At 51.4% G+C, this 53,328-nt stretch carries 44 protein-coding genes (1 of these 44 cut by a window edge); 18 read left to right on the plus strand and 26 right to left on the minus strand.

Features of this window, described 5'->3' with window-relative positions; all coding sequences use genetic code 11:
- Positions 1-977: the 5' portion of a GlxA family transcriptional regulator gene (locus ACO0LL_RS16090; RefSeq protein WP_422951864.1), read on the minus strand. The gene continues 58 nt to the left of window position 1, outside the view; 977 of the gene's 1,035 nt are visible here — the first part of the coding sequence; the start codon lies at positions 975-977; its stop codon lies off the left edge, out of view.
- A gap of 233 nt (positions 978-1,210) precedes the next feature.
- On the opposite strand from ACO0LL_RS16090, the gene ACO0LL_RS16095 reads away from it, so the two are divergent.
- Genes ACO0LL_RS16095 through ACO0LL_RS16105 form a run of 3 tightly spaced genes read left to right on the plus strand, consistent with a single transcriptional unit; the run spans position 1,211 to position 3,994 of the window.
- Positions 1,211-1,981 carry an N-acyl amino acid synthase FeeM domain-containing protein gene (locus ACO0LL_RS16095; protein WP_422951865.1) on the plus strand — a complete coding sequence of 257 codons (771 nt, stop codon included), beginning with the start codon at positions 1,211-1,213 and terminating at the stop codon, positions 1,979-1,981.
- Entirely contained in the window at positions 1,978-2,904 is a 927-nt protein-coding gene (locus ACO0LL_RS16100) for a ThiF family adenylyltransferase (protein WP_422951866.1), read from the plus strand. The genes ACO0LL_RS16095 and ACO0LL_RS16100 overlap by 4 nt, the downstream gene beginning before the upstream one ends.
- Complete coding sequence (locus ACO0LL_RS16105; protein ID WP_422951867.1) at positions 2,891-3,994, plus strand: molybdopterin biosynthesis protein MoeY; 1,104 nt, start codon at positions 2,891-2,893, stop codon at positions 3,992-3,994. Before ACO0LL_RS16100 ends, ACO0LL_RS16105 begins: the two co-directional genes overlap by 14 nt.
- Positions 3,995-4,009: 15 nt before the next feature.
- Here the strand turns inward: ACO0LL_RS16105 and ACO0LL_RS16110 are convergent, their stop codons facing one another.
- The 5 genes from ACO0LL_RS16110 to ACO0LL_RS16130 form a co-directional block, all read right to left on the minus strand.
- The gene (locus ACO0LL_RS16110) at positions 4,010-5,116 is read right to left on the minus strand and encodes a DUF3667 domain-containing protein (RefSeq protein WP_422951868.1); all 1,107 of its coding nucleotides are present in this window, start codon (positions 5,114-5,116) and stop codon (positions 4,010-4,012) included.
- Between the two features lie 72 nt (positions 5,117-5,188).
- Positions 5,189-8,017, minus strand: coding sequence for an ATP-binding protein (locus tag ACO0LL_RS16115; protein ID WP_422951869.1), 2,829 nt, complete (start codon positions 8,015-8,017; stop codon positions 5,189-5,191).
- Between the two features lie 5 nt (positions 8,018-8,022).
- Positions 8,023-8,805: a hypothetical protein gene (locus ACO0LL_RS16120; RefSeq protein ID WP_422951870.1), complete on the minus strand. Its 783-nt coding sequence runs from the start codon at positions 8,803-8,805 to the stop codon at positions 8,023-8,025.
- Positions 8,802-10,196 (minus strand): hypothetical protein, encoded by a 1,395-nt coding sequence (locus tag ACO0LL_RS16125; protein ID WP_422951871.1) that lies wholly within the window; start codon positions 10,194-10,196, stop codon positions 8,802-8,804. The genes ACO0LL_RS16120 and ACO0LL_RS16125 overlap by 4 nt, the downstream gene beginning before the upstream one ends.
- 182 nt (positions 10,197-10,378) lie before the next feature.
- The gene (locus tag ACO0LL_RS16130; protein WP_422951872.1) at positions 10,379-10,711 is read right to left on the minus strand and encodes a hypothetical protein; all 333 of its coding nucleotides are present in this window, start codon (positions 10,709-10,711) and stop codon (positions 10,379-10,381) included.
- 458 nt (positions 10,712-11,169) lie between these two features.
- On the opposite strand from ACO0LL_RS16130, the gene msrA reads away from it, so the two are divergent.
- Complete coding sequence (gene msrA / locus ACO0LL_RS16135; protein WP_422951873.1) at positions 11,170-11,709, plus strand: peptide-methionine (S)-S-oxide reductase MsrA; 540 nt, start codon at positions 11,170-11,172, stop codon at positions 11,707-11,709.
- A 77-nt stretch (positions 11,710-11,786) separates the two neighbouring features.
- Here the strand turns inward: msrA and ACO0LL_RS16140 are convergent, their stop codons facing one another.
- From ACO0LL_RS16140 to ACO0LL_RS16175, 8 genes are all read right to left on the minus strand, one after another.
- The gene (locus ACO0LL_RS16140) at positions 11,787-12,389 is read right to left on the minus strand and encodes an SRPBCC family protein (RefSeq protein WP_422951874.1); all 603 of its coding nucleotides are present in this window, start codon (positions 12,387-12,389) and stop codon (positions 11,787-11,789) included.
- On the minus strand, positions 12,386-12,991 hold the full coding sequence (locus ACO0LL_RS16145) for a dual specificity protein phosphatase family protein (RefSeq protein ID WP_422951875.1): 606 nt from the start codon (positions 12,989-12,991) through the stop codon (positions 12,386-12,388). The genes ACO0LL_RS16140 and ACO0LL_RS16145 overlap by 4 nt, the downstream gene beginning before the upstream one ends.
- A complete protein-coding gene (locus ACO0LL_RS16150; RefSeq protein WP_422951876.1) occupies positions 12,981-13,526 on the minus strand; it encodes a hypothetical protein in 546 nt (181 codons plus the stop codon). Before ACO0LL_RS16150 ends, ACO0LL_RS16145 begins: the two co-directional genes overlap by 11 nt.
- A gap of 14 nt (positions 13,527-13,540) precedes the next feature.
- Complete coding sequence (locus ACO0LL_RS16155; RefSeq protein ID WP_422951877.1) at positions 13,541-14,671, minus strand: MGDG synthase family glycosyltransferase; 1,131 nt, start codon at positions 14,669-14,671, stop codon at positions 13,541-13,543.
- A 124-nt stretch (positions 14,672-14,795) separates the two neighbouring features.
- Positions 14,796-15,431: a pyridoxamine 5'-phosphate oxidase gene (pdxH, locus tag ACO0LL_RS16160; protein WP_422951878.1), complete on the minus strand. Its 636-nt coding sequence runs from the start codon at positions 15,429-15,431 to the stop codon at positions 14,796-14,798.
- A 41-nt stretch (positions 15,432-15,472) separates the two neighbouring features.
- Positions 15,473-16,006: a hemerythrin domain-containing protein gene (locus ACO0LL_RS16165; protein ID WP_422951879.1), complete on the minus strand. Its 534-nt coding sequence runs from the start codon at positions 16,004-16,006 to the stop codon at positions 15,473-15,475.
- A gap of 76 nt (positions 16,007-16,082) precedes the next feature.
- Positions 16,083-16,970, minus strand: a complete 888-nt coding sequence (locus ACO0LL_RS16170) for a class I SAM-dependent methyltransferase (RefSeq protein WP_422951880.1) — start codon at positions 16,968-16,970, stop codon at positions 16,083-16,085.
- Entirely contained in the window at positions 16,967-18,385 is a 1,419-nt protein-coding gene (locus ACO0LL_RS16175) for an FAD-binding oxidoreductase (RefSeq protein ID WP_422951881.1), read from the minus strand. Before ACO0LL_RS16175 ends, ACO0LL_RS16170 begins: the two co-directional genes overlap by 4 nt.
- Positions 18,386-18,678: 293 nt before the next feature.
- Between ACO0LL_RS16175 and ACO0LL_RS16180 the strand changes: the two genes are divergently transcribed.
- The 3 genes from ACO0LL_RS16180 to ACO0LL_RS16190 all read left to right on the plus strand — a co-directional run bounded on the left by ACO0LL_RS16180 (position 18,679) and on the right by ACO0LL_RS16190 (position 22,232).
- A complete protein-coding gene (locus tag ACO0LL_RS16180) occupies positions 18,679-19,422 on the plus strand; it encodes a helix-turn-helix domain-containing protein (protein ID WP_422951882.1) in 744 nt (247 codons plus the stop codon).
- A gap of 72 nt (positions 19,423-19,494) precedes the next feature.
- The gene (tcdA, locus tag ACO0LL_RS16185) at positions 19,495-20,325 is read left to right on the plus strand and encodes a tRNA cyclic N6-threonylcarbamoyladenosine(37) synthase TcdA (RefSeq protein ID WP_422951883.1); all 831 of its coding nucleotides are present in this window, start codon (positions 19,495-19,497) and stop codon (positions 20,323-20,325) included.
- A 272-nt stretch (positions 20,326-20,597) separates the two neighbouring features.
- A complete protein-coding gene (locus tag ACO0LL_RS16190) occupies positions 20,598-22,232 on the plus strand; it encodes a methyl-accepting chemotaxis protein (RefSeq protein ID WP_422951884.1) in 1,635 nt (544 codons plus the stop codon).
- A 90-nt stretch (positions 22,233-22,322) separates the two neighbouring features.
- Here ACO0LL_RS16190 and ACO0LL_RS16195 read toward each other — a convergent pair whose 3' ends face one another.
- From ACO0LL_RS16195 to ACO0LL_RS16205, 3 genes are all read right to left on the minus strand, one after another.
- Entirely contained in the window at positions 22,323-23,084 is a 762-nt protein-coding gene (locus tag ACO0LL_RS16195; RefSeq protein ID WP_422951885.1) for an energy transducer TonB, read from the minus strand.
- A 413-nt stretch (positions 23,085-23,497) separates the two neighbouring features.
- Positions 23,498-24,538 (minus strand): GMP reductase, encoded by a 1,041-nt coding sequence (locus tag ACO0LL_RS16200; RefSeq protein WP_422951886.1) that lies wholly within the window; start codon positions 24,536-24,538, stop codon positions 23,498-23,500.
- A 242-nt stretch (positions 24,539-24,780) separates the two neighbouring features.
- A complete protein-coding gene (locus ACO0LL_RS16205; protein WP_422951887.1) occupies positions 24,781-25,155 on the minus strand; it encodes a cupin domain-containing protein in 375 nt (124 codons plus the stop codon).
- Between the two features lie 85 nt (positions 25,156-25,240).
- Here ACO0LL_RS16205 and ACO0LL_RS16210 point away from each other — a divergent pair, with 85 nt between their 5' ends.
- Positions 25,241-25,666, plus strand: a complete 426-nt coding sequence (locus tag ACO0LL_RS16210; protein WP_422951888.1) for a MarR family winged helix-turn-helix transcriptional regulator — start codon at positions 25,241-25,243, stop codon at positions 25,664-25,666.
- A gap of 13 nt (positions 25,667-25,679) precedes the next feature.
- Here the strand turns inward: ACO0LL_RS16210 and ACO0LL_RS16215 are convergent, their stop codons facing one another.
- Together ACO0LL_RS16215 and ACO0LL_RS16220 are read right to left on the minus strand one after the other, a co-directional pair.
- Positions 25,680-26,600: a metallophosphoesterase family protein gene (locus ACO0LL_RS16215; protein WP_422951889.1), complete on the minus strand. Its 921-nt coding sequence runs from the start codon at positions 26,598-26,600 to the stop codon at positions 25,680-25,682.
- Between the two features lie 98 nt (positions 26,601-26,698).
- Positions 26,699-29,272 (minus strand): heavy metal translocating P-type ATPase, encoded by a 2,574-nt coding sequence (locus tag ACO0LL_RS16220; RefSeq protein ID WP_422951890.1) that lies wholly within the window; start codon positions 29,270-29,272, stop codon positions 26,699-26,701.
- Positions 29,273-29,354: 82 nt separating this feature from the next.
- Between ACO0LL_RS16220 and ACO0LL_RS16225 the strand changes: the two genes are divergently transcribed.
- Positions 29,355-29,786: a MerR family transcriptional regulator gene (locus ACO0LL_RS16225; RefSeq protein ID WP_422951891.1), complete on the plus strand. Its 432-nt coding sequence runs from the start codon at positions 29,355-29,357 to the stop codon at positions 29,784-29,786.
- A 26-nt stretch (positions 29,787-29,812) separates the two neighbouring features.
- Here ACO0LL_RS16225 and ACO0LL_RS16230 read toward each other — a convergent pair whose 3' ends face one another.
- From ACO0LL_RS16230 to ACO0LL_RS16240, 3 genes are all read right to left on the minus strand, one after another.
- Positions 29,813-31,420, minus strand: coding sequence for a DUF3369 domain-containing protein (locus ACO0LL_RS16230; RefSeq protein ID WP_422951892.1), 1,608 nt, complete (start codon positions 31,418-31,420; stop codon positions 29,813-29,815).
- Positions 31,421-31,586: 166 nt separating this feature from the next.
- Positions 31,587-32,231: a TetR/AcrR family transcriptional regulator gene (locus ACO0LL_RS16235; protein WP_422951893.1), complete on the minus strand. Its 645-nt coding sequence runs from the start codon at positions 32,229-32,231 to the stop codon at positions 31,587-31,589.
- A complete protein-coding gene (locus ACO0LL_RS16240; protein WP_422951894.1) occupies positions 32,224-33,666 on the minus strand; it encodes a PLP-dependent aminotransferase family protein in 1,443 nt (480 codons plus the stop codon). Before ACO0LL_RS16240 ends, ACO0LL_RS16235 begins: the two co-directional genes overlap by 8 nt.
- Before the next feature lie 183 nt (positions 33,667-33,849).
- On the opposite strand from ACO0LL_RS16240, the gene ACO0LL_RS16245 reads away from it, so the two are divergent.
- The 7 genes from ACO0LL_RS16245 to ACO0LL_RS16275 all read left to right on the plus strand — a co-directional run bounded on the left by ACO0LL_RS16245 (position 33,850) and on the right by ACO0LL_RS16275 (position 44,114).
- A complete protein-coding gene (locus tag ACO0LL_RS16245) occupies positions 33,850-35,160 on the plus strand; it encodes an aspartate aminotransferase family protein (RefSeq protein ID WP_422951895.1) in 1,311 nt (436 codons plus the stop codon).
- A gap of 13 nt (positions 35,161-35,173) precedes the next feature.
- A complete protein-coding gene (locus ACO0LL_RS16250; protein WP_422951896.1) occupies positions 35,174-36,673 on the plus strand; it encodes a CoA-acylating methylmalonate-semialdehyde dehydrogenase in 1,500 nt (499 codons plus the stop codon).
- A gap of 173 nt (positions 36,674-36,846) precedes the next feature.
- Positions 36,847-38,205, plus strand: coding sequence for an NAD(P)-dependent oxidoreductase (locus ACO0LL_RS16255; RefSeq protein ID WP_422951897.1), 1,359 nt, complete (start codon positions 36,847-36,849; stop codon positions 38,203-38,205).
- 1 nt (position 38,206) lies between these two features.
- Positions 38,207-39,481 carry an NAD-dependent dihydropyrimidine dehydrogenase subunit PreA gene (preA, locus tag ACO0LL_RS16260; RefSeq protein WP_422951898.1) on the plus strand — a complete coding sequence of 425 codons (1,275 nt, stop codon included), beginning with the start codon at positions 38,207-38,209 and terminating at the stop codon, positions 39,479-39,481.
- Positions 39,482-39,799: 318 nt separating this feature from the next.
- The gene (locus tag ACO0LL_RS16265; RefSeq protein ID WP_422951899.1) at positions 39,800-41,248 is read left to right on the plus strand and encodes an NCS1 family nucleobase:cation symporter-1; all 1,449 of its coding nucleotides are present in this window, start codon (positions 39,800-39,802) and stop codon (positions 41,246-41,248) included.
- 196 nt (positions 41,249-41,444) lie between these two features.
- Complete coding sequence (gene hydA, locus ACO0LL_RS16270; protein WP_422951900.1) at positions 41,445-42,857, plus strand: dihydropyrimidinase; 1,413 nt, start codon at positions 41,445-41,447, stop codon at positions 42,855-42,857.
- Between the two features lie 12 nt (positions 42,858-42,869).
- Positions 42,870-44,114 carry a Zn-dependent hydrolase gene (locus tag ACO0LL_RS16275; protein ID WP_422951901.1) on the plus strand — a complete coding sequence of 415 codons (1,245 nt, stop codon included), beginning with the start codon at positions 42,870-42,872 and terminating at the stop codon, positions 44,112-44,114.
- 114 nt (positions 44,115-44,228) lie between these two features.
- On the opposite strand, the gene ACO0LL_RS16280 is transcribed toward ACO0LL_RS16275, so the two are convergent.
- The 4 genes from ACO0LL_RS16280 to ACO0LL_RS16295 all read right to left on the minus strand — a co-directional run bounded on the left by ACO0LL_RS16280 (position 44,229) and on the right by ACO0LL_RS16295 (position 47,433).
- Positions 44,229-44,567, minus strand: coding sequence for a hypothetical protein (locus ACO0LL_RS16280; RefSeq protein ID WP_422951902.1), 339 nt, complete (start codon positions 44,565-44,567; stop codon positions 44,229-44,231).
- Between the two features lie 173 nt (positions 44,568-44,740).
- Positions 44,741-45,271, minus strand: a complete 531-nt coding sequence (locus tag ACO0LL_RS16285; protein ID WP_422951903.1) for a DUF4411 family protein — start codon at positions 45,269-45,271, stop codon at positions 44,741-44,743.
- Positions 45,240-46,385, minus strand: coding sequence for an ImmA/IrrE family metallo-endopeptidase (locus tag ACO0LL_RS16290; protein WP_422951904.1), 1,146 nt, complete (start codon positions 46,383-46,385; stop codon positions 45,240-45,242). The genes ACO0LL_RS16285 and ACO0LL_RS16290 overlap by 32 nt, the downstream gene beginning before the upstream one ends.
- A 316-nt stretch (positions 46,386-46,701) precedes the next feature.
- Positions 46,702-47,433, minus strand: coding sequence for a LysR substrate-binding domain-containing protein (locus ACO0LL_RS16295; RefSeq protein WP_422951905.1), 732 nt, complete (start codon positions 47,431-47,433; stop codon positions 46,702-46,704).
- Positions 47,434-47,735: 302 nt separating this feature from the next.
- Here ACO0LL_RS16295 and ACO0LL_RS16300 point away from each other — a divergent pair, with 302 nt between their 5' ends.
- Positions 47,736-51,335, plus strand: coding sequence for a hypothetical protein (locus ACO0LL_RS16300; RefSeq protein ID WP_422951906.1), 3,600 nt, complete (start codon positions 47,736-47,738; stop codon positions 51,333-51,335).
- 17 nt (positions 51,336-51,352) lie between these two features.
- Positions 51,353-53,128 (plus strand): pentapeptide repeat-containing protein, encoded by a 1,776-nt coding sequence (locus ACO0LL_RS16305; RefSeq protein ID WP_422951907.1) that lies wholly within the window; start codon positions 51,353-51,355, stop codon positions 53,126-53,128.
- Positions 53,129-53,328: the final 200 nt, after the last annotated feature.

Here is a 53,328-nt window from a genome sequence, read left to right on the forward strand (position 1 = left end):
AAATTGAAACGACGGCGGAATTGCAAGGGGCTCATTTGTGTCTCTCTTTTGAACAGACGGCAAAATGAGCTGTTGTCGCGGTAGCCACATTGTTCAACGATGGCGCTGACATCCAGCATGCTGATTTCCAGTAATTGCTTGGCTCTTTGTATGCGCAGTTTTTGCAGATACGAGAGCGGCGACATTCCCAGCACTTCATTGAAATAACGGTTGATCGTGCGTGGGCTGACGGCAGCGGCATGTGCCACGTCCTGCAGGTTGTAGCTGCGGCTCAGGTCTGCTTCCAGCCACACACGGGCCTTGAAGACGATGCCGTCGCGCGCCTTGGTGGAGAGCACCGGGTTCATGTCGGCGCTGATCTTGTAACGTTCCTCGCGATAATACGTAGCATCGATGGCGCTATTGGCCAACGCGTCACCGTACTGCAGGCGCATAACTTCATAAATCAGGCGGTAATTGCTGGCTGGCGCACCCGTGGTGAGCAGGTTGCCGTCAATCACCACCTCATGGCGTAAATTCAGCAAGACATTCGGGTAATTGTCGGTCAGCCAGCCACTCATCATCCAGCTCATGGTGGCCTGTTTGTGCTCAAGCAGGCCCGCTTCTGCCAGAAAACCTGTGGCGTTATAACTGGCAGCGATAATGCCGCCGGACTGATAACGTGCCTGTAGCATGGCTTTTTCTGCAGCACCGGTTTTAACCCGCTGGTCCAGTTCATAGATGCTACTTATTTGCAGGCCAGGCACGACGAGTACCGTTTGCCTCGCAGGCAGATATTCATCGGTGCCGTCAAAGCCGGGGTCCATCGTGTTTGTCAGCCATGGCAGGTGCAGGGCTTTGCCATGCACATCAATGATGCGCCAGCGAAATGGCAGCGCACGCCTGCCAGCCTGGCTTAATTTTTCAGGGTTTCTCAAACTCCAAAAGGTGTTGCCTGCCGTAATAGCATCAATGCTGGTCAGCATGGCACCAGGCATGCAGCCCTCCAGAAATAAGAGATCAAAGCGTAGCGGTAACATTTGATTACATAGATTTGCTTACAAGTCATGGCGGGATCAGCACATCGCTTGTCTATTTTAGCTTATTAATTTTCCATAAGCATGAATATACTTACTGCACAGAAACGATATTTCTGTTTCCAAACGGTGGGTGCGCACTCCACAGGAAAGGTTTTGTAGTCCCTCAAACTGCTTATACTTTGGATAAGATCATGCACTCACTTGCACAGACAAATACCATCATTGGTATGCCACTGGACGTCCCTCGTCATAATAAGGAAGATGCTTTCAAGCGGCAGACGCCACAGACACCAGTATATCCCTGGCCGGACAAGCAGATTCCGGGCTTCAAGGTCAAACTGGTCAATACCCGGAATGATAGAGAAACCATCGACATGCTGGTCAATGAACGCTTTTCCTCGCGTGGTTATGCCCACCCTGAGGCGAGCAAAGCCGGCAATATCCTCAGCTTGCAGGCGACTATAGAAAACCGCGTGGTTGGCACGCTCAGTGTGCAGTTCGACGCCGGTGAAGGCTTGCCGCTCGATAAGCTGTACCAGTTTGAACTGGACAGTTTGCGCAGGAGAGGTGCAAAGCTATGCCAGTTCACCAAGCTGGCGATAGAAAAAGAAGTCAAGTCCCGCAGCGTACTCGCGTCCTTGTTCCACCTGGCCGAGATCTGGGCATTACGGGTGCGTCAATACAACTATATCTGTATAGAGGTTAATCCCAGGCATGTGGCGTTTTATCAGCGCATGCTGAAATTTACTGTCCTGAGTGATGTCAGGGATAACCAGCAAGTACAGGCGCCCTCTGTTTTGCTAGGTATCGACTTGCATTATGTTGCCAGGATGATAGAAATTTTTGGTGGAAAACCAGAACTGGCTGACACCGAGCGTTCTTTTTACCCCTACCTTTTTTCCCATGAAGAAGAAGCCCGCCTGGCTGACCGCATGCAGGGCTTGAGTGAGCAATACAAATGAAACCGCAATTAGTACATCCTGCTCAGTCAGGTTCATCTTTTGATTACGACCAGGCTTTTTCCCGTAATCTGGGTTGGTTCACCGAGGCAGAGCAAGCCCAACTGCGTGGCAAGAAGGCTGCCATAGCGGGCATGGGTGGTGTAGGTGGTGCGCATTTGCTGACCATGGCCAGACTGGGCATAGGTGCTTTTCATATTGCAGACTTTGATCAGTTTGACTTGCCTAATATGAACCGCCAGGCTGGTGCCATGCAATCCACCCTCGGCAAGGACAAGGCGCAAGTCATGCAGACCATGGCCAGGGATATCAATCCTGAGCTGCAGATAGAAGTTTTTGCCCAGGGTATAGGGCCAGCCAATATGGATGCCTTTCTCGATGGTGTAGATATCTATATCGACAGTCTGGATTTTTTTGCCTTCGATACCCGCCGCGCAGTGTTTGACGCCTGCTATCGTAAAGGTATACCGGCTGTGACTGCTGCACCATTGGGCATGGGCACTGCTGTACTGGCATTCATGCCGGGCAAAATGAGTTTCGATGATTATTTCCAGATGCAGGGGCAGTCAGAGTTTGAGCAAGGCATACGCTTTTTAATCGGGCTGGCGCCGGCACGTCTGCATGGCTCTTATCTGGTTGATCCCAGCCGGGTGCGGCTGGATTTGAAAAAAGGCCCGTCAACCGTAATGGCCTGTCAGTTGTGTGCAGGTGTGGCTGCAACAGAAGCAGCCAAGATATTGCTAGGACGTGGCAAAGTGGTTGCTGCGCCACGCGGCATCCATTACGACGCTTACCGGCAAGAGTTGAAAAAAACCTGGCTGCCAGGTGGCAACCGCAATCCCTTGCAAAAAATTAAGCTGGCAATTGCCAGACGCATGCTGGGCCAGAAACTGGCCGAGGCAGAAAGACAGCATGAGCCCGCTTGAATACATACTGGACAAGGCACGCTGGGCACCCAGCGGTGACAATGTACAGAACTGGCGTTTTGAAGTTGTCTCGGAAGACGCCTTCATCATCCGTGCCTTTGATACCCGTGACACGGTAGTCTATGATTTTGATGGCCGCCCCAGCCAGATCGCTCTCGGTGCCTTGTTGGAAAACATCAGCCTGGCTGCCAGCCACCAGCAGCGGCAGGCAGAGTTCTTGCGCATAGACAACGACAACCAGCAAGACAATAGCAGGGCAATCAGCTATCAGGTCAGGCTTTTGCCCGCTGATACCTGTACCGCTCATCCTCTGGTGGCAGAGATAGAAAAAAGAAGTGTGCAAAGGCGGGCATTGTCTACGCGGGCTTTGCAGCCAGAGCATCAACTGGCCCTGGAGCAGGCTGCAGGGGATCATTTCACGGTATGCTGGTTTGGTGGCTGGCGGCAGCGCTGGAAGATAGCGAAATTATTATGGAGTAATGCAAGAATCCGCCTGACCATGCCAGAAGCTTTCCCCACCCATAAGAAAGTCATAGACTGGGGTAAGCAATACAGTGACGACCGCATACCTGATCAGGCCATAGGCATGGACAAGCTGGGGCTGTTACTGATGCGCTGGGCCATGCATAGTTGGCAGCGGGTTAACTTGATGAATAATTATATGGCAGGCACCTGGCTGCCACGCCTGCAACTTGATCTGGTTCCCGCACTGTTTTGCGCGACGCATTTTATGATCGTGGCAAAGAAAGAGCCGCAAACGGTAGACGATTTTGTTGCTGCCGGTCGAAGCCTGCAGGGCTTCTGGCTGACGGCAAGCCAACTGGGAATACAATTGCAGCCAGAAATGACACCATTGATTTTTAGCTGGTATGTCAAGGCAGGGCGCACTTGCAGCGCTACCGCAGGCATACAAGAACAGATGCAAGAATTACGGCAAAACCTGGCTGCATTTTGTCATCCTGCCATGCTGAAAAACACCTGTTTCATGGGACGGGTAGGTTATGGCAAACCAGCACGATCGCGTTCCTTGCGATTAAAACTGCGTGATTTATGTCTTCCATCCACAGTCAGGCACAAGAATACTGCTTAGCTGTTTTTGCCGATCTTAAAGACTGAGGCCAGCGACAATCATCGTATAAATCAGCAGTGACAGGGCGGCAGTGCATAGCAAGGCTGCCGTGCGCCACAGGCTGGCAAAAAATCCCAGTTCATAAGCGTCGCGTAGTTGCACAAACATATGCACAGGCGGGACAAAGGCAAATAATAAACCAGCAATGGTAGTAAGATTGAGCCTTGCCAGGAGCGCAAGGCACATGAATAAAATACTCATGAAAGACAATGAGTACAGCGAGAATACGGCATGATCAAACATGTTATAACGCCGTTTGAATACAAATAACAGCCAGAGAAACGGCAAGGAAATCGGCATCAGCAGGAAAGCCAGTTTGGCCGCATTGGCCTTCATTTTGTAGAAAGTCAGGGCCTGATTCTTTCCGGCAAGGTCCAGGACTATTTTTATCCATTTCACCTGCGTAATGTCATATCCACTACTATTTTTTTTATCTTTCGTCTCTGCTTCCAATTGTTCTTTTTCTTCTTCTTTTGCAAGACGCTGATTTTCTTCTGCCAGGTTGGCCTCAAGCTTGCTTAGTTTTTTCTGGATGCTGTCCAGATCATCGTCTGGCAGTGATGCTGCCTGTTTTTCTTGCGGCAATGTGAGTTTGTTCAGAGTTTCTTTGGTCTCATAGATTTCCACTACCAGTTCATCCCTGGATTTGTAATTACCCTTCGGTCCGGTTAACGGGTCTTTCATCGTCAATGAAAAGACAAAGAACATGGCAACGATAAGGAATAACAACAGCGCCAGTGGTGATACATAGCTATGGCGCTTGCCAGCAATATATTCACGGGTAAGTTTGCCTGGCCTGAGTATCAGCGCAGGCAGGGTGCGCCAGAGTTTGTGATCGAAATGAAATATGCCATGCAAGACTTCTTCAAACATATGCGCCATCGACCTATGCACATGGGCAGGCTGGCCGCAAGACTGGCAATAATTGCCAGTCAACGTTGCGCCACAGTTTTGGCAGGCATGCACATGGTCTTGTTGTACCGCTGATGTCAGCGCTGGGGCATGTGCAATCCTGCCTGTGGTCTTGCTGTTTTTGTTGAAAATCGCTGGCTTCGATACCTTGCTTTTAGTCTTTCTGCGCATCCCGGTCTCTGCTTATTATCGTAATGGTGAATACTGAAACGGTTTATCCAAGCAAACTTGTGCTTTGCTTGTTCAAGCACGTCCTTCTTTTTGTTTTTCTACTTTCCTTTGCAACACAAAAATAGGCTGCGCCCACTCCGTATCTTTTTTCTTCTTGCTGGTAATCAGCGTCAGTTCTGACGGATCATAGACATCGGTATTATGTGTCAGCGGTGTCGTCATCAGGTACTGGGCATCGGTATTTTTCAGGAACTCACCCACCAGCTGGATATTGCGTATATCCAGATGGGCAAAGGGTTCATCGATGAAAACAAAGCCACCAGAACCATCGTCAGATTTCAGCAAGCCTATCAGCAGGATCAGCGACTTCATGACTTGCTGGCCGCCGGATGCTTCGCCGTCATTCATGCCTATCGGACCCTTGCCATCAAACTTGAAGCGCACGTGCAAGCCAGCCTGAGCCAGTTGTATGTCGTCATTTTCGAGCTTGACCGGGTCGGTATGCACTTCTATGCCCGCCAACTCACCGAGTTGTTTGATGTTCTTGCTGTACGACTTGATCGTGAAGCGCAGCCTGTCCATATAGGCGGCGCGGGCATTCACGGTGGCTTCTATGGCCCGGTTATTCTGGTAGCGACGCTCATCGGTTTCTGCCTGGCGGCCTTGCAGCAGGGCATTCAGGCGGGTGTACTGATCGACGACGGTGGAATCGGTTTCCCAGTCATCGCGCGCCAGGTTATTCGTCAGGCTGCGTATGCGTAATTCGATCTGATGGACGTTTTCATGTTCGGCCACCAGTTCCTTGCGGTGCGAGGCACGTTTCCAGTTATGTGGCAGGGTATGCCAGGTATCGCGCATGGCACGCAGGGTTTCAAACTGGGCCTTGCGTTCATCGGCATGGCGTTTTTCTGAAGCACGTAATTGTGCTTCCGCATCGGCGATAGCGGCCTTGGCCTGTTCCCATTTCAGGTGGGCGACCGAGCGTTGTTCGGTGGCGGCTTTCAGTAAAGGTGCGATTTCACCGAGGCGGCCGCCGACTTCCATGCGCTGTTGCTTCAACGGCTGGGTATTGCGGCTGGCTTCTTCAAATTCTGCATGGCGGGCACTCAATTCTTTTGCCGCATCCACACCTGCCAGGCGTGCCTTGTAGGCACTGATTTCACCTGCCAGCTTGCTGATCTGCATGGTCAGTACATCTTCTTGCGATTGCAGGCGCGGCAAAGACTTCAGCAAGGCTTCCAGGCGCTGGGTGCGGCCCGCATTACCAAAGCGATAGCGCGATACTTCAACGAACAGCGAACGGCCACCACGGCGCTCGAAATGGTAGGCGTCAGGCGTGATCCATTCCTGGTTCTTCGGCAACTTCATACCAAGCTCAATTGAGCCTACGGTATCGATGCGCTGCAGCTGTTCTATCAGCCAGCCCGGTGCCTGACCGGTGAAGTTGACTACCGACAGCAGACTCTGGTCCTTGACCACGGGTGCGCTGATACGGTCAGGCACGATGAAGTGGCTGTAGCGCTGCTTTTCACCTATACGGTAAGCGGCAGAGGCGTCTGTCGCCTTGTCCAGCAAGATGACTGAGGTATAACCGCGCAATACACCTTCCACTGCGGCCTGCCATTTTGGATCGGTGACTTCGACGATCTCTGGCAACATGCAATGCGGGATATTGGCATCCGTCAGGGCACGGCGCATCTGGCGCACATTTTCCGGATCGGGCAGGGCAGACTTACCTTGCAGGGCGGCGATGGTTTCCATCTCGCCAGCGATACGCTGGGTCAGTGCATCGCGTTCCAGTTTCTGGCGTGACAGCTCGGCTTCTTTTTTCTCCAGATCGTCAGCGATATTGGCGACATCGGCATCTGCTTCGGCGGCCAGTTTTTGCAAACGCGCCTTTTGTTCCAGCAGGCTTTCTTGCGGCTTCAGTTTGCTGTTGATCTGTCCCAGCTTTTCACGCAAGGATGATTCTTCTGCTTCCAGTGCGGCCTCTGCCTGTTTTGCATCTGAGACTTGCTGTGCCTGCTGCGCCAGGTGCTGGCGACGGTCAGACAGGGCGTGGTCCTGCGTCTTTAAAAAACGTTTGCTGGCACGCAGGGCCTGGCTGGTAGTGCCCGCTTTTTCCAATGCTTCATGATATTGCAGGGTAGGCAGTATCTCTTCCTGCAGGTCGCGCTTTTCCTTGTGCAGACCTTCATACTGATGGTAATTGGCAACGCGCAGGCGCAAGCCTTCCAGGTTGGTTTTTGCACCTTCAAGCTCGGTTTCAAAACGTTGCAATTCGGTTTCAGTATCACGCTGATGGCGCTTGGCGTCATCATAGGCATCCAGCACTTCCTTGTCGCCAAACACCTGGAACACCAGGTCCAGCAACTGACGTGGCGCGTATTCACACAGCTTATCAGTCTCACCCTGTTCCAGCGCCAGTACTTTACCCATGGCATTCGACAGACCTGCATGTGACAAGCGTTTGCGATAGCTTTCAACACCCAGCCAGTCATTGGCTTCCTGTATTTCTTCTATCTCGGTCTTGCCACTGCGCATGAGGTATTGACGTTTCCAGTCACCACCATTTTTTTCTATCTTGCAAAACAGCGTGACCTCATCTTCATATAGACCGGACATGCGGAAAGGGCGATTCGAAATCTGCGGCCCGACCGCGCTGTTATCGACTACCGCACGTATCCACGCGGTTTGCTGGCCAGAGTGGCGGGCATAATGCTTGTACGAACGCCCCATCGAACATTCGAGGCCAAACAGGGTGCGCAAGGCATCCAGCAGCGTGGTTTTGCCCGAGCCATTTTGCCCGGCGATGGTAATGATCTTGGCATCCAGAGGGATGTTCTTGATGCGTTGCCAATAATCCCAATGGACAAGTTCCAGCGATTTGATATGAAACATGGTGCTTATTCTTTTTCGGTATTGGTGTCGGGACTGGCTTCTATGCCCGTGCTGGTATTTGCACTTGCATCGGCAACGGGCGTTTCCACGCCTGCTTCATTTGTTTCAGCCACGGTTTCAGCTTCTGGCGCAACAACAGGTACTATGATGGCTGGCGTACGTGGTACCGGGATCTGGAAAATATCCGACAGCGCACCGTTGATGATACGGTCTTTCAGAGTATCGGTATCCATCAGCAAATCCAGTAGCGGGCCTTCCAAAATCAGGTCTGCCTTGCGCTCAATAAAACCTACGCGTGCCAGCTGGCCCAGGTTCATATCCATGCGGGTTTTCTTGCCCAGCTTTTCGCCAAAGTCTGCCAGCAGGGCGCGGTAAGAAATACCTATTGAAGTATCTTCTGCGCGCGGCATGGGTTTGTCTTTGCCGAACATATCATTCTGGTCTTCTTCAGCCAGTTGATGGGCTTCTTGTCGTTCACGCTTCGGCAAGATGATCAAGGACCACAAGACCACCAGCAAGGCCACGCCATCGCGGGCCAGGCCAAAATTATTGTTCTGCCAGGTCTCCTTGGTGCCAAATACCTTGGATTCGCTATCGCGTGTCAAAGCCAGGGTCACATAGTCGGCATAGACGTTATCGACAAACTTCATGCCGCAGGCTTTCAGGCGCGTGTCGATCTCGGTGCGGAATAATTCATCCGACAAGGCGCGTTTAACCAGCTTGTCTTCACGGCGCAGGGTCTGGTGCGCCAGCAAGCGGGCGATCAGGATTTGTGCATCTTCGGTCATGGTGTTTCTCTTGTCTGTACAGGTGGTGCAGATGGTTCAGATGGTTCAGCGTGTGCAGTTGACTTCGCTTTGCGTGTTGTCTGAGCCGTAACCACAGCATCGGGAGCGTTCAGGCTGGCGATGGACATGGCTGCGACATGATCATCATGCACCTTTTGCATTTTGTCTTTGGAATTGAAGACCAGCGGCAGGCGTGCCAGTATCCCGGTTGCACCCTGCAAAGCCGATTCATTGGGGTCGCCCAGCAAAGGCAGCATGGACGCGCGGTAAGACGCAATCGAAAAATTCGACGGTAATAAAATATCTTGCAGCGAGATCGGTTTGTCTGATGCGTCGGCCTCAGTCAGCAAGGCCAGCCAGTGATCCAGTTCATGCAGGGCGTCGCTATCATCATTGGCAATCGATGGTGCATTTTCACCGGCTGGCAAGGCACCAGCAAGTGCTGATACACGGTGGCTCAGCAATTCACTCTCGGCCACGTCTATCATTTCTGATGGCGTGATAAACATCGGTGTCACCGGTTTTGCCAGTGCATCGTCAGCCAGTGCAGCCAGGTCGTCTTTTTGCAGCAGCCAGGTCTTGATGTCGGTAGTTGATAAACCAGACTGACCCAGATGCACACGCTGGCGCTCAATCTGGTTCAGCGCACGTGAGAACATGCCCTGCATATTCAGCAAGGCACTCTGGGCACGGCCTATGGCTTGCGCCGCCCTGTGGGTGGCGGCATCGGCGCGACTGTCATTGGTGATGGCATGGATGATCTCTGAGCCTTTTTCTACCCAGTCACAGGCGGTATGCCATTTTTGCTGGGCTGTGCGCAACTGGAACTCTGAACCTGAGGCTATCGCATCCGAGAATTCTTCGGTCAGTTCTATCAGGCGGCCCAGCAAATGATGCAATTGTTCTACCGAGACTCCGCCCACGGCCTGGGCACCAGCAACCTGGGTGAGCATATAGCTCATCTCAGCCTGGTCATTATTTTCTTCAACTTGCAGCAAGGACTCTATCGCCGCCAGCACATTGCGCGCAGTTGGCGCAATGCGATAGACCGACTGGCTGGCATCCCAGATCAGCAAGCCGGTAGAGCGCAGGCGTGACAATACCGTCTCCAAAGCATCTGCTTCGAGATAACCGAGTTTGGCATTGATATCTGCCCGGCTCAGCGAAGGTGTTTCCACATCGGCTGTCAATTCCCGCAAAACCAGCAGGCGCAACAGTACACCGTTGAAACCACCATGGAACAAAGCCGTAAAAGCCTGTAATACAGGCTGGCCACGCTTCAGGGGGAATACAGCGGAAACGTCTTCGGGAGTAATACCAGGCTTGAAATAGGTCTGCAGAGCGAGATCGTCTTCGTTCTGAACCTCAGCGTCATGACTTATATTTTGCATGCGGGCATTTTAACCGCTTGCAGCCTGCTTGAGTATTGTCAGGATTTTAATTTTTGACAGTGTGCATCAAGAAAATGCTATCAGGCATAGTGCCAAAAATCCAGTTTCTTAATGCGAATACAAGTTTTGCTGCAATGGTTTATAAAATATGCCAGATATTGAGTTTTGTTGTGTTTTTGAAATTAGTGCAGGCGTGACCTGTCATAGCGGTGTTCTATGATTTGCAGTAGCAGCACTTCACGGTCTGTTTCATTGGCATGCAATAGACGTGTCACTGCTTTGCGCGGCACCTTGAAGTAGCGACGGCGGTTTGAACGCATATCCAGTGTGCGCCAGCCTTTTTCGGTCAGCCACTCCCATTGTTCATAGTCAATAGGCACGATTAATTGCATCTTCAGGCGTTTGTAGACAACGGTGCTGCCAAATGCCGGCTTGGGGCCAGCTGGCGGCAGTTCGCGGTCATGGCGTACTCTGAAGATAGTCCTGAAACCGTTTTTGATAACGTCAATTAACATGATGTACTTATTGAAATAGCAAAGAAAAAAATATGTGCCAGCAGGATTTGGCAATTAAATTCTGGTATCCACCATCTCTACCGGATGTCTGAGGATATTAAACTGACTCGCCACTGTGTCTGGAAGTGGAAGCAGACAGTACCAAAATTGAGGAAATATTTTAGTCGTATACCAAGTATTTCCTTTCATGTTCTCGTGTAAGTTTTTGTAATCTTTCAATTACCCCGTTACATTAATTCACATTTGACCAGGTTTCGATTAATGTATTTTTGATCATCGCCCTCATATTGTTCAGACGCCTATGCAGATGGTATGCGTTCAGCCGGCGAAAGAAGGTGAATAAACCGGGTGCGCGTCAGCAAATAAGGCTTAACCCGCAAATCGTGAGCAAATAGTTCATAAATGTAAGAAAATGGGCCAGATGCAGACTAAGCTTGTATCTAAACAAGGAGAAAGACATGAGCACGACATCCACTGAATTTGCCACTTTGGGCGGCGGTTGCTTTTGGTGTACCGAGGCGGTATTCCAGCAAATTCGCGGGGTATTGAAAGTAGAGTCCGGCTATTCTGGCGGGGCAGTGCATCAACCTACTTATGAACAAATCTGTACTGGCAAAACCGGGCATGCAGAAGTAGTGCGCCTGACTTTTGATCCTGCCATCGTCAGCTACCGGGAATTACTGGAGATTTTCTTTACCATCCATGACCCAACGACGCTGAACCGTCAGGGTAATGACACTGGTACGCAGTATCGCTCCGTGATTTTTTTCCATGATGCACAACAGCAGGCAACTGCTGAGCAAGTGGTCAAGGAAATGGCAATGGTCTGGGATGACGCCATCGTCACTGAAGTGAGTCAGGCACCGATGTTTTATATTGCGGAAGACTATCACCAGAATTATTTCCGCCAGCATCCAGAGCAAGGCTATTGCTCGTTCGTGGTGGCACCTAAAGTAGCCAAAGCGAGGAAGATGTTTGCCAGCAAACTGATAGGCTAGCATGGGTTGAAATGGTGTTGATTCAGCGCGTTCGCTGCATAAAAAAGGAGAGTTGCCGACTCTCCTTTTTTACGTAATCAACGCAGCTTGGTCCTGAGTGCATCCATCATCTTCGGTATGCTGTCTTTGCTCATGCTATCGACTATCCAGCCCAGGCCCATGGGCACGGGCCCCGGATCAGTGAATACCTGATATTTGACGACAGTCTTGCCGGGATTATCTGCCAAAGGAGTCAGCTCCCAATTGCCTGAGGTGTCGGCGATGGTTTCTTCCTGCTTCAGGCCTTCCCATGGCTGCAATTTCCAGCTCAGGTTGCATGTGGCAGAGCTGACTTTGGGTGTCATTTTGAGGCGGTATTTTTTCACTTTCCCTAGTGGCAGGTTCAGGGTGAAATCGACCAGGGCAGATTCATCTGGCTGGCGTGAGACTTTTGCCTTGGCGGTATTCGGCATGAAGCTGGGGTAATCTTCATACGCCTGTATGGTGGCGCAGACTTTGGCAACCGGGGCGTTCAGGATAGTGCCTGCTGCAAAAGTCTTGCCATTGCTGTCCGCCTTGCTCTGGTCAATTAACTGCACTTGTGTTTCAGTGAATTTGCTGGCGTCCAGTTGGGCGGCCTGTGTGCTCGATAGCGCCAGTAAACTCGCAGTGATACCGGTTAAAACAATTGCATGCTTCATGGTTTGTCGATACCTTCGCGTATTTTTTCTATGTTCACGTTTTTCAGATATTCCGGGATATTTTTCCACATGCTGTGGTAGCCATAACCACCTTTCATCAGCTCTTCCAGAGCCTTCTCTTTGCTCCAGGCCTGATACAGGATGCGGTACATCGCAGTCACCAGACCGGTACGGTCAGCGCCGTGCATGCAATGCAAAAGTACTGGCCCATCATTCTCTGCCGCCTTGATGGCGCGCAGAGCAGAGATGACATTCGTGTCATTGATACTCCAGGTATTGATACCTATGCGTTGCAGCTTGATATTGGAATCTTTGAATATGCTGGTATCAGAATGAAACGAGCGCAGGCTGACCACAGTCTTGATGCCGAGTGATTGCAATAGCGCCACATCTTTGCTGCCTAGCTGCGCACTGCGATAAAAGTCCTGGTTCACACGATATAGATTTTGCGTCTCTGCAACCGGAGTGGCCCAGTCTTCAGGCCTCACAGTTTGCGCGCCAGCCACAGTCGAAATCAATAGCATACCGGAGCAGGATAGCGTGGCCAGCCTGGCCAATGAAGTCCAGGTTTTCAGGCCAGTCCTGAAGCGTTTATTTCGCATCTTGTTTCGCGCCTTGTTGAGCATGTTGTTTGTACGAATAAATATAGAGAAAAGTCGCACCGATGAAGCCCAGCCAATAATCAGTGGGCACGCCCAGCAGCCAGTGTACATGCCAAGGCACATCATGAGCATTGAAGCGCGAGATGCCGTAGGCCGGGTTCATGACAAACCATAAAAAATCTTCTGCTACCCAGAATGTCATGATGCTGGCAATCGCACGGCATTCGAGCTTTGCTGACCATTGCTGCAGCATGGCAAAGGGGAAATGAAAAAACAGGGTGATGAAAGGGAACACCCAGGCGTGGTAACCCGTCATCGCCCGGCCACCCCAGAAGATATCGAGCAGCCAATGCTTTTCTATGCGCCAGGTAGGCAGGTTGGCGGCCCAGCCTGCGCTGCCTTCTATCTGGATTTCTACTTGCGCAAAAAATAGCGCCAGGATGCAGGCAAAAGCAAAGCAGGCCAGGAAGGGGGCGAATGCGTTTTTAGCTGAATGATTAGCTAAATTATTAACTGAGTTGTTAGCAGATATCATATTCAAACCAGAACTCAAACCGGTGTATCCAATATGGCTTGCAAGACCTGCGTTGCTGCCTGGGGACGCCCCAAAGCTTGCGCCTTGTCATGCATGTCGCGCAATTTATCGGGGTGTTGCAACAGGTAATTCAAGCGGTAAGCGAGGCTGACATCGTCATAGGCTTTCAACGCAACGCCCTGTTCCAGCAAAAAGTCAGCATTGCGTTCTTCCTGCCCGGGTATGGGTGAGTTGACGATCATGGGCAGGCCCATGGCCAGGCACTCAGACGTGGTCAGCCCACCGGGTTTGGTGATGACCAGGTCAGCGCAAGCCATGAGGCGTTCTACCTTGTCGGTAAAGCCCTGAGGCAGCAGGCGGCCAGGATAGCGCAAGGCGAGTTTTTGTAAGGCTTGCAGCGCAGGCGCATTTTTACCTGCGAGCACGATGAGCTGGAAATTGCCAGGCAATGACAGCAGGCGCTCAGCAACTTCATCCAGGCCGCCCAGGCCCGCACCACCGCCCATGAGCATAAAGGTTTGCAGCGCAGGATCAAGGCCAAATTCTGCTGCACAGATTTTCCTGTCCAGATGTTGCGTAAAGGCTGGCATGATAGGGATGCCCGTGACATGAATGCGTTCAGCCGGTATGCCATTGACGCGCATGCGGTCTGCCACTTCTTCGCTGGCGGCAAAATAGCCCGCCATGTGTTCATGCACCCACATTCTGTGCAAATCAAAATCGGTGACCTGTACCCAGACCGGGCAATGCAGCCTTTCTTTACGTAATAGACGGGACAGCATTTCTGCAGGAAGGAAATGCGTACAGACGATGACATCTGGCGCAAAATCAGCTATGGCCTGCAGCAATGGGCGGGCATTCAGACGTTCTATGCCACGTCTGAGTTTTTCCATGGTGCTGTCAGACTGCGCTTCATTGGACGCATGATAGAGATAACCCCACAGCGTCGGCGCTTTATTGACGAGCTTGATATAAAAATCAGTATAAATCTTGCGAAATCCGGCGGTAACAAAATCCATTACATCCAGATGCAAGACTTCAGTATCGGCGGGATAGGCCAGCGCGGTTGCCTGTATGGCCTGGGCGGCACGCTTGTGACCAGCGCCAGCGGATACGCTTAATAGCAAGATTTTTTTCTTGGGCATGGACTTTGGTGTCGGTAAAAAAACACCGAGGATATCATGCTCTGTATACCCTTATGCCAATTTGGGCGCCTGACTATCTCCTCAATACCTTCTCAAAGAGAATAGTCAGGGCTGTTGAACAGCTTTAAGGTTGCAGGCGGGAAATTTTCCATGCGCCATTTTCATCGCGGGTATAGACGATACGGTCGTGCAGGCGCGAGCTGCGGCCTTGCCAGAATTCGACGCGCTCTGGCAGCAGGCGGTAGCCGCCCCAATGGGCAGGGCGAGGGGGCTGATCACCAAATTCTTCCACCACGGCAGCCAGTTTTTGTTCCAGCGCTTGCCTGTCAGCAATAGGCTGGCTTTGTTGCGATGCCAGTGCACTTTGGCGGCTGCCCAGCGGGCGGCTATTGAAGTAGGTGTCGTTTTCTGCGTCGCTGAGCTTTTCTATGCGGCCTTCTATGCGTATCTGTCTTTCCAATGGAATCCAGAAAAACAGTAGCGCAGCATGAGGATTGTTCTCCAGGTCCTGGCCTTTGGCACTATCGTAATTCGTGAACCACGAAAAGCCGCGCTCATCAAATTCCTTGATAAGAACGATGCGCGAGCTGGGCTTGCCATCGGTATTGACGGTCGAAAGTGTCATGGCATTGGGTTCTGGTACATCAGCTTTCAAGGCTTGATCGAACCAGCTGGCAAACTGGCTGTAAGGTTCAGGCTTTACATCAGCTTCAGCCAGGCTGGCTTTTTTGTAGTCGGTGCGGATATCAGCTATGGACATGTATATCTTTCATATCATATTCAGAAATATTACAGAGTGATCTATGCAGCAATGCCACGCCTGGCCTGCATGGCAGCACCGAGGGCGGCCATTTGCTCATCAGAAAACAGACGTTTTGCCATCGGGGCGATCTGTGTTTCTTCTGTCTGCATGTGCTCGTTATACAGGGCTTGAAAGTCTTTTACCGCGGCCTCAGACAGATTTGCTGCACTTGCAGCGGCAATAGCAGTTAGCTGTTTTTTGAGCTGCTCCCATTGTGCCGCCATGTCTTCATGCTGGCTCAGGATTTTTGGTAGCAGCGAGGCCAGCAAGCTGGCATCTTCATCCCTGGCGGTCGCTTGCAGTTCAGGCAAGAGGTTGATTTCTTCATCTTCGTGGTGCAAGGGCGCCGCTTTGATAAAATAATTCAGGACAGATTGTGCCGCCTGCTGCGCATCCTGGTCTGCGCCGTGGCTGGGCAAGTGTTCCAGCAACTTGCCCATGGTCGCCAGTTGCTTGCGTATGCGGTCATGGCAATGCTTGAGCACTGCCAGGGGCTGATCAAAGCCTGGGGCGCTGTCGAATAGAGTATTCATGTTCACTTCACTTGTGTAGATATGCTTATTATGCAATAGACAGGCTGGCCCTGCTTGCGTCATATCAAATTCAGGCTTACGTGCTCTGTGCCATACAGATATATTCCCCGGCAATTGGTTTGATACGGCAGTCCTGCGGGCATATCGAAATACTTTCCTTCAAGTCTTGCATTTTATAGCCTAGTTGTTTTAAAAATGCCGGGACCTGGTCTTGCGGCATGCCAGATAAAAAGGATTCAGCTTTTTTCTTCAGCAAAAAATCGATGATCTTGCTGGCTGGCCGAAAATTGGGCTGGCCGTTGGCCTGAATCTCCATCCAGGTAAAAATCAATGCTGTTTTGGTGGCTGCCATCTGCATTTGTTTCAACAAACTGGCTATATCATCGCTTGTTAAATACATCAACAAGCCTTCTGCGATGAACAAGGTTTTCAGATCGGGATTGAATGCCTTGCAGTTGCTTAATACCTCATTCAGTTTTTGCTTACCCAGTTCGGCAGCGATGTAGTGGATGTGATGAGCTCCTGCTGCCACTGCTGCCCCCGATGTTCCTGCAGCAGTGCGCTTGACTGCCTGTGTTGCCGGGTGGTCGATTTCTATCAGTTTCAAGTCTGGATATTGCGTAGCAAGCTCCATACACAAGGTATCGTAACCGGCACCGAGCAAGACGATCTGGCGGCTACCGGCAATGATTGCGCGGGCGACATATTCCCTGATGAGTATTTTGCGCAATACATAGTGCTGCAAGATGCCGGGCAGGGTGATTTTCGCCGCTGCATAGGCAAGGCTGCGAAACCAGTGCCGTGCAGTCAGGCTGGACAGACGCGGGTGGCTGGCCCGCAATAAATGCTGGCCATGCGCCGCCATGGCTGCCGGTACCAGCCCTCTATAAGCCGGATCACGCGCCAGCATCTGTACCCCGGCTGAAACGATAAGAGCGGTGTTGCTGGCCTGATCTGTCTTCATGCTGCCTGCTCCAGGTGTTTTGCAAACATGGCCGTATGATGGCGTAACCAGGTACTTTGGAATAGCGATTCAGGATCAAGTCGCTGTTTGTACGCCAGGAAGTTTTCAAAGTTTGGATAGCAATGGCGAGTTTGCTCAACCGTGGCAAAGCGCCCATAGGTAAGATAAAAACTGCCATCGCGTTTGATAGCGAGATCAATCAGCCGGCGAAAAGCCGCCGCAGTTGCGGCGATGCCGCTTTCTGTATGTTCAGTATGCAGATTAAAAATCACGCAGGCATAGTCTTGCTTTGCCCATGGCAAAAAACTTTCTGTATCAGCTTCTATCAAACGCACGGTACCGTAGATGAGATCGACAGCATGCTGGCGAAAGTCCTGGGCGGCATCATGCATGAAGGCTGGCAGTGCAGCCCTGGGTACATATAATTCACCTATCATCTCCGAACCCTGGTGCCCGAGCATGTCGTCTATTTTTTTGTGATAGCCGTCAAGATAGGTTGTTTGCTGCAGCCTGTCGCTCCAGTAAATCTGACCTGAGCTGGCCATATAGTGCTGGGCATAACAATCAAAGGCGCGGCTCTTATCTACATGCGCGAGCATCAGCAATTGTTGCCATTGCTCATCGCTGAGAGCATGTTCTTCACGGATGCTGCTGGCCTCGGATACCGGGCAATAACAAGAGAAAACACCGCGCTGCAAAAAGTCAGGACTGGCTGGGTCAATGGCAAACTGAAAGTCACCATACACATAACCAGCATCCATGCGTTGCTGGAATGCCGGCATCAATTCATCGAGCGAGATGATGCTGACATCGCGCCGCATTTTTTGTCTTTGGCTCAGGCGCAGACTGACTTTGGTGATTACACCAAACACACCATAGCCACCTATTGCCAGTTTGAATAAATGGCTGTTTGTGTTGCGGTTGCAGTGTTGTAATCTGCCCTTTGCATCGAGCAGGCAGAAGCTTTCTACATCAGCGATAAAAGGCCGCATTTGCAAGCCCCGCCCATGTACATTCGCAGACAGGCAGCCGCCTATGCTGAGGTCATCGGCACCGGTCTGTTTTTGCCGTATGGCCCATGGCTGTGTACTGTCTTTCTGCGCTGCTTCCAGATAATCAATCAGGGCTGGCCATTGTATGCCAGCCTCTAACGTGATAATGCCCAGCTCACGGTCAAAGCTGAGTACCTTGTCCATGCCACGCATGTCCAGCAAGATGGCATCTTCTGCAAACTGTTGCCCACCCATCGCATGCCTGCCTGCGCTGATGGCAATTTTCTTGCCCTGGCTTTTGGCTTTCTCCAGCGTTGCGACAAGCTGGGGGATATTGCTTATTTCTATGATCTCGCTGACTCTGGTCAGGTTCAGTGCGGAATGAATGTCATTGACCGTGTTTGTGGTGTGGTGCTCGTGCATGCTTTTTCTCCTTGATAGAAGATTGCATTTTGCAATTCAAGGTATTGATATACAATCTAATAAAAATTGGTATTGAATATCAATACTCTTGGCGGTTTATGAAGCCACGTTCAGTTTTTACAGAAGACCTTTCAACACAGAGGCACAGAGGGGGTACAGAGGGGCACTGAGAAAAGCAAAGTACAACTGAGGTGAGTGCTCATGCTTTTCTCAGAGTCTCTGTGTCTCTGTGGTGAGCCTTTTGGTCTTGCCTTAATGCATACCATTCTATTTATCGCAAAAATGGACGCACCATGAACCTGACTCAACAAATCACGATTGCCCTGAAAAAGCACTTGAAGCAAAAAGGCCTGACCTATGCGCAACTGGCAGCGCATTTGGACATCAGTGAAGCCAGCGTGAAGCGTCTGTTTTCTGAATCGACTTTCACTGTACGCAGGCTGGAGGCGATATGTCAGTTACTGGAACTGGATTTCCTTGAGCTGGCCAGACTCGCACGCGGCCAGCAGGAACTCAAGGGAGAATTATCTGACTTGCAAGAGCAGACCCTGGCAGACCAGCCCAGGTTGCTGGGCGTTTTTTATCTCTTGCTGAATCAGTGGCAAGTCCGTGAAATCGCCAGGCAATTTGAAATTGCAGAAACCGAGTTATTGCAATTGCTGATGAAGCTGGAACGGCTGGAATTGATAGAGCTGCATCCACATAACCGCATCAAGTTACTGACCCATACCACCCTGCAATGGCGTGAGGATGGGCCTATACGCAGGAAATACCAGTCCAAAGTCATGGAAGAATTCTTGCAGAATGATTTTCATGATGAACAGGCGACTTTGCGTTTTGAGACCCGCGAGCTCAGTGCGGCATCGATTGCTGTTTTACAAAGAAAAATGGCACGGTTGCTGACTGAGTTTAACGAGCTGGCAGATATTGATGCTAGCTTGTCATCAGAACAGCGGCAGGGCATGGCCTTGTTGATGGCGACCCGGCCATGGGTATTTTCGCTGTTCTCTGATTTGAAGCGCAAAGCTGGCAGGTAGAGTCACGGTTGGAGCCGCATCAAGTAAAATAGCGCCTGCTTACAATGTCCAGCCTTTTGGCGCAATTTTCTTATGCAAGATGTAATAGATATCGATTTTGAACGCCGCTTTGGTGGCATTGCCCGTTTATATGGAGCAGCAGGTCTTGAGCGTTTCAAGCAGGCGCATGTCTGCGTCATTGGTGTCGGTGGTGTAGGTTCATGGGTGGTAGAAGCACTGGCCCGCAGTGCCATAGGCCGCATCACCATGATAGATCTCGACAATGTGGCAGAATCAAATATCAACCGCCAGATACAGGCCAATACCGACACCGTAGGCAAGGCTAAAGTCACAGCTTTGGCCGAACGTATCGCCCTGATCAATCCTTATTGCAAGGTGAACGAGGTTGAAGACTTTGTTACGCCAGACAATCTTGATGCCATGCTGGGCCAGCCAGGTTTTGATTATGTGATCGATGCGATAGACAATGTCAAAGCCAAGACTGCACTGATTGCCTATTGCCGCCAGCATGCAGTACCGCTGATCACCATAGGTGCAGCAGGTGGGCAGACTGATCCAGGCAAGATAGAAATTCGTGATCTCTCACGCACCGAGCAAGAACCTTTGCTGGCACTGGTGCGTAAGCGCCTGCGTCAAAACCATGGTTTCCCGCGTGGCGCAAAAAGCAAATTTGGGATTGATGCCGTGTTTTCCATGGAAGCGCTCAGCATGCCTGAGACTGCCGAGGTTTGCGAAGTTGGTGCAAGTGTCGATGCCAGTACTAATGCCAGTGCGGGTGTCACTGGCCTGAATTGCGCTGGCTTTGGTTCTTCCATCGTTGTCACTGCTTCTTTCGGCCTGATGGCAGCGGCGCAGGTCTTACGAAAGCTGGCTGCCGGTGATATAGACAATCAGGCAAAATAATTTTCACATTTTCCAAATTTCATACCGATATTTGCGTATGGAAACAATTCTTCATACTTTGTGGGGAAAATAGCTCAGCATTGTTGAATTACTTGTCATGCCTTGAGTTATTGCCTTTTAGCATTTAAAGTCAAATCACGCATCAGGCCCAGCCCTGATGCGCATGTCCCCGTTTGCCCTGTACTTTGCCCTGTATTTTGAATTAATTTGTCAGGCAGGCAATACGCTTAATCATGTTTCTTCATCATCCGCCCGACGTTACGGAGGCAAATATGTTTCAGGATATTCGCATCAGGACCAAGCTCATTTTCAGCTTCATTCTATTGTCACTGCTGGTGCTGGCGATAGGTTCTGCAGGGTTTCTGAGTTTGAATGCCAGCAATAATTCCATCAAGACTGTATATGACGACAGGCTGGTAGCGCTGGGCCAACTGGATGGTGTGATACGCTTGATCATGAGAAACCAGGTCATCACTGCCAAGGCCATCACCGATGATCCGGAAAAAGCGTCTGCCCACATTGCCGCTGTTGAAGCTGGCAAGGCTGAGGCGAGCAAGATCTGGGGTGAATACATGGCGACTTATCTGACGCCAGAAGAAAAAGTCCTGGCAGACCAGTTTGCGGCAAGGCGCAAACTATTTCTGGAAGAGGGTTTGAATCCTACTCTGGCAGCGCTGAAAAATAAGGACATGGATGCGGCTTCAAAATTATTCCATGGCAAAGTAGATCCCTTGTTTTTATCCATGAAAGAATCCATGGATGGGCTCATACAATTGCAGCTCAGCGTAGGCAAGTCTGAGTATGAAGCTTCGCAAAGTTTCTTCCGTAGCTTCCAGGTATTTGCGGCCTTGTTCATTGTATTGTCCGTGCTGTTTGCGTCTGCCATGGGTGTGTGGCTGGTGCGCAGTATTTCCCGCCCCTTGAACTACGCGATTGATATCGCCAACAACATTGCTGCTGGTGATTTGCGTCAGGATATCAAGATCAGTTCCAAAGATGAGGCAGGTGAGTTATTGCAAGCCTTGTTCAATATGAACCAGAGCCTGATCAACATTGTCAGCCAGGTCAGGACCAGTACAGACACGATTTTCACTGCATCGAACGAAATTGCCGCCGGTAACCTGGATTTGTCTGAGCGTACAGAAAGCCAGGCCAGCTCACTCGAAGAAACAGCATCATCGATGGAAGAGCTGACGTCAACCGTGCAGCATAATGCCGCCAGTGCTTCACAAGCCAATCAACTGGTGATGTCTTCATCTGACTTTGCCAGCAAGGGCGGCGATGTGGTCGGGCAAATGGTGAGTACCATGGGTGCAATCAAGGATAGTTCACGCAAAATTGTCGATATCATCGGCGTCATCGATGGCATCGCCTTCCAGACCAATATCCTGGCCTTGAATGCTGCGGTGGAGGCGGCCAGGGCAGGGGAGCAGGGGCGCGGTTTTGCTGTGGTCGCGTCTGAAGTGCGCAACCTCGCGCAAAGATCAGCCAGTGCTGCCAAAGAGATCAAGCAATTGATCGGTGACTCTGTGGCTAAAGTCGATGCCGGTACGGCGCTGGTGGATGAAACCGGCGTCACCATGGACCAGATCGTGACATCCGTCAAACAGGTCGCTGAGATCATGAGTGAAATTGCCGCCGCAGGGGGCGAACAAAGCCGGGGCATAGAACAGGTGAATGTGGCGATCACACAGATGGATCAGGTGACCCAGCATAATGCCGCTCTGGTGGAAGAAGCGGCCGCAGCTGCCCAGAGCCTGCTTGAGCAGGCAGATAATCTGCATCAGGTGGTGGGTGTGTTCAAGGTCGCAGGTCTGCCCGAGGGCGGCAATGTCATCAAGACCGGTAAGTTCAAAAAGGCAGAAGCCGCCAACCAAGACCAGCGCAAGACTTTGCGTCTGGGCTGAATAGCGGGCGGAATATTTACTTTAGTGCGGACTGCAAATAAAAGAGCCTGCCTGATGTTGATCAGACAGGCTCTTTTGTTAAGGCTAGGCTTAATTGTCGAGCTTGAAATTAAATTCCAGCAAAGTGGTCAGTGGCTTGGAAATCGGCGCGTATTTCCATTGAGACGCAGCAGCAATCACTTCCCTGTCAAAATGCTTGGGTGGATTGGCTTTGACAATTTCTACCTGCGAGACCTTGCCATCCGTATCAATATGCACGCGCGCGCTGACTACACCTGAGGTGATGCCTGCGCGTACTGCAGTGCTGGGGTATTTGGGCTGTACGCTGGAGACGACTTTTAAAGTCAGGTTTTCAACCGGTGCCGCAACTGGTGCAGGCTTTGGTGCAGCAGCGACTACTGGCGTTGGCGTTTCTACCGGCTTGGGGGCAGCGGCGACAGGTACCGGGGCAGGTGCGGTAGCCGTTGCTGATGCCGCTTTAGGCGCGTCTTTTACCTTGGCTGCCAGGGCTTTTGCTTCTGCTGCCGCTTTTGCATCCTTGGCGTCTTTAGCCTCTTTTGCTTCTTTGGCCTCTTTAGCTTCTTTCGCCAGTTTTTCTTCTTTGGCGATTTGCGCGGCTGACTTGTTGGATGCCATATCCATCCACTTCGTCACATCGGCAGTATCAGCATGTTTGACTGGATTTTTTACCAGACCAGTTGGCATGGCTGTCGATGAAGGTGCCTCTGGTGCACTGGCAACAGGAGCAGGCTCCGGTGTTTTTTGGCAGGCAGTAATGAGCAAGGCACTGGATGCCAGGCTGAAAGTGAGAAATGATAACTTCCCTGTTGTTTTAGTAACTACCGTTTTCATATTACTCCAGACAAAAGACCGTTTTTAAAGCTAAAGTTAAATCAAGCAATCGGCTATATCGCAGCGAACAGAATGTTCGCATGAAAATAGTGCATTTCAAAATAAATGCAATAAATTGGTGCAAAATAATTTTGCTCGCTGCGCAGGAAATTTTCACAAATCCGAACGGCTATCCTGCCATGGATGTAGGCACTTAGCAATATTCAAATCACAGATGTGATTGAAATCATGAAAATTCACCGATCAAAATGGCATAAATTTCGCATATCTATGCATGATTTATGCCAAATGCAGGCTAAATCATTTAATTGATAATAATTATGAAAAAAAAGCCAACTTCTTGCGAAGCTGGCTTATAGTATTGTTACGAGATTATGTTAATTTTGTTTAGTGCTAAACAGGCTTGATTCAGGTCAGGATTTTCCGAACACTTCATTCAATTGCTGGGTGACCCGGATGAAGGTCGTGCGCTTGGTCAGTTCCTTGAGTTTGTGCGCGCCCACATAAGTGCAGGCAGAGCGCACGCCACCGAGTATGTCCTGCAAGGTTGTTTCCACCGGGCCGCGGTAAGGGATCAATACTTCCTTGCCTTCTGACGCACGGTATTTGGCAACGCCACCTGCGTACTTGTCCATTGCAGCGCGACTGCTCATGCCGTAGAAGCGTTTGAATTGCTGACCATCACGTTCTACCAGATCGCCAGCACATTCATCATGACCAGCCAGCATGCCACCCAGCATGATAAAGTCGGCACCGGCACCAAAAGCCTTGGCCAGATCACCTGGTACGACACAGCCACCGTCGGCACAAATTTGCCCGCCCAGGCCATGCGCAGCATCAGCACATTCAATCACGGCTGATAATTGCGGATAACCCACTCCTGTCATCTTGCGCGTTGTGCAGACTGAGCCCGGGCCTATGCCCACCTTGACGATGTCGGCACCGGCCAGTATCAGTTCTTCAGTAATATCACCGGTCACCACATTGCCTGCCATGATGGTCAGATGCGGGTAAGTGGTACGCACTTTTTTGACGAAATTGATAAAGCCCTCGGTATAACCGTTCGCCACATCGATGCAGACATATTCTATGGCATTCTGGGCGCGCGCCATGACGGCACAGAATTTCTCAAAATCGGACTGGGTAATACCCATGGAATAAAAGGCTGTCGACTTCTTTTGCAAAGCAGAGAAATAGTCGACCAGCGCATCTTCATCATAATGCTTGTGCAGGGCGACCGATAATTGGTGCGGGTCCAGCGCGGCGGCCATTTCCATGGTGCCGGTAGAATCCATGTTCGCAGCAATGATGGGGATACCGTGATAAGTCTTGCGGGAATGATGGAAAACGAATTCACGTTCCAGATTGACCTGAGAGCGCGAAGTGAGGGTGGACCGTTTTGGACGTATCAAAACATCCTTGAAATCCAGCCTGAGGGTTTCTTCTATATGCATAACGACTCCATAATGCGTCTGGCGGACGCGGGAAGTGACAACCCAGGCAGCAAAGCTGACTAAGTTGTTGAGCCGTACTTGAGTATAGTGCAAAAAAATCCGGAATCATCATTTGAATTTGATATGGACCTTATCATCCATTTCATATTCTGGATACCCCGGATATTGTCAAGCTTATATGCTGGTCAGCTTGCCTTTTTAATGTGCCGCTAATGAGTCGTTAATGTGTGGTTAATGTGTGATTACAGCGCCCATGGTGGCGTGAATGTCTTGCCATCTTCCAGCACTGCCTCAGCACCTACTGGCAAGATTGCCACGGCCCTGAAATTCTCATCGCTGGTCTTGCTGATTGAAAAACGGGTATGAGCAGGTACGATCAGGCATGCGCCTGCGCTTAGCGTGTGATGATGGTCTCCCATGCTGACCTTTGCCGCTCCTGAAAGGCAGATAAATATCTCTTCACGTGTCAGTTGGTGCGCGACACCGGGTTTGTTGGCACTTAGTTCAACGATCCAGGCTGAATTTTCCGTTGAGCCACGGCTGGGTGAGGCAAGACCGATAAAGGTGGCCTCATGCATGGTAAACACTTTGGCGGATGATGCGTCGATCAGATTCATAATTTTCTCGTGTGATATAATTCACCAAAGATTATAAACTAAGGTGAATTAAATTACCACGCAAGCACATATTGATCTCGGCGTATTGCTGAATCTGGCTTTTGGCAGCTTCAAAGAACAATTGCATCAACATCTGGCACAGCAAGGCTATGCCGATGTCGGCAGTTCTTTCGGCTATGTTTTTCGTTTGCTGGAGAATAATCCGCAAAACCTCAAGCAGCTTGCAGAAAGCCTGGGGATGACCCCACAGGGCGCGCTAAAAATCGTCAATGATATGGAAGCAAAAGCCTATGTGCGACGTGAAGACGACGCTACTGATGCAAGGGTGAGATTACTGCACCTGACGCCGCGTGCACTGGCCCTGATGAAGGTGGCGCGCGCCTTTCACCAGGAGTTTGAACATCGTTTAATTGAGAGCATGGGCGCAAGCAAAATAAAAGCCATGCGCGCTGTGCTTGAGCAGATTACAGCGGACGCAGACTATGGTTTACCCAAGCTGCGCCCACTGTAAGCAAGTCTGGTATTCAGTGGCAGGCAGCCTGGCCTTTATCTACCAGTGTCTGCCCTGGAACAGGCAAAAATTCCCACTCGTAGGACTTGGCATGCAGAGTCAGTTTCAATACGCCATAGGTAGAATTGTCGCGTAACTCGGTTGTTCCCTTGGGCAGGAACATCGGCGTCAGCTTCGCACCACCGGTACCAACGACAAAACTGCGCATGCCATTTTTGTCGTCCTTGTCGCCATTTGCATCAAGAGGGGCAAAGCGTTCGTAATCATGGTCGTGCGCGGCCAGCACGATATCTGCTTTGGCTGCTGCCAGCATGGCCCAGGCTTCCTGCATATTCTTGTTATTGCCATGGCCGCCAGAGCTATACACAGGGTGATGCCAGAAGGCCAGGGTGCAGCTTTGTTTATTGCTGTCCAGTTCGTCCTTCAGCCATTTCAATTGTACTTGCATCTGGGCCTGGTCCAGATTGCTGTTGAGCGAGAAGATATACCATTTGCCCAACCTGGTCGCATAGTAACCGCGGCGATCCGGGCCAGCCAGTTCACCAAAATAATTGTAATACCCCAAAGCCTTGGGCATGCCGTAATCATGATTACCCGGTGATGGCAGGGTTTTTTCCTTGAAGCGTCCCCAGGTGGGTTCATAGCAGTTGCTGAACTCTTCGGGTTTGCCGACTGGATAAGTATTATCGCCCAGGGTAATCGTCCTGGCCGTGCTGTCTTTGGCAAGGCCGGCGGCAATCAGTTCTGCCGTCCTGGCAGCCATGCTTTCGACAGGTGGCCTTTTGCGACAGTCAGCAATATCACCAGCCACATACACAGTGGCGCTGACAGATTTTTCAACAGTTTTTTTACTTGCCGGTTTGGTCTTTTCGGCTGCATTTGCAGGCAAAATAAACAGCGTGGCAATACAAAAGGCCAGGATAGAAATACGCATGAAATTCTTTATTTGGTAAGGCTATGCCAGGTGCTGGCAAGAACAGGCGCGTATTTTACCTGTTCCTCCGGTTTGTCATTCAGTTTGCTATCAGCACACTATAGTTTTGCGGACCGCAAGCGCAGTGCATTGCTGATGACGGAGACCGAACTCAGGCTCATGGCAGCACTGGCGATCATGGGGCTCAGGAGAATACCGAACCATGGATAAAGCAAGCCTGCTGCAATGGGCACGCCGACAAAATTGTACGCGAAGGCAAAGAACAGGTTTTGCCTGATGTTTTTCATCGCCTGTCTGCTCAGGGCGCGGGCTTTGACTATGCCGCGCAAATCACCTTTGACCAACACTACATGAGCGCTATGCATGGCAACATCCGTGCCGCTACCCATGGCAATACCGACGTCTGCCTGCGCTAGCGCAGGTGCATCATTGATGCCATCGCCAGCCATGGCAACCACACGGCCCTGTGCCTGCAATTCCTGCACGATACGGAACTTGTCTGCAGGCAGCAAGTCTGCGCGCACATCGTCGAGCCCCAGTTGTTTTGCCACCGCCTGCGCAGTCCTGGTGTTATCACCCGTCAGCACGATGATGTGCATCCCCTGCTGCTGCAATTGAGTGATGGCCTCTTTGCTGTTGTTCTTGATCTTGTCTGCGACACTGAGCAGGGCCACAGCTTTTTGTGCTACTGCCAGCAGCATGACGGTATGTCCCTGCGCCTGCAGATCGTTGATTTTTGATTCAAAGCCTGGCAGCGCTATGGCATGTTCTTTCAACAGCGCAGGGTTACCGAGCAAGACCGTCTTGCCATCCATCGTGGCGCTGACACCCTTGCCTGTGATGGACGTAAAATCGCTGATGGCAATGGGCTTTGCACCGCGAGTCATTACATAGCTGACGATGGCATGGGCAACTGGATGCTCACTGCGTTGTTCCAGCGCCATGGCCAGCGCCAGCAAGTCTGCTTCTGATTCGCCGCTGGCAACGCTGAAGTGTTGCAGTGTGGGTTTGCCTTCTGTCAGCGTGCCGGTTTTGTCTATCAGCAGGGTATCGATTTTTTCCAGTCTCTCAAGTGCTTCTGCATCCTTGATCAGCACACCATCACGCGCACCACGGCCTATGCCCACTGTGACCGATATCGGTGTGGCCAGGCCAAGTGCACAAGGGCAGGCAATGATCAACACTGATACTGCAGCCATCAAACCATTCGCCATGCCCGGTGCTGGTCCCCATAAAGCCCATGCAACGAAGGCCAGCACGGCTGCTGCAATCACACCCGGTACAAACCAGCCGGATACCTGATCCGCCAGCTTCTGGATAGGTGCGCGTGAACGCCCGGCCTGGTTCACCAGATTGATGATGCTGGCGAGCAGGGTATCCTTGCCTATGCGTTCAGCCCGCATGCTGAAGCTGCCTTGCTGGTTGATGGTACCAGCACTGACTTTGTCACCGGCCTGTTTGCTGACGGGCAGTGGTTCACCTGTCAGCATGGCTTCATCGACATTGCTATGACCATCCAGCACGGCACCATCAACAGGGATATGCGCGCCCGGCTTGACGCGCAAGTTGTCGCCAGTCTGTACTTCATCAAGAGCAATTTTTTTTTCGCTGCCGTCAGCAGCAATGCGTATCGCCGTTGCAGGTGTCAAACCCAATAATGCCTTGATCGCTGCATTGGTTTGCGAGCGTGCCCGCAATTCCAGTACCTGTCCCAGCAAGACTAAAGTAATGATGACGGCCGCTGCTTCAAAATACAGTGGTGCCATGCCATCCATCTTGAAGGCGGCAGGCAAGATGCCTGGCAACAGCAATGCCACCAGGCTAAATATATAAGCTGCAGCAGTGCCCACACCTATGAGGCTGAACATGTTCAGATGCCCGGTTTTGAAGGAAGCCAGCGCACGCTCAAAAAATGGCAGGCCAGCCCATAGCACGACGGGCGTCGCCAGGAAGAATTGCAGCCAGTTGAACGCCGTCATGCCCAGCAGGTGATGAAACGATATGCCAGGCAACATGTCACCCATGGTCATGATCAGCAGCGGCAAGCTCAGTACCAGGCTGAATTTGAAGCGCCGCGACATGTCATCAAGCTCACTGGTATCTTCTTCTGCCGAGGCTTCCTTGGGTTCCAGTGTCATGCCGCACAGCGGGCAAGTGCCCGGGCCTACCTGCTCTATTTCCAGATGCATGGGGCAGGTGAAGATCGCATCTTTAGCTACTGGTTTTGGGGCAAGGCGTTTTGCCGGGTCCAGCCAGGCAGCAGGGTCTTTGCGAAATTTTTCTAGACAGGCATTGCAGCAAAAATAATAGCTTTGCCCATCATGCTCAAACTGGTGCTGGCTTTGGGCATTGACGCGCATGCCGCAGACTGGGTCTTTGTGTTCGCCATTGGCATCGCTTTGCATGGCATCGTTGTTCACTTTGCCCAGACCTATCACTTTCTTGGCCTTGACATAGTTTTGTGGCGCCGCATTGAACTTGCTGACGCAGGACGTGCTGCAAAAATAATAGGCGACACCTTGAAAACGGGCTGTCTTCTCATTGTTCTTGCTGACTTGCATGCCGCACACAGGATCAGTGTATTTTTTTCCCTGAACTGCAGTTGCCTGCTCGTCATGCTTGTGCCCACAACAATTGCCGCCATGCTCGTGAGTGGTGTGATCCTGGGTCATGAATGATGCTCCCGTACAGATAAAATGATATTGCCTTATCATAGACTCCGTACCCAAGAACAGAGTCAAGGACTATTTAATAATGTCTGATGCAGATCAATATACGATAGGGCAACTGGCCAAGGCAGCGGGCGTAGGGGTAGAAACCATACGCTATTACCAGCGCCGCGATTTGCTGCCCGTGCCCGAAGTAGCCAGCGGCTTCAGAACCTATCCCGCTAGCCTGGCTGAACGCATACGCTTTATCAAAAGAGCACAGGAGTTAGGTTTCAGCCTCGATGAAATTGCCAATTTGCTGATGCTGGAAGATGGTAATGACAGACAGTCCATACGCGATGTCGCGCACGAGCGTTTGTTGCAGGTAAAGGCCAAGCTGGCCGACCTGCACAGGATGGAAGATATGTTGACCGAACTGATACATCAATGCGCTTCATCAACTGAACAGGCGCAGTGCCCGATTATCCAGGCGCTGGCAAGTGATAAGCCGGCAGACGCAAAAGCTTGTCAGCATTGAGATGGATGGGCCGGGGCCAGACTTGCTTATTCTCCGCTGGCGACCCAGTCCGGTTGTTCGGTCTGTACATAATGGATCAAGGCATCAACGACCAAAGGGTCAAACTGCTTGCCGCTCCTGGATTTGATGTAGGCAATGGTGTCTTCGAGTGACCATGGTTCCTTGTAAGGGCGGCGGTGCAGCAGGGCATCAAACACATCAACAACCGCTACTATGCGTGCTGACAGGGGGATTTCTTCTCCCTTCAGTTTGCGTGGGTAACCCTGTCCATCAAAATGTTCATGATGACTGCCCGCAATTTGCGAGCCATAAGTCAGGTAACTGACGCCATCAACCATGGTGGCAGCGCGCGCCAATACGGTTTCGCCCGCCAGTGCGTGGTATTCCATAATGATGCGTTCATTTTTGTCATGCCCGCCTGCTTTCAGCAGCACGGCATCTGGCGTTGCCACCTTGCCTACATCATGCAGGATGCTGGCGATGCCCACCATTTCCATGAATTGCGGTGTCAGGTCAGCGGCAAAATCATTGCGCCGCTTGAGTTCATTGGCAATCGCATTGGTCAGCCTGCAAACGCGCTGCACATGGCCGCCTGTATCGGTGTCACGAGATTCTGCCAGATCGGTCAGGGCAACCACCGAGGCTTCCTGGGCTTTTTGTAGTTGCTCGTTGAGATAGCGGTTATCAAAGGCAGCAGCGATGCGGTCACAGAATAATTCCAGCAAGTCGCGCTGCATTTGCCCCAGTGGCCAGGGCGGTGTCACTAATATCGCAAATTCATGACCTTGTCTGGTGTGAATGAACAAGACATCGGCAGGATGCTGGAACTGGCTTTTCTTTTCGTTGAAGGCTTTTTCTACGATGGCGGTCCATTCGCAATCCTGTGGCAATTTGTCCAGGCCTGAAAAATCACTATAGGTACCGGTGGCCGCAATGATGCTGGCTTGCAGGTTGCCGCCAGGGTTACCTACCGGATTGCGTGACAGGCATAAAACGCCATCGGCACCAACATCGAGTATCGCACCTATCTGGTTGAGCACGCCACTGGCAAATTCCTTCAAAGACTTCAACTCATACAGGTTGGCAGACGCCTGCAATATGCGCGTCAAACCTATGCGGCTGCGCTCTATCGACACCAAGCCTTCATAGGCGCGCAAGGACGCGATGACGGTCGTGAACAGGCGCTGGGTAGTCAGCTCGGTCTTGGTTTTATAGTCATTGATATCGTAATCGACGATGACACTTTTCTCCGGTGCCTGGCCAGGCTGGCCAGTGCGCAGGACAATGCGTACCAGTTGATTTTTTAACTCTTCGCGTATGCGTTTGACGAGACGCAGGCCAGCGTCATCGGTTTCCATGACGACATCCAGCAAGATCAGGTTGATGTCGTTTTCTTTACTTAAGATATCAAATGCTTCAGATGCACTGTGCGCTGACAGTATATCCAGCGGGCGGCCCTTGAAGACGATATTGGAGAGGGCAAGGCGGGTTACGGCGTGTATGTCTTCTTCATCATCGACGATGAGCAGACGCCAGGGGTGTGATTCAAATGAGGCATCAAGCTGCTGCTGTGATTGATCATCCTTTTCATCTTCGATGATCCAGTCTTCGTCTGATCCCTGTTCGTGATTCATGCATTCCCCCGATCATTTGCACTGCAACATGACTTATGGAAAATCAATCGAAATGGCTTGTATCTCAGAATTTATTATGCCAGCAATTTCCCTTCAATGCCTTCAGGCATTATTTTATTTCCGTGGTATTTGACAGACATTTACATTACCACAAACCCAAGGGCAACTAGACAGGGGCTACGGCGTGCAGGTTCAGTCGATGCAATACCATATCAACTATTAATGTCTCGGCTTCTTCAAAGTCATTATTGTTTAATGGGCTATGACCGAGCACCAGGCTCATTTGTGCTGCAAAGTCAGCATACGACTGCGTCATCGCCCAGATGGAAAATAACAGGTGTGTCGTATTGACCGCGGCGATTTTTCCAGCCGCCATCCAGGCTTCAAAAACGGCTATATCTTTTTGCAATAAGGGCAGTATTTTATTGCGCATGGTCTCGGCATAGACAGGTGCACCGCTGATGACTTCCATCGCATATACGCGAGATGCCTGTGGTTGTTCACGCGAGAAACGCAGTTTGGCACGTATGTAATTGCCAAGCAATGTCGCCGGGTCATGGTCGGGGTCTGCCAGGATATTCATGCGTTCTAGCCACTGATCGAGTACCTGGTCCAGCACCTTTTCATACAGGATTTGCTTGGTCGGGAAGTAGTACAGCAAATTCTGTTTCGACAGGCCAGCCCGCTCGGCTATCGATGCCAGTGCAGTGCCTGCATAACCAGCTTCAGCAAACACCTCGACCGCCGCCTGCATGATGCGGGCTTGCAGCGCATCGCGTGAGCGCGTGAGTTTGTCTGGCGCTCTATCCATGACGCTGCTTCATCAAAAAGTTTTTCAATGCTTCATCACCGCTATAAGCGATATTGAAACGGAACCATGGGTGGTCGCTGGCGCGCAGGCTAAAGAATTCGTCCGGTGCCAGCAAAATGCCTTCCTGCAAAGCCTGGCGTGAAATCTCGCTGGCACTGGCCTTGCTGTCTTTCCAGCCCGCACTGATGAACATGCCGCCGCGTGGTTCTGCCAGTGGTGTCAAGCCTGCGGCCAACAGCATATCCATGCTGGCATTGCGTGAGGTTTCCAGTTGCCGCTTGAGCTTTTCCAGCATGCGCCGGTACAGGCGCGAACTGATTGCATGTAGCACCGCGCGTTCATTGATTTCAGATGTTGTCAAACCCGCCAGCATCTTCACCCTCAGCAATTCACCGATCAGCGAATGCGATGCGCAGATCGAGCCTACGCGCAGCGTAGGGGACAGGGTCTTGGAAAAACTGCCCACACGTATCACACGACGCAAGCCATCCATTGCCGCCAGCGAGGGTTCAGGCCGTGGGCATAGCTCGCGGTAAATATCATCTTCAACCAGCCAGAAGTCAAACTGTTCTGCCAAAGCCAGCAGACGGTGTGCCTGCGCCTGGGTCAGACTGGTGCCCAGCGGGTTTTGCAAGACCGTATTCACAAACATCAGCTTGGGCTGATGCAGCAGGGCTTTTTCCATGAGGCTGTCAAGGTTCAGGCCTTTTTCATCGCGGGCTATGCCTATCGGTATGCAACCGTGATGGCGTATCAGGGATAGCAGATTGCTATAACCCGGGTCTTCAACCAGTACAGTGTCACCGGGTTTGCACAGCGTACGCAGGATGAGGTCAAAGCCATGAGTAGCACCATGGGTCAGCAAAATCTGTTCAGAATCAACACTGAACAATTCCTGCGACAGGCTGCTGGCCAGATGCTGACGCAAGCTGGGGAAACCCAGCGGGTTGCCATAGCCACGCAGGCGCTGGGTAGGGATGCGCATGGATTGCTTCAGGGCATCCAGCAAGATGTCATCGCCATACCACTCTGGTGGCAACCAGCCAGAACCTACTGGCAGGGCGCTAGATACGCCAGAGTACAAATCCGGGCTTAAGGCATCCAGAGCACTTGGTATGACGGCTTGCGCCATAGGCTGCGGTGTACAGGCCGGTTTGGTGACAAAATAACCAGAACCGCGACGTGAACTCAGCAAGCCCAGGGTGATCAGGCGCTCGTAAGATTCCACAACTGTAAAGGTACTTACCGCATTGCATTTGGCAAACTGTCGTACAGACGGCATCTTGCTGCCCTGCGCCAGGTCGTTCTGACGCACCAGCCTTGTTACCTCCTGCACAATCTGATCGACCAGGCTGGCCTGACGGCTGCGCTCCAGTGACAGTTGCGGCCAGGCCGGGCTTTGCTCTACTGCCTGCACTTCTTTTACGGCGTCCATGCTTTTTACTCCTCGCTAGACATAAACTACATTGTGCAGTTGCACATAACTGTTATGCCTCGGCTACCAATACGGTTGGATGAAATTAAACTGGCTGTATATGTCATTACTGCATATGCTTATTTAGCATTTCAGCATATTTTTACCACTTGGTAAATTGTTTTCAGTGTCGAGGAGAAACCCATGCTCAGCAAACAACAACTCAATTCCTACTGGATGCCTTTCACGGCCAACCGTGACTATAAAGAAGCGCCGCGCCTGGTGGCTTCTGCCTCTGGCATGTACTACCGTGACCAGAATGGCCGCGAAATACTCGACGGTACGGCAGGCCTGTGGTGCGTGCCGCTGGGCCATTCCCACCCAACTGTGGTGAAAGCGGTACAAGATGCGGTCGCGACCCTGGATTACGCACCCGCCTTCCAGATCGGCCATCCGCAAGCCTTTGAGCTGGCAGAACAGTTGATAGACTATAGCGGCCACAAGTTTGGTCAGGTGTTTTATACCAACTCCGGCTCGGAAGCAGTCGATACAGCCATGAAAATGGTGCTGGCTTACCATCGCAGCCGTGGCGAAGCACAGCGTACCCGCTTCATCAGCCGTGAACGTGCCTACCACGGCGTAGGCTTTGGCGGCATGTCACTCGGTGGTTTGCCAGCCAACCGCAAACAATTTGGCACCTTGCTGGCCGGTGTTGATTACCTGCCGCATACGCATAACCTGGAAAAAAATGCCTTCACCCGTGGCCTGCCAGAATACGGCACACATCTGGCAGATGAACTCGAACGCCTGATTGCCCTGCACGATATCTCCACCATCGCTGCTGTCATCGTTGAACCGCTGGCTGGATCTGCCGGCGTCATCCTGCCATCAAAAGGTTATCTGAAACGCTTGCGTGAACTGTGCGACAAGCATGGCATCCTGCTGATATTTGATGAAGTCATCACCGGCTTTGGCCGCATGGGTACACCGTTTGCATCTGACTATTTTGGTGTGACACCTGACTTCATGACGACGGCCAAGGGCCTGACCAATGGTGTCGTACCCATGGGCGCAGTGTTCAGCCATCAAAAAATATACGATGCCTTGATGGAAGGCCCTGCAGGCATAGAACTGTTCCACGGCTACACCTATTCCGGTCACCCACTGGCTGTTGCTGCTGGTCTGGCTTCCCTCAAAGTATTCAAGGAAGAAAAAGTGCTGGAACACGCACAAAGCATGACTGCCTATTGGGAAGATGGCCTGCATTCCCTGAAAGGCTTGCCACACGTCATAGACTTGCGCAATGTCGGTCTCATCGGTGCGATAGAGCTCGAATCCATGCCAGGCAAAGTCGGTGCACGTGCCATGGCAGCCTACAAAAAAGCCTTTGCTGAAGGCGTACTGGTACGCACGACGGGCGACATCATCGCCATGTCACCTCCATTGATTTTGGAGAAAAAACACGTAGACCAGTTGTTTGGCAAATTGCACGACATTTTGAAACACCTCGATTAATCCGGCGAACATCATGACCACATATCAAGTCAATCATTACATCAACGGTGAACTGCATCAAAGCGTGCAGCCACGCTTTGCTGATATTTATAATCCGGCACTCGGTTCGGTGCAAGGCCAGGTCGCATTGGGCAGCGAGCAGGACGTTAATCTGGCAGTTGCCGCAGCGGCAAAAGCTTTTCCTGCATGGTCAAACACGCCAGCCTTGTCACGCGCCCGCGTGCTCATGGCTTACCTGAACCTGCTGCAACAGCATACCGATGAATTTGCCAATCTTCTGACCAAGGAACACGGCAAGACCCTGGCCGATGCCAAGGGCGAAGTCGCACGCGGCATAGAAGTGGTGGAGTTTGCGATAGGCATACCACAACTGTTGAAGGGTGAATATTCCGAACAGATCGCCCGCGGCATCGATGCCTGCAGCATGCGCCAGCCGCTGGGTGTCGTTGCAGGCATCACGCCTTTCAACTTCCCCGTTATGGTGCCAATGTGGATGTTCCCTATCGCGATCGCCTGCGGTAATACCTTCGTGCTGAAACCGTCTGAACGTGATCCATCTGCATCCTTGCTGCATGCAAAACTGCTCAAGCAGGCGGGTTTGCCAGATGGTGTTTTCAATGTCGTGCAGGGTGATAAAACTGTCGTTGATGCCTTGCTTGATCATCCAGAAGTGCAGGCTATCAGCTTCGTCGGTTCGACGCCAATCGCTCAGGCAATCTACGCACGCGGTTGCGCCAATGGCAAGCGCGTGCAGGCACTGGGCGGCGCAAAAAATCACATGGTTGTCATGCCAGATGCTGATCTGGACATGGCAGTCGATGCCCTGATGGGCGCAGCCTACGGTTCTGCCGGTGAACGCTGCATGGCGATCTCGGTTGCCGTCGCGGTTGGTTCTGCTGCTGATGCCCTGGTCGATGCCATGGCAGCGCGTGTCAAATCTCTCAAGATCAATAATGGCCTTATCCCTGATGCGGAAATGGGCCCAGTCATTACTCACGCCGCCAAAGAGCGCATAGAAAGCCTGATCGGTGACGGTGTGGCAGAAGGCGCGAAGCTTGTTGTCGATGGCCGCAACTTCAAAGTACCGGGACATGAACAAGGCTTTTTCTGCGGTGGCAGCCTGTTCGATCATGTCACGCCAGAAATGACCGTCTATAAGCAAGAAATTTTTGGCCCGGTATTGTGCGTAGTGCGTGTACCAGACATGGAAGCAGCAGCAGACCTCATCAACAAACATGAATATGGCAATGGCGTCGCTGTATTCACCCGCGATGGCGGTACTGCACGTGAATTCGTGCGCATGATACAGGTCGGCATGGTCGGTGTGAATGTACCTTTGCCTGTGCCCATGGCCTTTCATAGTTTTGGTGGCTGGAAGCGCAGCCTGTTTGGCGATCATCACATCTATGGCCCTGAAGGCGTGCGTTTTTATACGCGTGTGAAAGCAGTCATGCAGCGCTGGCCAGATAGTATTTCCAAGGGGGCAGAATTCTCCTTCCCTCAAAATAAATAAACGCGGGACTTACGAGAAAATCGCCCCGGCGGCGTTGCAGCTCCTAGCCGTACTAAAGTACTGTCTTCGTCGCTGCGCCTTGCTGGGACAATTTTTCGTAAATCCTAAAGTAGTAAATTAGCTGTCACGAAAATTGCTTGTAAAAAGAATTCTCAAGATCGATTGGAGCCACCATGTTGGAAGCCCTTAAGCATTTACCCCAGGCAGAAGAAAGTCAGGAAACGCTGCGTTCGCATTTCACTGATTTGAATCCGGCACTGAACAAGCGCCAGGCAGCGATAGAAAGTGACCGCTGCCTCTATTGTTACGACGCTCCCTGCACACGCATCTGCCCGTCAGAAATTGATGTGCCCAGCTTTATCCAGAATATTGCTGTCGGCAATATCAATGGTGCAGCCAAGGTCATCCTCGATCAAAACATCCTTGGAGCAAGCTGCTCACGCGTTTGCCCGACCGAGATTTTGTGCGAGCATGCCTGCGTGCGCAATCATGATGCAGAAGGTGCACCAGTCAAGATCGGTCTGCTGCAACGCTTTGCACTCGACAATGCAAAATTCGAACAGCATCCTTTCCAGCGTGCTGCCAGCACAGGCAAGAAAATCGCCATCGTCGGCGGTGGCCCAGCAGGTTTATCCTGTGCGCACAGGCTCGCTACATTGGGCCATGATGTCGTGATTTTTGAAGCAAAGGAAAAATCCGGCGGCCTCAATGAATATGGTATCGCCAAATACAAACTGACAGAAGACAGCGCCCAGCGTGAAGTTGAATTCCTGCTGCAAATTGGCGGCATCACCGTCAAGCATGAACAGGTACTGGGCCAGAACCTGCATCTGGCAGATTTGCGTCGTGATTATGATGCCGTCTTCCTGGGCCTTGGCTTGGGTGCCAGCCGCCAGTTGGGCCTGACAGGTGAAGATGCACCCGGCCTGATGGCAGCGGTCGATTACATTGCCGAGTTGCGCCAGGCAGAAGACCTGACTAAATTGCCCGTACCCAAACAATGCGTGGTCATCGGTGCCGGTAATACCGCTATCGACATGGCAGTGCAAATCGCCCGCCTTGGTGCAGAGCAGGTCACCCTGGTGTACCGCCGTGGTGCAGAACATATGTCTGCCACTCATCATGAACAGGACATCGCCAAAGCCAACCAGGTGCGCATCGTCACCTGGGTGCAACCGCAAGAAGTCTTGCGTGATGCCGAAGGCAAGGTCAGCGGCATGCGCTTTGCGCGTACCAAAGAAGTGGGCGGCAAATTGCAAGCCAGTGGTGCAACGATCGACATCCCCGCACAAGCCGTCTTCAAGGCCATTGGTCAATGCATGGACAACAGCAGCCTGGCGGATGATCTGGCAAAAGACCTGCAAAAGCAGAATGACAAAATCCATGTGGATGCCCATTATCGCACCAGCGTATCAGGCATTTATGCCGGTGGCGATTGTATCGCCGACGGTCAGGACCTGACCGTACAGGCAGTCCAACATGGCAAGCTGGCAGCGCTGGCGATTGATAATGATTTGAAAGCGAAGGTGTAATATGGCTGACCTCTCGATTAACTTTGCCGGTATCAAGGCACCCAATCCTTTCTGGCTGGCTTCTGCACCACCGACCGACAAGGCCTATAATGTCATCCGCGCTTTTGAAGCAGGATGGGGCGGCGTGGTCTGGAAAACCCTGGGTGAAGACCCACCACCGGTCAACGTTTCTTCGCGTTACTCTGCCCACTTTGGCAAGAACCGTGAAGTCATCGGCTTTAATAATATTGAGCTCATCACCGACCGCAGCCTGGAAATCAACCTGCGCGAAATCACGCAAGTCAAAAAAGACTGGCCAGACCGCGCCATGATCGTGTCGCTGATGTACCCCTGCGAAGAAGAAAGCTGGGCACGCATCCTGCCAATGGTAGAAGCCACAGGCGCAGACGGTATAGAACTCAACTTTGGCTGCCCGCACGGCATGCCAGAACGCGGCATGGGCGCAGCCGTAGGCCAGGTGCCAGAATATGTGGAAATGATCACACGCTGGTGCAAAAAGTATTGCTCACTACCCGTCATCGTCAAGCTCACACCCAACATCACCGATGTGCGCGTGCCAGCCCGTGCTGCCTTCAATGGTGGTGCAGATGCGGTATCGCTGATCAACACCATCAACTCCATCACGTCTATTGATCTGGACCAGATGATCGCCCGCCCCATCGTCGGCACACAAAGCACGCATGGTGGTTATTGTGGCAGCGCAGTCAAGCCTATCGCTTTGAACATGGTGGCAGAAATCGCCCGTGACCCGGCCACCAAAGGCCTGCCCATCTCAGGCATAGGCGGCATAGGCAACTGGCGCGATGCAGCAGAATTTCTGGCGCTGGGTGCAGGCTCGGTGCAGGTCTGTACCGCCGCCATGCTGCATGGTTTCCGCATCGTCAAGGAAATGACAGACGGCCTGTCGCGCTGGATGGATGAAAAAGGCTATGAGCGCATCAGTGACTTTGCCGGTAAGGCTGTCGCCAATACGACAGACTGGAAATACCTGGACATGAACTATGCTGTCATTGCCGAGATCGATCAGGACAAATGCATACAATGTGGCCGCTGCTACATCGCCTGCGAAGACACATCGCACCAGTCGATTGCGCAGCTGATCGCCGACAATGGCACCCGCAAATACGAAGTCATTAAGGAAGAATGCGTAGGCTGCAACCTTTGCCAGATCACCTGCCCGGTAGAACAGTGCATCACCATGGTGCCCCAGGCGACAGGCAAGCCATATATGAACTGGACGCAAGACCCGCGCAACCCGCGTGCTGTGTTGAAATAGGTTTAAAACCACTCACCACAGAGGCACAGAGACACAGAGGGTTCACAGAGAAAGGCAAGAGAGTTCAAGGCAGTTCAGGTCGATTGATCTGTTTTGAATTTTCAAGTGTTGTTAGATGTTGATGTTGGAACGAAGTTTGCTATAAATCTGCTATAAAGTAGATATATAAAGATCATTCAGTATCTGAGTATTGAGGCACAGAGAAGTGTAAGGTAACCATATGGTTTTCCTCTTGATTTTCTCTGTGTCTCTGTGCCTCTGTGTTGAGAGGTCTTGAATGTATCGCTAATTCACTTGCTGACACCTAATGGAGAGTATATGCAGACACAAAGCGGGCAACTTTGGAATGAGGATTTAGCACCTACTTCAGAAGCACAGCGTACCTGGCGCTGGTATCACTTTGCCGCTTTGTGGGTGGGTATGGTCATGTGTATCCCGGCCTATACACTGGCTGCCAGCCTGATTGAAGGTGGCATGTCGGGTTACCAGGCCGTGGTGACGGTGTTTATTGCCAATGCCATCGTGCTCGTCCCCATGTTGCTGATAGGCCATGCTGGTGCCAAATACGGTATCCCTTATGCCGTGCTGGCGCGCACCTCCTTTGGTGTACGCGGTGCACGTTTGCCTGCCCTCATGCGTGCCATCGTCGCCTGCGGTTGGTATGGCATACAAACGTGGTTTGGCGGACAAATGATTTATACCCTGGGTGGGGTGTTGATTGGACATCCTTTGGGTGGTGGCAATATTGCCGGTCTGGGCATTAATGCCGCACAACTGGTGTGCTTCCTGATTTTCTGGGCCATACAGTTCTGGTACATCTTCCACGGCATGGAATCAATACGCAAGCTGGAAACCTATACTGCACCTTTAAAGATCATTATCTGCTTCGTCCTGCTTGGCTGGGTCTATAACAAGGCGGGCGGCTTCGGCCCCTTACTGGATCAACCATCCCAGTTTGTTGAAGGCGGTAAAAAAGCCGGGCAATTCTGGAGCACCTTCTGGCCTTCACTGACAGCCATGGTCGGCTTCTGGGCCACGCTGGCTTTGAATATCCCCGACTTTACCCGTTTCGCCAAATCGCAAAAAGACCAGATACTCGGCCAGACCATAGGCTTGCCTGCACCCATGGGCTTGCTGGCGCTGCTGGCAGTGATCGTCACTTCTGCAACCGTCGTCCTCTACGGCAAAGCCCTGTGGGATCCGGTAGACCTCGCCAGCCGCATGACCGGCATTGCCGTATTGATCGCCTTGTTGATCTTGCTGATCGATACCGTATCCGTCAACCTGGCCGCCAACCTTGTTGGCCCGGCATATGATTTCTCGGCGCTGAACCCCAAACTGATTTCGTATAAAACCGGTGGCTATATCACAGCATCCATCGCGCTGATCATGATGCCTTGGAAGATTCTGGAATCTACCCAGGGCTATATCTTCACCTGGCTGATCGGCTATTCCGCCTTGCTTGGACCCATCGCTGGTATTTTGATCATCGATTATTACTTCATCCGCAAGACAGAAATTGATGTTAACGCCCTGTACCAGGATGAAGGCAAGTACAGCTATAAAAATGGCTGGAACATGGCCGCCGTGATCGCCTTTGTGATCGGCGTCTTGCCGAATATCCCGGGTTTTTTGAACGCTGCTTTCCCTGCCAGCTTCCCGGCTATTCCAGAAATATTAAAAACCATCTACACCTACGCCTGGTTTGTCGGCCTCGCCTTGTCCGGTGTGGTGTATATGGGTTTGATGAGTGGTAAGAAGGTTTGAATGTGCAAAATCACGGAGATATTAACGTAGGTTGGGCATCGCCTTATCTGCCCAACACTGGGCCTTTAAAAACGTATACGTTTGCTAGGGCCGAGTGTTGGGCTGGTGAAACGTAGCCCAACCTACGAAGGCCGCACAACCTACGAGAAACGACTCCTGTGATTTACACACCCAATGAATTAATGAAGGAACTGCCATGACCATCCTGATACGCGGCGGCACTGTCGTCAACGCAGACCGCGAATTTAAAGCCGATGTCCTCTGCGACAACGGCAAGATCATCGCCGTAGGCGACAACCTCGACGCACCTGCGGGTGCCGAAATCATAGACGCCGGTGGCCTCTATGTCATGCCCGGCGGCATAGATCCGCACACGCACATGCAATTGCCTTTCATGGGCACGGTCACGCAAGATGATTTCTTTACCGGCACGGCTGCTGGCCTGGCGGGTGGCACCACCAGCATCATCGATTTCGTCATTCCCAACCCGCAACAAAGTCTGATGGAAGCCTTCAATATCTGGCGCGGTTGGGCAGAAAAATCTGCCGGAGACTACTCCTTCCACGTCGCCGTCACCTGGTGGGATGAGACCGTCCATGCCGACATGGGCAAGCTCGTCAATGAACATGGCGTCAACAGCTTCAAGCATTTCATGGCCTATAAAAATGCCATCATGGCTGATGATGAAATCCTCGTCAAAAGCTTTTCCCGCGCCCTGGAACTTGGTGCCATACCGACCGTGCATGCAGAAAATGGCGAACTTGTTTATGTCCTGCAGCAAGAGCTCATGAAAAAAGGCATGACAGGCCCACAGTCTCACCCCCTGTCACGCCCGCCCATGGTAGAAGGCGAAGCCGCACAGCGTGCCATCGCCATTGCCAATGTGCTTAACACGCCGCTATATATCGTCCACGTATCCTGCCAGGAATCGCTGGACGCCATCACCCGCGCGCGTGCCCACGGCCAGCGCGTGTTCGGTGAAGTGCTGGCAGGCCACCTCGTTGTAGATGACAGCGTCTACAAGAACCCGGACTTTGCCCAGTCTGCAGGCCATGTCATGAGCCCGCCTTTCCGCAGCAGCCATCATCAAGAGGCTTTGTGGCAAGGCCTGCAAGGCGGCAATCTGCATACCACGGCCACTGATCACTGTACTTTCTGCGCTGCCCAAAAAGCCGCAGGCAAGGACGACTTCACCAAGATACCCAACGGCTGCGGCGGCGTAGAAGAACGCATGATGATCTTGTGGGATGCAGGTGTGAACACAGGCCGCCTGACGCCATCAGAATTCGTCAAGGTCACCTCCGCCAACTGTGCACAGATTTTCAATATCTATCCACGCAAAGGTGTTATTACCGAAGGTGCAGACGCCGACATCGTGCTGTGGGATGTCAATGGCACCAAGACATTGTCAGCCAAGACACAATTCTCCAAAGGCGACTTCAATGTCTTTGAAGGCCGCACCGTCAAGGGCATACCAACCCACACCATCAGCGGTGGCAAGCTGGTGTTCAAACAAGGTGAATTAATGGCAGAGATGGGAGCTGGGCGCTATATCAAACGCCCATCCTTCTCACCCATGTTTCAAGCGCTCAACAGAATGCGCGCATAAGGAGTAATGCAAATGTCAACCGCAAATCTACGAATCAATGGAGATCGCCTCTGGGCCTCATTGATGGAACTCGCACAAATCGGTGCCACACAAAAAGGCGGCGTCAAACGCCTGGCCCTGACTGATCTCGACAAACAAGGGCGCGACCTCGTCGTCTCCTGGGCCAAACAGGCTGGCCTCACCGTCACCATAGACCAGATAGGCAATGTCTTCATGCGCAGGGCAGGCAAGAACCCGGCACTGCCACCCATCATGTCCGGCAGCCATATCGACACCCAGCCCACTGGCGGCAAGTTCGACGGCAACTACGGCGTGCTGGCCGCACTCGAAGTCGTGCGTACCCTCAACGACCACAACATAGAAACCGAAGCGCCAATCGAAGTCGCCTTCTGGACCAATGAAGAAGGCTCCCGCTTCGTTCCCGTCATGATGGGCTCAGGCGTATTCTGCGGCGCATTCACACTCGAACACGCCTACGCCGCCAAAGACACCGAAGGCAAAACCGTAGGTGATGAGTTGGAGCGCATAGGCTACAAAGGCACAGAAGTGCCAGGCCAGCACCCCATCGGTGCCTACTTTGAGACCCATATAGAACAAGGCCCGGTACTCGAAGATGCCGACAAGGTTATCGGCGTCGTCCCCGGCGTGCTTGGCCTCTCCTGGTATGACTGCATCGTCACCGGCATGGAAGCCCACGCAGGTCCGACACCGATGGGCTTGCGCAAAGATGCCCTGCAAATCTCCACCAAAATCATGCAGGAAGTCGTCAACATCGGTAACCGCTACCCGCCCTATGGCCGTGGCACGGTAGGCATGGTGCAGGTTTTCCCCAACAGCCGCAACGTTATCCCCGGCGAAGTCAAATTCAGCATAGACCTGCGCAATGTGTCGTCCGAATTGCTCGACACCATGCACAATGAAATCCTCGCCTTCGTCGATAAAACCAGTAAAGACAGTGGCCTCAGCATCAGTGTAGAACGCGTCTCCTACTACCCCCCATGCCCCTTCCACCCAGACTGCGTCAACGCCGTACGCGAAGCCACAGCCACCCTGGGCTACAGCACCATGGACGTCGTATCAGGCGCAGGCCACGACGCTATCTACGCCGCCAGACTCGCGCCGTCTGGCATGATCTTCGTACCCTGCAAGGACGGTATCAGCCATAATGAAATTGAAGATGCAAAATCAGAACATCTGGAGGCGGGGTGTAATGTGTTGTTGCATGCGATGTTGGGCAGGGCGGGAGTAGTGGGGTAAGTTTATTTGAAAATATTCTGAGAGCATGTGATGGATGCTTGCTGTCTAATTTGAGGTGTTGATTTCTTCGTTTTTTATTAAAAGCATCTCTCTTCGGTTTTTAGCAGCATCATTTCATGCAATCCATACCGCAGCGCCGTGCGCAATCGCAAGCTCACAGGCGCTGATAATATTGCCCAGTCTATGCTGATAGGTTTGGTCATTATCTAAAGCATTCAGCAAGCTTATGGTTTCATTCTTCAACGTGACAACCTCACTCCCAAGTGCAAGAATATTCTGATGCTTGAGTGTGCATAGTAAAGAAAGCCCAAGTTCGACGCTTTTGAGTGATCCATATACTGAGCTTCGCCATATCTCAAGACCGGCCAATTCTGCTCCTGGTGATAAAGGTATTTCGCCTGAAAATTCTCCAGTCAATTCATCTACATACATTACCGAAACTATAAGGGTCATTTTAGTTGTTGCAAACTGTTTGCTTTTTGAGATTCAAGTACATTTAATTATGAAGTTGACTCAAGTTTAGTTTGGGAAATACTTATCTCTTCACACTTACCCGAAGATTGTTGCGACGAGATGGAATAAGCGATAGATAGACTCCAATGATTTGCACTCGCCTCTGTAACTATTCAAGGTGAAAATATAAAATTACTTCCTGAATGACGGCATAAAAGATCAAAGATAGTAGTTGTCTTAACACCTAAATGGGCTGCTGCATCAGGTAATTTAATTGAACTTTTGCTAAATGGAGCTGAAACTTCATTGGTTACAATTACACAATCTTTATGTTCTGCGGCATATGCAATCAACCAAGCATCAGCAGATTCAATATCAAGAAACTTTGCCTTAGCCACTTCTTTAAATGCCTTAGCGGGAGAATGTGCCCATGCAGATAAGGCACCCCATTGTTTAGCGCATTGGTTCGTTTTTAAAAAGAAGCTGCTTAAATTAGTCCGAGTAGCCCACTCGTATAAAACATCTTTATCTCCCCCTGACAAAAGTTCATTTTTTACTTTGTCTACACTAAATAAATTTCCGGCGTTATGCGCCTCGTTTATCCAAGACCAAAACACACCACAGAATTTCGGATTGTAGTGTAAATTTTTTGCGGAAATTAAAACATCAGAATCAAGTAGATAACGAGTTAGAGTTTTTTGCATAATACGTCATGACGTTATTAGGATTGGTATTTAGTAACTGTCCCGCTTCTCTAAAACTAATTCCACCCGTAGCGGCAAGGCGGGCAACTTGATTGGTTAAACGCCTACTATTTCTAATCGGTAATGTTCGATAGTAATCGCCGCCCTCTGAGTCTTTCGGTTTCGCTGCATTATTTCTAACAATTTGATAAATTTCAGAATATTTTTTGGACGGTATTAAACCAAGTTCAAATGCACGTCTAGCAATAACAAGTAAACTTACCTTAAAAGACTTTCTCGCTAATTCTAGCTTGCTGTTTATATCAACGTCGCGCTCGTCCCATACTTGTTTAAATTCTCTTGCCGGCACTAAAAATTCAGCTGCTACGGCATTGCATAAACGTTCTTGTTTATTTGCACTCTTTGTATCTGTATCTGAAATACCCGAGTCACCAAACCAAATGTGAGCTAATTCATGCGCAAGAGTAAATACCCAGGCTGCCGGAGCATCTGATCCATTGATGAAAATTGCAGGCGCAAATTTATCGCTTAGAACGAAACCTCTGAATTCCGTTACTTGCAATGCTCTTCGCCAATTATTTCCAGCTTGGCTATTTTTGAAAACCAATATTCCAGAATCTTCTGCTTTTCTAGACAAATACGAAAATACCGCATCCGAATTCGGCAGTCCTGCAATTTCAGCAAAGGAAATGCCCATCGTTTTTCGCATATCCAGTGCAACTTCCTCTATAGAGGATTTAGTGGAGAATTTCGCAACAAAGGGGAGTGGTTCAGCACCAAGACTCTTCAGCAGGTCTTTATACCAAGATTGCTTAAAATCTATGTCATCATACATCGCAAAGAAATCTTTGCTTAACGGGGTCGCATTAGAAATAGTACGGAAGTCGGCAATAGGATTTACTCGAGACTTTGGAGGCGTGTCCAAAAATAAATAGCCGAAAGGTACTCCTGCAAGATTTGCAAATCTTGCAGCTTGCGATTGGGTCATTTTTCCATATTGGATTTCTTCAAATTTCTTTTTGGAAATTTTAGACGCAATCTCACCAACCGTTTTACCGGATTGTGTAGCTGCCCATTCTAGAACTGCGGGCGAAAACTCTAACAAATCTTCCATTTACTTTGTTAACTCACAAGGACATGAGATTGATAATATCACAATTAAAATTCATGTAAAATTTTCATGAAAATTTGATAGATTCTGATTTTTTTAGAAAAGCTCATGCATTTCACATCAGCTTTATATCGGACTAAAGAATAGCATCCTTAACTTCTGCTGCTAAGTCTTTACTCTTGTTCGATTCTTTTTTTAAGAAAAACAATGAAATTGAGCACGGCTATATAAATTATCGTTATCTCAATATTAAAGAAATAAATGGCATTGCATTAAAATCTAAGATGAAAATGCAAATATCTGTATTTGATCTATGTCATTACTTACCTTCCCTCCCCGGAAAACACCCCACTATCGCATCCGCCACAGCCCTGACCCGCGCAGTTCTGGCAAGATCACCATGCATGACCAGCCAAACGTCGTAACTCTCATGACGCTCTGGCCACAGGCGGGTGAGCTGAGGATCGTTTTCTGCGAGGTGGACTGCAAGCTCGGCGATGCCCATGCCAGCGCGTGTGGCTTCCAGCATCATCATGGCACTGCTGACTTCCATGGTGACGCGGGCGTTGGTGATGGGCAGGCCACAGATTTTTTCTGCGTGGCGGGGGGCGATGCGGTGCTGATAGGTGATGATGTCGTGGCCGTCGAGGTCTTTGCTATCTGCTGTTACTTCGTGTTTTTCCAGGTAGGATTTTGCGGCGAACAGGCCCAGCTTGCGTTTGGTCAGGTGGCGGGTTATGAGGTCGGGGTCGGTGGGCCTGACGAGGCGCAGGGCGATGTCTGCCTCGCGCCGGGTGAGGTTGCTCAGTTGTGTTGCCGTGCTCAGCACGATGCGGATATCGGGATGGATTGCGTGCAGCTTTTGCATGGCGGGGATGACGAAGTGGCTGGCCATGGTGTCTGACGTGGCAACGCGCACCACGCCTGAAAGGCGGTTATCTATCCCGGCGATTTCGCGTTGCAATTTGTCCGAGGCTTTTTCCATCATCTCGGCGGCTGCCAGTACATGTTCGCCTGCCGGTGTCGCCACATAACCTGAAGGTGCGCGCAAGAACAGTCGGGCATTCAGGACTTGCTCCAGCGCGATAAATCGCCAAGAAAATCCGGGTGTCGTTTCAATCCATGATTAAGCCAGTCATTCCTGTGTACATATTGGTCAGGACTTACACATCGCCACACTATAAATTTTCCAAACTCGTAACAATTTGTAAAAATTGTTCTTGTGATCACTGCCCGAATAATGGATACTTTGCCAGCTTCCATTTGCTTTTCTGCCTTTTCTGTTCTCCCCCAATTCATTTTGTTTATTTGCAGTAATTCTCTACGTTGATTCTTTCATCAAAGGAAATATGCATGGCTTTGCTTGAGCGCGCGACTGAGCGCCACCTTCTTCACTTTGACCTGGCGCGGCATTTGCCAGCCCACACTTCTGACCCTTCTGATTCTTCTGACTCTGCTGTCACCGATTCGAATAGCAAGACCTTGCATGCTGCGGCTGGCACTGCACCCAGCTTCAAGCTGCATGTGGCGATGAATGAATATGATATTACGCCGCATACTGAGCAGTCGCTGGTTGAGGGGCGGCAGAAAAATGGTTTCTTGAAGATGGTGCCTGACGAAGTCGTCAGTCATTATGCCGAGGTGCCTTTGCCATCTGATGCGGTGGCGTTGATGTGGGTGACTACGCCTGTGATCGTCGATGGGTATGAGACCGAGCGCACGATTTCCATGGGTATCCATGTGCCGCGTGATGCGAGGTTGCGCGACGTGAGACGCAAGCTTTTGCGTGCTAATCCTGATGAGGCCATGCATCCCAAACTGGCTTATCGCCAGTTTGGGCAAAATTTTTTGTCGACACAGTTGCAGGCGTTGGAGGCCACGCCTGACCATATCGCCAATTACCAGGATGCGTATGAGACTGCAGTGGCGCTGCTGTTCAAACATCCTGAGCTGATCAATCTCAATCAAGCGGCGACTGAGGGCGGGCCGGTGACGGTGATCGAGGCGTGTATACGACGCGCCCTGAATGAATTCAACCTGCTGGTGCTGAGGATACTTGAGCATCCTGATGACTGGTCAACGGTCGAGCGCGTATATGACGGTGACCAGCCCGCAGTGGACGATGATGGCAAGCCGGTGTTTGCCATGGGTTTGCATCAGGATGTGCTTGATGCTGTTAGCAAGGCGCTGTCGCGGGCGCTGGTGTATGCCAGCCAGGCAGAAGAATTGCGCGGCCAGACCTGGTCTACCCAGTATGGCACGACAGATGCTGCCTATGATGGCAAGGTGCAGCCCAAACATAAACTGCGTGCTGAAAAACTGCGTGGCGCAAACGATGTGCGCTGGAAGCTGAAGAACCTGACGCCAACCGACGGCCTGGTGTTCGAGCCTGATGTGCGTTACCAGGCAGCACCTGCGGGCAGCAACTGGCGGGCCGAGGGTACATGGTCCAGCCGTGAAGATAAACCCGCGTATGCCTTTGATGAAGAAGCGCAAAAGGCGCTGGCCGACCAGAACCTGTTTGTCGTACTTGATGACATGACAGGGCCGCTGCGGGCCTTGCCTAATACTCCGGGCCATTATGCGGCGTTAGTTGTTTCGCCCAGCGGCAGATATGCCCAGGTTGAATGCATGCTGATGGGTGGCGGTACGATTTTGCAGTATCTGATCACCTCGAATGGCGTTGGCTTTGGCAAATCGTATTTTGCGGTAGGCAAAGTTGATGAAGCCAAGAAAGTGTTTCACTTCCCCATGCTGTCCAGCGGTGCCAATGGCAACCTGACCATCGTGGTGAAAAACCACTGGTTGCGCCATTTGTCTTGCTATGTTGAGTTTCTTGATGCCAGCGGCAAGGCCAAGGCACCTGAGAACTGGTCTTCACGCTTCCCCTTGCTAGACTCGGTGTTTGACGGCGACACCTATAAACGCTATGTGGGCATGGTGGATCCGGTAGAAACCATTATGGGTATCCCCCTGTCTGCTGATTCATCTCATTTCAATGTGCCGGTGCCGCATGATGCAGGCACCCTTCGTTTCACCTGGGGTGGCCTGGGTTGCGGTGCAAATGACCCGGTAGCTTGCCCGCCAGGCGTGATCATGACGGTGGTCATAGAAATGGCGCTGCCGACAATGTTGTTGGTGGCGGGCGCCGCCCTGACTGCCTCGGGCGGCATGATGAAACTGCTCAAGCAAAAGCCGGTCTATGGTGCTTTACTGGCTGCCTTTGTCGGGATGTATATCGGTTTTGCTGACAACCCGGCCAAGGCTGCATGGACAGTGGGTAAAAAGCTGCTGGTCGTGCTGGCCAAGGCAGGTCTTGGCCAGGTAACACAAATCATTGCCGAGATGATCGCCACTGGCGCTGCCAAGAAAGCCATCCCTTTTATCAACGTTGCCCTGTTACTGGCTGATATTGCAGCTACTGCGGCGCAACTGGCGCAAACTACCAGCGCCATACGCCAGTCACCACGTGCCCATGTTACTGAAGTCACCCGCAGCATAGACTTGCGCATCACGATCACGTCAAGCAAGCTGTACAAGAAATTCCCTGATCACCACCATCATTTGAGTGTGGTGATTGCTTATGACAATGGGGCGACCCTGCCCAAGCTGGTCAAGACCTTGCCGCCAGAAACCATCAGCGACGATATCTCCGTTAGCTTTGATGGTGTGCCTGCGGCGGGTAATTTGCGCGTGCTGGTATTCTTCTATGCTGAGAATGGCTGGCAATCGGGGCAAGGGGCGAGTGGCTGGCTCAAGGCCGAGGGCAGCAATGGCCAGGCTGTGCTGACTGTGCCACCTATAGAAATCGACATCAATGAAGTGCCGCTCGGTGCCTGGTCTGTGTATGAACACCAGGAAAAAATCGTCATGCAAAATGGTGAGCATGTCTGGCAGGCCGGGCCCGCACCGCTGGCGACGATGAAGTCGCCTTCCAGCCAGCATGGCATTATCGAGAAACTGCATTCCATCACCATGGCCCAGTATCCGGAAATGATAGGCTATGCCTGGAAAGCCACTGACCTGCACCTGCCGCCTGATGTGGCATCGCGGCCTGCGACCAATACCAGCATGTACACCACGCAAAACCTGTCGGTGTTGCAGCATCCGCAAAAAGCATATGCCACCCAGCATGTGGGCTTTACAGGTGGTGGTGGCATAGGCTATGACGTGGTGTCGCCTGATGATGGCAGTGGCCGCAATTTCCTGATCGACCCCAGCCGTGGTGTCTATCATGAAACCAATAATCCTGACGGCGGTTTCCATCTGCGCCGGGTGGCCCTGCAATATGGCCGCGTGCCAGAATTCAATGCCACTGCCAACCAGAGTTGGGGCCGTTTCCCGGACAGCATAGACCAGATGGTGGTACACCCGCATGGCTATGTATTTGGTATCAGCCGCAGCATTCACAAAATTTTCCGTATCAGCTTGTCTGCCCAGGCTGGCAGCGATAGCGTCTCACCGCTGGCTACGCTGATGTCGGGCGAGGGCAAGCGTCATGGTCTCATCAAGACACCGGTGGCGGTTACCCTGGCTGTTGATGGGCGCGTACTGGTGCTGGAGTCAGGCAATGCCCGCGTCCAGTGTTTCGACGTGAATGGCAACCCGGTCAATTACTTTAGCAACCCCGAGGGTAAGGCGCTGGCCAAAGTACCGGTGATGGCACTGCGCCCTGGCAAGCTCAACCTGCTTGATATGGCGGTTGAGGCCAAGGGCCACATCTTCATCCTTGGTCACACCGGCAGCGGTGCCAAGCCTGAAGACTACCGCATGGATTTGTATGACCCGACTGGTGTTTTCCTTGCCAGCACAGGCAATTTCACTGCGGCGCGTATTACGGTTGACCTGCTGCGCAACTTGTTTGCGCTCAATTATGAAGTGCTGGCCGGCAAAGATGGGCGGCCCGAACCTGGCATCAGCCACTGGCGTCCACCTGCACCCCCACAACATTGAGTCAACAGGATACAACTATGAAAACATTCGCCGGAAAATTCCAATTCCTTCTTGGTAATTACAAGCTCATCTTGTGGGAACAAAGGCTGGGCCTGATCACGAAAGACCGTACTACCATCCGCAAGAATGGCAGCGACACCTATGTGCCACTGCCAGCCGATGCGGGCAGTTTTCTTGCCATTGCCAAGGGGGATGGCACATTTGTGCTGCAAGCCAGCAATGGCGAGATTGTCAGTTTCAACGAGAATACCCCTCACCTGATTGCCACCACGCTTCCAACAGGCATGCCTCTCTATCATGTGCCTGTTCTCCCATTACGACTGACGCTTGAACGTTTACGTAGCCCTGTCGGTGGTAAAGTCAACCTGCGCTTTTATCTTGATAACCAGCATCCGGATAAAACAAAATTGTTCGACCTGATATGTAAACCACACTTCATCGAAGTGGACGATATCAATGGTTCTCGCTATCTTAGTAATCTCAATAGTACACCCGCAGCGGGAGACCAGAATGCCATCTGGACAGCGGTGCAGCTTGCTGATGGCGTAGATCAGATGCAGGCCAGCAAGACGGTCACGCATTTTGATTTCACGCCAGCTGGTGCTGCCATCGTCGAGTTGTCCGGCGAAAATCTGGCGGGCATCAATTTTGGTCGCGCCAATTTCAGTCGTGCTTTGCTCAAGGACACCATTCTTACCGGTGGCACCTTCAACAAGGCCAGTTTTAGTCGCGCGACACTTAGTGGAGCCGACTTTAGTGGTTCGGCTATGACTGGGGTCGATTTTACTTTCGCTACGATGAAGGGTACCAAGCTCAATACGCTGACCGGTGGTAACTGTGATTTTTCTGACTGTGACCTGCTTACGGTGATCAATAGTGCGCCACTGGTGCTAACTTCCACCGCTGAAGCACCCATGCGATTTGTGCGTAGCCAACTCAAGTATTCCCTGATAGGGAAGACCTGGAGCTATAAGATAATGGCTTATGCGAAGATCACGGACCTGCCTGCCACCATAGACGATCTGAACGCCACATTCACTGATGTTACTGCCGTTGACCTGAGCACGCTTAGCGGGGCCAGGGCCAACTTCAATAATGCCATCATGCGCGGAGTGAAGCTGTCGAATGCCAACCTGCCCAGCGCCCAGTTCAAGGCCAGCATCCTTGAAGCCACATTGGAACTGCCCGCCGCAGATTTCACCAATGCCAGCCTGACCGGTTGCAGCTTTGAAAATGCGCTTATCTCTGGTGCCAGTTTTTCAGGTGCGCGCATGGACGAAACAAAATTCGACGGTGCCACACTGCGCCTTGCCAACTTCAGCAATGCTTATCTGAAGGCTGTCAGTTTTAGCGCTGTAGAACAAAAAATGATGACAGGTGTTACTTTTACACGTGCCTTTTTGGTCGGTTGCGACTTCAGTAATGCTGACTTATCGACCTATGACACCATCGCAGTCAACATGACCGGTGCTTATCTGCAGGGTGCCAATTTCAATGGTGCCAAACTGGATGGTACTTTCTTGACTGATGCTGGTATTTCCGAAGGTGAAGGTAGTATCACCGTCAATATTGGTCAGATTACTTTCCCTGTCACTTATGAGGCGACGGAGATCGATCCAGAACTCTCCACCAGCGCCAATACCACCTGCCCGATAGGTGCAGCTGGCCCTTGTACTGGCAACAAAATGCATACCCACAAAACTTTTCCGACCTCGTGGCCACCGCCAGCGCGGCTCAAGCAGTTGCAGAAGAAACGGAGACAAACACGTATGAACAGGGATAAGCAGAAATAAGCAGAAATAAGCAAAGATAAGCAAAGATAAGCAAACAGGGGCTGACCAGTGTTTAAAGAGTATGGTGCAGATATAAATAAATAAGGTAATCCCCCGGCTCTGCCGGGGGACTCCTCAAGGTTTGACCTATACGGCGGTCGGTTTGAAACTTCTATCTCTACCAAAAGAAGGAGTTTCAAGATGAAAGAGTATCAAAGTTT

This window comes from Undibacterium sp. TC4M20W, from assembly GCF_049340245.1.
In the GTDB taxonomy this organism is placed as follows: domain Bacteria; phylum Pseudomonadota; class Gammaproteobacteria; order Burkholderiales; family Burkholderiaceae_D; genus Undibacterium.

Excerpts from the sequence above, each read along its gene's own strand:
- msrA (WP_422951873.1), top strand. The coding sequence starts at position 11,170 with ATGAGCACGACATCCACTGAATTTGCCACTTTGGGCGGCGGTTGCTTT.
- ACO0LL_RS16095 (WP_422951865.1), top strand. The coding sequence starts at position 1,211 with ATGCACTCACTTGCACAGACAAATACCATCATTGGTATGCCACTGGAC.
- ACO0LL_RS16100 (WP_422951866.1), top strand. The coding sequence starts at position 1,978 with ATGAAACCGCAATTAGTACATCCTGCTCAGTCAGGTTCATCTTTTGAT.
- ACO0LL_RS16105 (WP_422951867.1), top strand. The coding sequence starts at position 2,891 with ATGAGCCCGCTTGAATACATACTGGACAAGGCACGCTGGGCACCCAGC.
- ACO0LL_RS16120 (WP_422951870.1), bottom strand. The coding sequence starts at position 8,805 with ATGACCGAAGATGCACAAATCCTGATCGCCCGCTTGCTGGCGCACCAG.
- ACO0LL_RS16125 (WP_422951871.1), bottom strand. The coding sequence starts at position 10,196 with ATGCAAAATATAAGTCATGACGCTGAGGTTCAGAACGAAGACGATCTC.
- ACO0LL_RS16235 (WP_422951893.1), bottom strand. The coding sequence starts at position 32,231 with ATGGATAGAGCGCCAGACAAACTCACGCGCTCACGCGATGCGCTGCAA.
- ACO0LL_RS16145 (WP_422951875.1), bottom strand. The coding sequence starts at position 12,991 with ATGCGAAATAAACGCTTCAGGACTGGCCTGAAAACCTGGACTTCATTG.
- ACO0LL_RS16285 (WP_422951903.1), bottom strand. The coding sequence starts at position 45,271 with ATGCAAAAAACTCTAACTCGTTATCTACTTGATTCTGATGTTTTAATT.
- preA (WP_422951898.1), top strand. The coding sequence starts at position 38,207 with ATGGCTGACCTCTCGATTAACTTTGCCGGTATCAAGGCACCCAATCCT.
- ACO0LL_RS16255 (WP_422951897.1), top strand. The coding sequence starts at position 36,847 with ATGTTGGAAGCCCTTAAGCATTTACCCCAGGCAGAAGAAAGTCAGGAA.
- ACO0LL_RS16155 (WP_422951877.1), bottom strand. The coding sequence starts at position 14,671 with ATGCCCAAGAAAAAAATCTTGCTATTAAGCGTATCCGCTGGCGCTGGT.
- ACO0LL_RS16195 (WP_422951885.1), bottom strand. The coding sequence starts at position 23,084 with ATGAAAACGGTAGTTACTAAAACAACAGGGAAGTTATCATTTCTCACT.
- ACO0LL_RS16130 (WP_422951872.1), bottom strand. The coding sequence starts at position 10,711 with ATGTTAATTGACGTTATCAAAAACGGTTTCAGGACTATCTTCAGAGTA.
- ACO0LL_RS16300 (WP_422951906.1), top strand. The coding sequence starts at position 47,736 with ATGGCTTTGCTTGAGCGCGCGACTGAGCGCCACCTTCTTCACTTTGAC.
- ACO0LL_RS16280 (WP_422951902.1), bottom strand. The coding sequence starts at position 44,567 with ATGACCCTTATAGTTTCGGTAATGTATGTAGATGAATTGACTGGAGAA.
- ACO0LL_RS16305 (WP_422951907.1), top strand. The coding sequence starts at position 51,353 with ATGAAAACATTCGCCGGAAAATTCCAATTCCTTCTTGGTAATTACAAG.
- hydA (WP_422951900.1), top strand. The coding sequence starts at position 41,445 with ATGACCATCCTGATACGCGGCGGCACTGTCGTCAACGCAGACCGCGAA.
- ACO0LL_RS16225 (WP_422951891.1), top strand. The coding sequence starts at position 29,355 with ATGTCTGATGCAGATCAATATACGATAGGGCAACTGGCCAAGGCAGCG.
- ACO0LL_RS16170 (WP_422951880.1), bottom strand. The coding sequence starts at position 16,970 with ATGAAGACAGATCAGGCCAGCAACACCGCTCTTATCGTTTCAGCCGGG.
- ACO0LL_RS16110 (WP_422951868.1), bottom strand. The coding sequence starts at position 5,116 with ATGCGCAGAAAGACTAAAAGCAAGGTATCGAAGCCAGCGATTTTCAAC.
- ACO0LL_RS16175 (WP_422951881.1), bottom strand. The coding sequence starts at position 18,385 with ATGCACGAGCACCACACCACAAACACGGTCAATGACATTCATTCCGCA.
- ACO0LL_RS16140 (WP_422951874.1), bottom strand. The coding sequence starts at position 12,389 with ATGAAGCATGCAATTGTTTTAACCGGTATCACTGCGAGTTTACTGGCG.
- ACO0LL_RS16115 (WP_422951869.1), bottom strand. The coding sequence starts at position 8,017 with ATGTTTCATATCAAATCGCTGGAACTTGTCCATTGGGATTATTGGCAA.
- ACO0LL_RS16150 (WP_422951876.1), bottom strand. The coding sequence starts at position 13,526 with ATGATATCTGCTAACAACTCAGTTAATAATTTAGCTAATCATTCAGCT.
- ACO0LL_RS16240 (WP_422951894.1), bottom strand. The coding sequence starts at position 33,666 with ATGGACGCCGTAAAAGAAGTGCAGGCAGTAGAGCAAAGCCCGGCCTGG.
- ACO0LL_RS16190 (WP_422951884.1), top strand. The coding sequence starts at position 20,598 with ATGTTTCAGGATATTCGCATCAGGACCAAGCTCATTTTCAGCTTCATT.
- ACO0LL_RS16290 (WP_422951904.1), bottom strand. The coding sequence starts at position 46,385 with ATGGAAGATTTGTTAGAGTTTTCGCCCGCAGTTCTAGAATGGGCAGCT.
- ACO0LL_RS16275 (WP_422951901.1), top strand. The coding sequence starts at position 42,870 with ATGTCAACCGCAAATCTACGAATCAATGGAGATCGCCTCTGGGCCTCA.
- ACO0LL_RS16265 (WP_422951899.1), top strand. The coding sequence starts at position 39,800 with ATGCAGACACAAAGCGGGCAACTTTGGAATGAGGATTTAGCACCTACT.
- ACO0LL_RS16165 (WP_422951879.1), bottom strand. The coding sequence starts at position 16,006 with ATGAATACTCTATTCGACAGCGCCCCAGGCTTTGATCAGCCCCTGGCA.
- ACO0LL_RS16220 (WP_422951890.1), bottom strand. The coding sequence starts at position 29,272 with ATGACCCAGGATCACACCACTCACGAGCATGGCGGCAATTGTTGTGGG.
- ACO0LL_RS16245 (WP_422951895.1), top strand. The coding sequence starts at position 33,850 with ATGCTCAGCAAACAACAACTCAATTCCTACTGGATGCCTTTCACGGCC.
- tcdA (WP_422951883.1), top strand. The coding sequence starts at position 19,495 with ATGCAAGATGTAATAGATATCGATTTTGAACGCCGCTTTGGTGGCATT.
- ACO0LL_RS16215 (WP_422951889.1), bottom strand. The coding sequence starts at position 26,600 with ATGCGTATTTCTATCCTGGCCTTTTGTATTGCCACGCTGTTTATTTTG.
- ACO0LL_RS16250 (WP_422951896.1), top strand. The coding sequence starts at position 35,174 with ATGACCACATATCAAGTCAATCATTACATCAACGGTGAACTGCATCAA.
- ACO0LL_RS16205 (WP_422951887.1), bottom strand. The coding sequence starts at position 25,155 with ATGAATCTGATCGACGCATCATCCGCCAAAGTGTTTACCATGCATGAG.
- ACO0LL_RS16230 (WP_422951892.1), bottom strand. The coding sequence starts at position 31,420 with ATGAATCACGAACAGGGATCAGACGAAGACTGGATCATCGAAGATGAA.
- ACO0LL_RS16180 (WP_422951882.1), top strand. The coding sequence starts at position 18,679 with ATGAACCTGACTCAACAAATCACGATTGCCCTGAAAAAGCACTTGAAG.
- ACO0LL_RS16200 (WP_422951886.1), bottom strand. The coding sequence starts at position 24,538 with ATGCATATAGAAGAAACCCTCAGGCTGGATTTCAAGGATGTTTTGATA.
- pdxH (WP_422951878.1), bottom strand. The coding sequence starts at position 15,431 with ATGTCCATAGCTGATATCCGCACCGACTACAAAAAAGCCAGCCTGGCT.